Source organism: Candidatus Poriferisocius sp. (genome assembly GCF_965214065.1).
Taxonomy (GTDB): Bacteria; Actinomycetota; Acidimicrobiia; order Acidimicrobiales; family Bin134; genus Poriferisocius.
This window is the reverse complement of sequence record NZ_CBDCAT010000028.1, coordinates 456,557-512,983: the sequence shown is the minus strand read 5'-3', so window position 1 is coordinate 512,983 and position 56,427 is coordinate 456,557. Positions and strand designations below refer to the sequence as shown.

Genomic DNA, 56,427 nt, shown 5'->3' with positions numbered 1-56,427 from the left:
CTGGCCCTCGCCGGTGCGGCTGCGGTGGATGAGCCCGGCCATGATGGCCATGGCCATGAAATTGCCGCCGTGGTGGTCCATATAGGAGTAGCCCCACCCGGCCGAGGGCATGTCAGGCAGCCCGGAGGAGAACGTGAGCCCGCAGCAGGCCTGCACGATCGGCCCCCATGTCTTGTACTTGCGGTAGGGGCCGACATGGCCGAACCCGCAATTGGACACATACAAGATGTCCGGCTTGATCTCCTTCAGGCGGTCGTAGCCGAAACCGAGTCGCTCCAGCACCCCGGCGGCAAAGTTCTCGGTGACGGCGTCGCTCACCGCAATGATCTCGGTCAGCAGCTCCTTGCCCCGCTCGGTGCGGAGGTTGAGCGTGACCCCCAGCTTCTCCACATTGTGGTTGTTGAAGCACCCGCCAAACTCGTGGCCCCGGCGCTCGTCCACGAACGGGGACGTTCCCCGGAGCACATCCCATTTGCCCAGGCGCACCGGATCCTCGATCCGGATGATCTCAGCGCCGAAGGCGGCCATCCACCGGGTGGCGCCCGCTCCGGCCAGCTGTCCGGTGAAATCGCAGATGCGGATATGCGACAAAGCCTCAGATTTCACGGCCAGACCTTACGCGGTCGGAATCGGCGGCAACCGAGTCGGGAAATGCCGACAGTCTCTAGGCTTCAGCCCATGCGAGTGCTACACCACATGGAAGACGGGCGGCTCGATCCTGTCATCGCGCGATTCGGCACTGTGGAGTTCGTGTATGTGCCCCACCAGGGCGACATCCCGCAGGATGCCTCCGGCGACGTGCTTCTGACCATCCCTCGGGGGTACCCGAATCTGGCTGAGCTCCTGGACCGCGGCGTGGAGTGGGTTCACGTGACCAGCACCGGGATCGACGGGTTCCCGCTAGAGCTGTTGGGCGACCGGGTGATGACCTGCTCGCGAGGGGCCGGGGCCATCGCCATCTCGGAGTGGTGCCTGGCCATGATGCTGGCCTTTGAGAAGGACCTGCCCGGCACTTGGCTGAGCAGTCCCCCTGAGCGGTGGTTCGCCGCCGATCTAGGCGCCCTCTACGGCAAGACGCTGGGCTTGATCGGGCTGGGCGGCATCGGCACTGCGGTGGCCCGCCGGGCCCTGGCCTTCGACATGACGGTGACCGCCATTCGCCGCACCGCCGCGCCCTCCCCTATGGAGGAGGTGAAGATCGCCAGCTCGCTCACCGAGTTGCTGGGTCGCTCAGATCACATCGTGGTGGCCGCGCCGGCCACTGCGGCCACCCGACATCTGCTGGATGCCGATGCACTGGCCGCGGCCAAACCGGGGGCCCATATCGTCAACATCGCCCGGGGCGACCTCATCGACCAAGACGCCCTGCGGGCAGCGCTCGACAGCGGCCACATCGCCCGAGCCTCGCTCGACACCGTGGAGCCCGAGCCCCTTCCCGAGGGCCACTGGCTCTACCGCCACCCACAGGTTCGACTCAGCGCCCACGTCTCTTGGTGCATGCCCGACTCCTGGGACCTGCTCATTACCCCCTTCGCCGAAAACCTCCAGCGACGCCTCTCCGGCCTCCCCCTCTATGGAATCGTCAACCCCGACGAGGAGTATTAGCTGCCGGTCGCCAATATGGCCGCTACCAGGTCGCGGCGGCGGACTTGGAGGGTGGCGGGGGTTCGGGGAATGGCGGGCATGGCCTCGGTGCGGCGGGGGTGCTTGTACCGGGCCAGTCGATTGCTCAGGTGGGCTTGCACCTCGTCGGGGGTGGGCAGGGCCGCGCCCGGTGCCAGCACGAAGACGGCGCACACCACCTCGCCCCAGCGGTCGTCGGGGATGCCTACCACGGCCACTTCGGCTGCGCCAGCAATGTCGGCCAGATGGCTCTCAACTTCGGCAGGAGAGACCGTCTCGCCGCCGGTGCGGATCACATCTTTGACTCGGCCGGTGATGGAGTAGAAGCCGTCGCCGTCCACCTCGGCCAGGTCGCCGGTGCGGAACCAGCCGTCGTCAGTGAATGCCTCGGCAGTGGCCTCGGGGTTGTCGAAGTATCCGTCGAACATGAACGGAGAGCGGGTCTGAAGCTCGCCCCGGTCGAGGCGCACCTCGGCACCGGTATGGGCCTGTCCGCAGCTCCCCGGCCGGTATTCCATGTCGGCGTCGTCCAACATGGTCACCGATCCGGCTTCGGTGGAACCGTAGAACACCCGTCGATGAGCGTTGGGGAACGCGGCCTTCAAGTCGGCCAGCAGCTCCGGCGGGGTGGCCGATGTGCCCGAGGTGGCGAACCGCAGCGAGGCCATGTCTTGGTGCCGGTTGGCCTCCAGCACTCGGCGCCACACTGCGGGGATGCAGTTCATATAGGCGGCTTGTTGGGCCTGCACTGCGTCAATCAGCACATCTGCTTCGGCCCGGTCGGTGAACACCACCTGTCCTCGGGCCTGCCACGCCTGAAGCGCGATGGTCCAGGCTCCCATGTGGAACATCGGGTACATGCACACCGTGGCGCCTCGGGGCTCAAGCAGTGCAGGGGTGCGGGTGCGCAGCCAGTTACACCGGTGCGACAGCACCACGCCCTTCGATTTGCCGGTACTGCCGCTGGTGAAGAACACCACATGGGGGTCGTCCTCCCCCACACCCGACGGGGGCAGAGCCGCTGGGGAAGCCGACTGGGCCTCGGCCGCCAAGTCGAGCCCCGGTCCCTTCCCGCCCAGCCGCACCAGAGGCACCCCCACCGCATCGGCCACACCCTGGCCGGCCTCGGCGTGACCAGGACCGGCCACCAGCAGCTTGGGACGGGCCAGCCCCACCATCTCGGCCGCCTCATCAGACGAGAGCCGGGCATTGGCCGGAGCGAATACCGCCCCCATGCGGGCCAGCGCCACGAACAGCGCCACCGATTCCAGGTTGTTGTCGCTCCAAGTGACCACCCGGTCGCCCCGGCTCACCCCAATCCCGGCCAATACATGGCCCATCTGGGTGGCTCGCCGGCTGAGCTCTCCATAGGAGATCGCTTGCCCGCCGAGCACTGCCGCGGGACGAGAAGGCACCGCCGTGGCCGCATTGTCGAACACCGAGCCGATCACCAACTCCATCGCCGGGCACAATACCGGGCGACAGACACCGATCCGGCCTCCGCCCACTTCGAGGAGTTCGGCTTCGACCAGTGGCTGGAGCAGCGGCGGTTGGACGGCCATATCTCAGAGCTTGAATTCAGATTGCGGCCGATCTACGGCGATGTAGACGAGGACGACCCCAACCAGTGGACCCGCATCGCCGTTTTCGCCGTCGCGTGAGCGGAGCTGCCGGACTCTTCAGCCCGGCCCGCGGCAACGTGGCACCATAGGGCCATGAGCTTGACGTCCGATCCGCTCCCCGACACCGATTCGGAAGGGGCATTCGATCCCTTCGCCTATCCCGAAGAGGTTCCCCACGACACGCTGACCGACCTGCGAGCAGAGTGCCCGGTGGCCCGCACCCCCACCGGCTGGTATCTGACCAAATTCGACGATGTGCTGGCCGCCACCAGAGATGTGGAGACCTTCGTGTCCAGCTTCCGCGATCCCGGCGTGGTGGTGCCCGAGGAGGAGAAGCTCATCAGCGAGATCCCCGAGCCGCGCCACGGCAAAGTGCGGCGGATCATCAACGCCACCGTGGCCCATCACAAGTCGATGCGGGCCGAGCCGTTCGTGCGAGATCTCTGCCACCAATATCTCGACCCGATCTTGGAGCGGGGCCGCGGCGAGTTGGTAGCCGAGTTCATCACCCCGGTGCCCATCAACGTCATCTCCCACCTGATCGGCGTGCCCGCCGAAGACTGGGAGCAGTTCCACATCTGGACCGACGAGGTGGTGACCGGCACCTATTCCCGCACCAACCGCAACGAGCGAGGCGAGGGCCTGGCCGGCGCCCACCCCGAGTTCGCCGCCTACATCGACGCGCTGATCGCCGAGCGGCGGGCCAGCGACGAGGCCCCCGACGACCTGGTTACCCGGCTTATCACCACTGAGATAGATGGCCACCGCCTCACCGACGTGGAGATCCGCACCCAGCTTGCCTTCCTCATCATGTCGGGCAACGAGACCACCCGGCATCTGATCGGCAACCTTTTGTGGCGCATCATCGGCGACCCCGAGCTCTTCGCCACCCTCAAGGCAGACCGCAGCCTGTGCGAACGAGCAGTGGAAGAGTCTCTGCGGATCGACTCTCCGGCCCACATGCTCATCCGAGACTGCACCGCCGACACCGACGTGTTCGGCGCGCCTATGCAGGCTGGCGACAAGATCGTGTTCGGCGTCTCGTCGGCCAACCGAGACGAGGACTACTTCGACGACCCCGACGCATTCCGGCTCGACCGGGACCGACCCAAAGACCATGTCGCATTCGGCGGCGGCCCCCACATCTGTCCCGGCGCCAGCCTCGCCCGCCTTGAGGGCCGGGTGGCCCTTGAGGTGTTCTTGGACCGGGTGGCAACCGCTGAGCTCGCCCCCGGCTGCGTCCGCAAGAAGACCTCGGTGTTCTGGGCCAATGGACCCGACCGCCTAGACGCCTTCTTGACCCCTGAACCCGTTGGCTGACCAAAGGCAACCAGCCTGGTACTTAGCAGGCTATGATGTAGTAACGTTGTTACAAATAAGGAGGTCCGGCTGATGCCCGCCGCTGCAACCAGCATGAGCAGTCGAGAGTTCAACCAGGGCACGGGGAATGCCAAGAAAGCGGCATGCAGCGGACCGGTTTACATTACTGACCGAGGCCGACCTGCCTTCGTGCTTATGAGCTACGACCACTACCAGCAGCTTCTCGACGATCAGCCAAGCCTCGTCGACTTGTTGAGCCTCACCCCCGGAGTAGGCGACATCGAATTGGAGTTTCCCAAGCTTGACGATACGGGCAAGCCCGCCGTCTTCGACTGATGTACGTGCTCGACACCAACATCGTCTCCGAAATTCGCAAGGTCAGAACCGGAAAAGCCAATCCAGGGGTTGCGGCTTGGGCCCGCCGGGTAGCAACCGGCCTCACATACATCTCGGCTATCACTATTCAAGAATTGGAGCACGGTGTGCTTTTGGCTGAGCGCCGTGACCCAGCCGCAGGGTTAACGCTGAGAAACTGGCTCGACAACGACGTATACCGCGCATTCGAGCAGCGGATCCTGCCCATCGATGCCACGGTCGCCCGTCTGGCCGCGGCACTTCATGTCCCCAACCCTGCTCCCGTCAACGATGCACTGATTGCGGCAACGGCCATGGCCAACGGAATGGCCATCGTCACTCGCAACTCCAGCGACTTCGAGCGCTTCGACAGCCTTCAGGTCTTGAACCCGTGGACGCAGGCATGACGGACTGCCAGCCAATCTCAGACACAGACACTGCCTGTTCCGGCGGAGAGCGCTACACCCACGGCTACCACCAAGTAATCGTGGGGTGGCACTCACGGCGCACTGCCGAGGCATGCGCCGCCTTCTTGCTACCTCGACTGCGGCCTGATGCCGAAGTGCTCGACATCGGTTGCGGCTCGGGCACCATCACCACTGGCCTGGCCCGCCGCGCTAGCCGCGTGGTGGGTTTGGACATGTCGGCTGAGGTGGTGGATGCAGCCCGGGCCCACGCCGCCGAGTGCGGACTGGCCAACGCATCGTTCGAGGTGGGCTCGGTTTACGAACTGCCGTGGGACGACAAGAGCTTCGACGTGGTGTACGCCCATCAGGTGCTCCAGCACCTCTCCGATCCGGTCCGGGCCTTGAAGGAGGCCCGGCGAGTGCTGCGTCCGGGCGGAATCGTGGCGGTGCGGGACTCCGATTACGAAACCATGGTCCACGCCCCCGTGTTCCCGGCCATCGAGCGGTGGCGGGACCTGTACCACCAGGTCGCCTCCGCCAACGGCGGCGAGGCAGACGCCGGTCGATACCTGCCTTCGTGGGTGGCCGAGGCCGGCTTCACCAATGTCGAGACCACCGCCAGCACCACCGCCCATACCGACCAAGAGGGTCGGACTGTTTGGGGCGAGATGTGGGCGGTGCGGGTGATCGACAGCGACTTCGCAAACCATGCGATAAGCAACGGGTTCGCTACCCGGAACGAACTGCAAGAGATCTCCGACGCCTTCCGCCAGTGGGCAGCGCAGCCCGACGGCTTCTGGGCCTGGATAAACGGCGAGACAATCGGCGTCTGCCCGCCAGCCTAAAACTGTCACTCCCCCTGCTTAGGGTGCGTGCATGATCGACACTGCACCAAGAATCCTCCCTGTTTTCGACTCGCCATCTCGGCCCAAGTGGTTGGTTGAGGCTGCGAAGGCAGCTGCCTCTGCTTCATTTGCCGACCGCAGCAGAACAGAGTGGCCCGACAAGGTCGGCTATGCCTGCGAAAGGCTGCTGGAGCTGACAGGTCGAGGGTCTGACTGTCTTCCCCCGATTTGCGACCCGAAAGCCCTCCTCGTCGCGGAGACGGGATCAGGGGGCCATGACTTCGGCGTGGCCTTGGCCGGGGAGCTGCTGGGAGAGATGGTCGGCAGATTGTCATTCTCATTCGGAGATGACGAGATATGCCGAGACGCATATCCAGTCTTGTGGGACATGGCTCTTGATGAATGCGGCAACGACCCCGATATGCCGGAACCCCCAGACCCAATCCTGTTCGACCACAGCATTCACCTATCCGAGGCGTGCAAGGACGGACCTCCTTGGCCCTCAGGACTGCATTACGCCAGCCACGCGGTGATGGAGTTCGCCCACCATGCCTCGGCCTATAGCTCGCATGGCCTCGGATTGGCCCACGCTGCTCCGGTCCCGGTGCTATGGCCACCACCTGACGCTCCCCCATCTTTGGTCTCAGCCCGACGCGCCTTGAGCGAGGCCCTTGAGAACGCGACGGTGAGCCAGGACGAATACACCGCCAAGCTGCACGCCTTCCTATCTGCCCGCGACAACCCGAATCTCCCCGACCCGACTGTCGCGGAGGCCGACCAGGTGTCAGCTGCCCTGCGCGACTGGAACGACAGCGTCATCCCCGCGGCGAGAGGCCTCGCAACAGCCACCTATGCCCATGCCTGGGAATGGGCCAGCTCCGATCATGACCGCTGGGATCTGGGAGTCGTCCTCTATGCCCACACCGAGGCGTTTCTCTCTGTCCATCACCTCAGGCAAGCCACCGACGCTTACGACCTGACCGACGCCGCCTGTTGCAGTTACGCCTGGTGGTGGTGCCACGACCGGGAATTAGATGTCGCCTCCTTACGGGAGACCGTAAGCACTTGGTAGACCTCGGATCACTACCAATTCTCATTTAGGCTACTTTTCCTCACCTTTTTCGATACTTTTCAGCCCTTGATGGTGAGGAGCTCGAGGAGGTTCCCGTCGGGGTCGCGGAAGTAGACGGACTGGCCTCGTTCGCCGTTGCTGGCAGGGCGGGGGGCGGGGCCTTCTATGACCTCGATGCCGTGTTCGGCCAGGTGGGCTTGGGCCTCGGCGATGGTTGCGCCCCAGCGGAAGCACAGGTCTACCGAACCGGGGGTGGGCAGTCGGGCGTGGGGAGAGGCCGGGGCGGCACCGGGATGCACGTTGATGCGGTTGGACCCTACCTGCATCATCACGATCGGCATCTTGCCGGCCCGGAACTCCTCCAGGTACATGGGCTCAGCCCCCAGAACCTGGCCGTAGAAGGCAACCGTGGCCTCCACGTCGGCCACTGTGATGGCCAGATGGTCGAAACCCTCAACGCTCATGATGTCTCCGTTCGCAAGGGGATACCCGCGGTGGAGCCCCCGTCGATGATGTACTCGTGGCCTGTCTGGTACGACGCCGCGTCCGACACCAGATAGCAGGCCAGATCGGCCACTTCGGCGGCCACTCCGGCCCGGCGCAGCGGCACGTGGCCGAACAGATCGGGACGGCCGTGGCGATCGGCCGACAGCATGGCGGTCTCGATCGGGCCGGGGTGAACGGAATTCACCCTGATCCCTCTGGGGCCCAGCTCGATGGCCGCAACCTTGGTCAGCCCCCGCACCGCCCACTTGGTGCCGCCGTAGGCCGCGTGGTGGGGGATCCCCTCCATCCCCGCAATCGACGAGATGTTGACGATCCCCCCACCGCCGGCCTCGGCCATGGGATCGGCCACGCTCTGAATGCCCAGAAACGTGCCCAAATAGTTCACTTCCCAGATACGGCGCAGGCTCTCGGGGGTCTCGTCGGAAATAGGGGCGGTCCAGTGGATGGCGGCGTTGTTCACCAGAGCCCGCAGCGGCCCATGCTCCACTGCGGTGGCCACCACCCGGGCCCAGTCGTCGGGCGAGGACACATCGTGACGCAGATACACAGCCTGGTCGCCCAAATCAGCGGCCACCGCCTCCCCCTGCTCGTCGAGCACATCGCCCATCACCACGAATGCGCCCTCAGCGGCGAACTTCCGGGCCTCGGCCTCTCCCTGGCCCCGGGCCGCCCCGGTCACAATCGCTACTCGTCCATCAAGACATCCCATGCCGACGTTCTAGCCGATCAGCTAACTGCGGCGGGGAGTAGTGTTCACAGCCATGCCCTACCCGCAATCAGTCCTGGACATCGCCGCCCGCATCAACAACTGGGGGCGATGGGGAGAAGACGACCAGATCGGCACGCTCAACTTCCTCACCGATGAGGTGGTGAAGGAGGCAGCCCAGTGCATCCGCACCGGCAAGCGCATCTCGCTGGCCTATCCCCTGCACAAAGACGGCCTCCAAACCGGGGTCATCCCCGGCCGGGTCAACCCGCTCAAGACCATGGTGTCGCTCAACCACGGCATGCTGGACGACCCCGACATGTTCCACACCAGCGACGACGTGGTCACCATGGGCCTGCAATGCGCCACCCACTGGGATGGGCTATGCCACGCCATGTACGGGGGCAAGCTATACAACGGCCACGACGCCTCCACCATCACCGAATGGGGGGCGTCGGTGTGCGGCATCGAACAGGTCAAGAGCCTCACCGGGCGGGGCGTGCTGCTGGATATCGCCAAGCTCCACGGTGTGGACGTTTTGGAGCCGGGCCACGCCATCGGCTACGACGACCTCACCAACGCGGCCGAGGCCCAAGGGGTGGAGATCCGCACCGGTGACATCATCTTGGTTCGCACCGGCTTGTTCGCCTACGCCAAGGCCGGCGACCTCGACAACTACTACGGCGAGCCCATTCCCGAGATGGGGATCGTGCGCTCGGCCGGCATCGGCGTGACCGCCTGCGAATGGTTCTACGACCACAACATCGCTGCGGTAGCCACCGACAACATCGTGTTCGAAGTACTGCCCTACGACCCCGCCTTCGAGGGGGCGATCATTGCCATCCACTGCCTCAACTTGGTTGACATGGGCCTCACCCAGGGACAGAACTGGGACCTCGAAGAACTGGCCGCCGACTGCGCGGCCGACGGCCAATACGACTTCTTCTTGGAGGCCTCGCCCCAGCCGTTCGTAGGCGGCCTGGGATCACCCGTCAACCCGGTGGCCATCAAGTAGAGAGATGTGGCCAGAGCAGTCAGGACAGCCTTCCAACCTGCTCCTCAAGCATACGGAGATCAAGGCTCTCGCATAGGGAGTCGGCCAGCCGGTCCAAGTCGCGCAACCAACGGCCCTGCTGGTCCTCACCGGGGTCTGCCTTCCATCCCAGCCACTCCTCCAGTACTGCGTGGCGATATTCAGCTAGGTCGAAGAGCCCGTGCACATAGGTTCCCATCACCCGGCCGTCCTCCGACCGGGCGGCGAAGGGATAGAGCATCGGATCTTGCGGGCTCTCGCCGTGGCGAATCTCGTACCCGGCGAATTCACACCTATCTGGCCACCGAGCCTGCCCGGAGACAGTGCGGACGAGTTTTTCCTGCTTGAGCTCGGCTTCCACCGGCAGCCAACCCAGCCCGTCGGTATATGCGGGCCCCTCGATGCGAAGAGGGTCGAGAATACGCTGGCCGAGCATCTGCAATCCCCCGCACAGACCGAGGACCCGACCGCCGTAGCGCACATGGCGCTCTAGCGCCTCCACCCAGCCGTTCTGGCGAAGCCATGACAAATCGCCGGCTACCGCCTTGGAGCCAGGCAGCACCGCCAAGTCGAGTCCAGATAGAGAATCGGGATCGGCCAACCAGCAGAAATCGATTCTGGGGTCGTCTGCAATCGGATCCAAGTCGGAGGTGTTGCTGGCCCTCGGGTAGAAGACTCCCCCTACCCTCAACTTCGAAGAGTCCTCGTCGCTGTGATGTCTGCCTCGTCCCCCTAGAAAGGAATAAGGGGCATCTTCTTCCGGGAGGGCAAGATCGTGAACATAGGGCACACAGCCCAACAGAGGTCGCTGAGTCCGCTCGGTAAGCCAGTCGCATGCGTCGCCGAGCAGGGAGGCATCGCCCCGAAATCGATTGATGACCAGAGCCTGGACCAGCTGGCGATCTGTCGGATCGAGCGCATCCATGGTGCCTAGCAAGGACGCAAATACGCCTCCCTTGTCGATATCGCCCACCAACCAGACTGGCGCCTTCGCCGCCTGGGCGAATCCCATGTTGGCGATGTCGCCTTCCCTCAAGTTGGGTTCCGCCGGTGATCCTGCCCCTTCGATCAACACAAACTCGTGTTCTTGGCTCAAACGGTTGAAGGCGGCCAGCACCTCAGGCAACAACTCGGCTCGATCCTCGCGAAACCGGTTGGCCATAAGGATCCCCCGAACCTGCCCAGAGACCACGAGTTGAGCTCGATGGTCGGCTTCGGGTTTGAGCAAGACCGGATTCATGTCCACAGCCGGTTCCAAGCCACTGGCAAATGCCTGCAAGGCCTGGGCCCGGCCGATCTCGCCTCCAGAAAGACAGGCAGCCGAGGCGTTGCTCATGTTCTGCGGTTTGAACGGGGCGACGCGAACCCCCGAGCGGGCCAGTAGGCGGCACAGCCCAGCAGTGAGCAGAGACTTGCCGACGCCCGAAGCCGTCCCCTGGAGCATCAGCGCTTTGGTCACAGGCCAGAAGACGGCGTTTCCCGAAGAGCGGCGGCCTCGGCGCGCTCTTCGTCGGATCGGATTTGGCCGCGCAGGGGGATCTGGCGAATGAACAGCGCGGCCAGAATCGCCGCGGCGATTGCCGGCGCCCCTATCGCAAAGCAGCGCTGCACTCCCACCAAAAAGGAGTCCAGCACCGCCTCCAGAGTGGCGGGATCCTCGATGGCCCGAATCTGGTCGGGACTTCCCAAAAGGCTGTTCGGGTCGGGCAGAACCGCTCGCTGGGCCGAGGTCACTTTCTCGTCCAGGGCGGACTCCAAACCGGAGGCGTATATGGCGCCCATGGCCGCGGCCCCGATTGTGCCCCCCAATGAGCGCACAAAGTTGGTGGCCGCCGACACCATGCCGACGTCGCGATGGGGGCTGGCGTTTTGCACTACCAGGATCAGCACCGGCATCGTCATGCCCAATCCCAGCCCGATCACGAACACCATCAGGCCCACCTCCACCTGGGTGGTGTCCCGCTCCATGAACAGGGCCAACAGCGCCATGCCCACGGTCATGAGCGTGGTGCCCAGAACCACGAATCCCTTGTAGTGGCCGGACCGGGTAATGAGCCTCCCCGACAGGATCGATGTGAAGGTGATGCCGATGAACATGGGCATCATGTTCAGCCCCGAACCGGTGGCGCTTACCCCGGTGACGATCTGCAAGAACACCGGCACGAACAAGGTGGCCCCGAACATGGCCAGCCCGATGAACAGCATCACCACCATCGACCAGGCGAGGATGGAGTTGGAGTAGAGCCTAGGCGGCAGGATCGGGTCTTCGGCCTTGGTCTCCCACCAGAAGAAGGCCGCCAACAGCGCTGAAGAGGCCACCAGGATCAGCCACATTCCCGCCGACCCCCACCCCAGCTCGTCGCCGCCGAGGCTGAGGGCAACCAGAAGCGGACCGAACCCTGCCACCAATAGCCCTGCGCCCAGCCAGTCGATCGACCGCCTGGCCATCGAGAGGCGCACGTTGAACAGCGCGGCCATAGCCGCCATCGAGGCCAGGCCCACGGGAATGTTCAAATAGAACACCCAGCGCCAGCTCAGCTGGTCGACGAAGAACCCCCCGATTAGCGGGCCGGCAACGCTGGCAGTGCCGAAGGTGGCCGCAATGTAGCCCTGGTAGCGGCCCCGCTCGTTGGGAGGCACCACGTCGCCCACGATGGCCATGGGCAGGGCGAGAAGACCGCCGCCGGCCAGCCCCTGCAACGCCCGGAACAACACGAGCTGCAACATGGTTTGCGACAGGCCGGCCAGCCCCGAGGTGATGATGAAGAACCCGATGGTGATCTGGAACACCAGCTTGCGGCCGTAGATGTCGCTGAGCTTGCCGATCAGCGGGGTGGCGATGGTGCCGGTGAGCAGATAAGAGGTGATGACCCAGGCCACCTGGTCTTGGCCGCCCAGCTCCCCGGCGATGGTGGGCACCGCAGTGGCCAGCACCGAGTTGTCCAGCGCGGCCAGGAACATGCCCGTCATCAGGGCGACCATGATGATGTGGACCTGGCGGGGGGCGAGGTCCTCGGGCTCCACCAACTCGGGATTGAACAGCCGGGCCCTCATCTCATCCGGTCCAACAAATTATCCCGTCCACCGCCTAGATGGCTCGGGTCTTGCCTTCCCAGTAGGGGTCGCGCAGGCGGCGCTTGTAGAGCTTGCCGTTGGGGTCGCGGGGCATCTCGTCGGTGAAGTCGATGGAGCGGGGCCACTTCTGCTTGGCGATCTGGTCGCGGAGGAACTCCATGATGGCCCCCCGGGTGTCGTCGTCGGGGGCCACCCCCGCCGCAGGCTCGATAACCGCCTTGATCTCCTCGCCGGTGTCCTCGTTGGGGATGCCGAACACCGCGGCGTCGCCCACCAGCGGGCTTTGGAGCAGCGCACCCTCGATCTCGGCGGGATATATGTTCATCCCGCCCACGATGATCATGTCGTTGGCCCGGTCGTTGAGGAACAGGTAGCCGTCGTCGTTGAAGTAGCCCACGTCGCCCACGGTGAAGAACTCCTGGTCCAAGCGGGCCTTGTCGGTCTTTTCCTTGTCCTTGTAGTACTCGAAGGTCTGGCCGGTGGGCATCTTCATGTAGATGGTGCCGCTGGCGCCAGGGGGCAGGCGGTTGCCGTCATCGTCCACCACGATGACCTCCGATCCCGGCCACGGGCGGCCCACCGTGCCGGGGTACTGGCGCCACTCCTCGGGCGGAATATAGGTGCCGCCGCCCTCGGTGGCCGCGTAGTACTCCCAGATGCAGTCGCCCCACCAGTCGAGCATCTTCTGCTTGGTCTCAATGGGGCAGGGGGCAGCCGCGTGGATCATGCGGCGCAGCGACGACACGTCGTAGCGCTCCTTGACCTCGTCGGGCAGTTGGAGAAGGCGGTGGAACATAGTGGGGACCATGTGGCTCTGGGTGACCTTGTAGCGGTCGATGCGCTCCAGTGCCCCCTCGGCATTCCAACGCCCCATCACCACCGCGGGGTGCCCCATGTGCAGCGAGGTCGTACACCAGATGTTGACCGCGGTGTGATACAGCGGGGCCTGGGTGATGTGGACGTTGTCGGCGTGGGGCATGATGCCCAGCAGCATGAACAGCCCTCCTGAGCCCGCGGCCGATTCATCGGGGTGAACGCCGGGAAGGGCACGCCGCACACCCTTGGGCCGACCGGTGGTGCCCGAGGTGTAGAACATGAACGAGCCGGTGGTGAGGTCGTCGGGCCGGGTGGCGGGTTGGGCGTCGACCAACTCGGACAGGGGTCGGAAACCGTCGATTTGGCCCACTGAGAACCGGTTGGCAGCCGGCACGTCGCTGTCCTCCAGCACTCTGAGGGCCTGATCGGCAAAGTCCTCATGGACGATGAATGCCTTGGTCTCGCTGTCGTTGACGATGTAGGCGATCTCTGGGCCGGCCAAGTGCCAGTTCACCGTGGTGAGGTAGAAGCCCCCCTGGTAGGCGGCCATGGAAACGGCCACCTGCTCGATCCCGTTGGGCAGCACGGTGGTCACCTGGTCGCCGGTGGCCAGACCCGCGGCCCGCAGGCCGTGAACGATGCGATTGGTCAGCTCGGCCAGCTCCCCATAGGTGATCTCGTTGTAATCGGGGTCGACTACCGCCAGACGCTGCGGGTCAGCCTCGGCGATCTTCCAGAACCCCAGCACATCGGTGTCAGCCATTTTTCCTCCCATCGGCGCGCGCTCGTGGATGGTAGGCGCAGGCTGATGACAGGCCGAAACTGTGGCTACAGCCCGTTGAAGTCGGGGGGGCGCTTCTCCATGAAGGCGGTGATGGCCTCGACGTTGGCCGGTGCGCCCATCAAACGGGAGAAGGCGGCGTTCTCCCGCCCTCGGGCCGCGGCCACCCCGTCATGCCAGCCATGGGTGATTAGCGCCTTGGACTCCACCAGCGACGATACCGGCAGCGCGGCCAGCTTCTGGGCGTGGGCCATCGTCGTGTCCATCAGCTCGTCGGGCAGGCACACCTTCCACACCAACCCCATCTCCTTGGCCTCTTGCGCGCTGATCCACTCGGAGCTGAGCAGGGTCCACATGGCCTGCTGGCGGCCCAGCAGAAGCGGAAAGGTGTAGCTGCTGGCCGCTTCGGGCACCACCCCCAAACTGGAGAACGGGCACCGCAGCCGGGCTTCAGAAGAAATAAAGGATAGATCGGCGAACCCCAACATGGTGGTACCCACCCCGATGGCCAGCCCGTTCACCGCGCAGATGAACGGCTTGGGGAACGAGTCCAACTGGTCGAGCAACCCGGCGAATCCATGTTCGCCAGACTCGACGCCGCCCCCGCCGGGATTACGGGCCCCCATCTCCACCAAGTCGGTGCCGGCGCAGAATGCCCGCCCGTTCCCGGTGATCACCGCCACCGCAACATCGGGGTCGGCGGCGGCATCGATCAGCGCTTGGGCCGTGGCGTCATAGAGGGCCTCGCTGAAGGCGTTGAGGGCGTCGGGCCGGTTCAGCGTCAGCAGCCGCACCCGACCTTGGTCTTCGATATCCAACATCGAATCGGCAGCTTACAGCGGGTTCCAGCGGGGCTCGCGGCCCTCCCGGAATGCCTCGGAGGCCTCGGCCATGTTCCCGGTGAACGTGCCCAGCACCTGGGTGCGGTTCTCCAGCTCCATGGCATGGCGCAGGCTGGGGGCGTCCAGCGTGGCGTTGGCCCCCAGCTTGGTCATCCACACCCCGTACTCATTGTTGGCCGCGATCTGCCGGGCCACCTCGATGGCCGCCTCCACCACCTGGCCGTCGGGCACCACCCGGGACACCAACCCTATGCGGTCGGCCTCGGACGCGTCGAAGATCCTCCCGGTGAGCATCAGCTCTCGTGCCCGGCCGGCCCCGACCAGCCGGGGCAGCAGGTAGCTGTTGCCCACATCCAGCGACGAAAGCCCCACCTTGATGAACACCGAGCCGAAACGGGCCGACTCTGCGGCCACCCGCACATCGCAGTGAAGGGCGATGGCGAAGCCCCCGCCCACGGCCGGGCCGTTCACCGCGGCAATCACCGGCACCCGCAGCTCGTAGATCTTGAGCATGAGGTTGGCCAGGTCGAGCTGCATGTCGTAGATGGCCCCCACCCGGCTCCGGTCGGGCGGCTCGTCAAGGCCCTGCTCGCCCCCAGCCTTAAGGTCGGCGCCGGAGCAGAACCCCCGGCCTTCGCCGGTCAAGACCACCGCCCGATTGGAGCGGTCCCGCTCCACATCTTCGAGGGCATTGTGCAGCTTGGCGACGAGCTCGGGGCTGAGAGCGTTGAGCCGCTCCGGGCGCGACAGGGTGATCTGGGCGATGCCCGACTCGGGCGCTTCAACCGTGACAGTGGATGGACCGGACACAAGCCTCACAATAGAACTGCCTCACGCCGCTCCCCGAACTGCGGTCGCCATCCTTCACCGATCAGGAGTGTGCCCCTTCATGAACTGCCTGGTCAGGGACTCGATAACGACCCGTTGGGGTTGATGGGGGACAGAATTATATAGACAAGGACCCCGCTACTTGTGGATTTCCCTGTGAGCCAGTTGTGAATAGAGCTGTTCATATCTATAGTCCAGGTTCCAGCATGACTATCGGGATCGCGTTAGGGGCCTATCTCGTCGTGCATCTGCTCGGCGCCTATCTTCTGCGCGCCTCCGGGGTGGGCCGGGATCTGTTCGGCCGCTTCCGCAATGTCCCCGACCTGCCCGAGCCCAAACCGCTGGCCGAATACACCACTTTTGTAGAGACCCATTCCTTCTGGGAAACCGAGGAAGAGGCGGGCTTGAAAGACATCGACGATACCGAGCTCCAAGCCGTGTTCTGGAACGAGAGAAGGCGCCGCAGCGCCTGAACCCAGCTGGCCTCGCCGAATGCGGGCTAGTTCGACTTGGCGTGGAGGCCGCCGTCTACCAGCACCACGGCGCCGTTGATGAATGAGGCGGCGGGCAGCACCAGCGACAGGGTGATCTGGGCTACTTCCTCGGGGTCGCCGTAGCGGCGGGCAGGCACCCGGCGACGGGCGTATTTCTCTTTGGCCTCTTCGGGGATGTCCCCGGTCATGGCGGTGCGGATCGGGCCGGGACACACCGCGTTGGCGGTCACCCCATATTGGCCCAGCTCCACGGCTAGCGCCCGGGTGAGCCCCACCACGCCGTGCTTGCTCACCGTGTAGGGCGAGTTGTGGGAGGTGGCCATGATCCCCTCGGTGGAGGCCACGTTGACGATGCGTCCGTCGCCGTTGCGCTTCAGATCATCTAGGCAGGCCCGGACCAAGCGCATCTGGGCCGCCAGGTTCACCTCTAGCACCGCAGCCCACACATCCTCATAACCGGCGGCGTCCACTGGGGCGCCTGCGGCCACGCCCGCGTTGTTGATGAGAATGTCCACCGGCCCCAACTCGGCCCGCACCCGGGCCACCGCCTGCTCGATGGCCAAGTGGTCGGCCATATCGCACACCACTGCTGTCGCGGTGCCGCCCACTTCGGTGATCGCGCCAACCGTCTCGCTCGCCCCGTCGCTGTTGACATCGAGCGCGGCCACCTTGGCCCCCTCATCGGCCAGCAGCCAGGCGGTGGCCCGTCCCATGCCCGAGGCCGCGCCGGTAACCACCGCCACCCGTCCGGCTATTGACCGGTTGAGCCTGCTGAGACGAGCCATCAGCTTCGGTTGGAACGCTCGTGCTCGATAAGCCAGGCCTTCACATCGGGATGGCCTCCATACTCCCCCACCAACCCGTCGCTTCGCACCACCCGATGACAGGGAACGACCAGTGGGATGGGGTTGGTGGACATGGCCGTGCCCACCGCACGGGCAGCCCTCGATGAACCGGCCATGCGGGCCAGCTCCCCGTACGACACGGTGGTGCCGTAGTCCACCGTCATCAGCGCATCCAACACCCGGCGGTAGAAGCCATGGCTAAGCCGCCAATCCACGGTTAGATCGAAGCGCTGACGGCCGCCCTCGAAGTACTCGCGGAGTTGAGCGATGGGATCGTCCAGCCAGCCGAGGTCACCCTGGCCCATAGTCAGAGGCAGCTCGTCCAGTTCGGACATCATGTCCTGCATCTCTTCCATGTAGCCGAAACCGATCCTTACCAGGCCCTGCGATGTGGCGGCCATGTTCAATTGCCCGATGGGGGTGTCCATCGAACCCAGGGCAACGCCGATGTCGTCGGCCTTGGATGGGGCGCAATCGGGGCGGGTCAGCAGTGCAGTTGGAGACATGGCAATGACCGTAGCGGAATACCAGACTGAGGCGGTGGAGTCCTTGAGCACCGAAATCCCCGGCATCGACATCGCCGCGGTAACTGCTTGGCTGGCTGACAACGTCGCCGACAGCGAGCCCCCGTTCGCCTTCGATCTGATCGCGGCGGGCGGGTCCAACCTCACCTTCCGTCTGTCTGACGCCGGGGGCCGGCAGTGGGCGCTGCGCCGTCCTCCGGTGGGGTCGGCGCTGGCCACTGCCCACGACATGGGCCGGGAGTGGCGCATCATGGCCGCTCTCGGCGAGGCCGGCGACGTGCCGGTGCCCGAGATGGTGGCCTTCTGCGACGACCACTCCGTCAACGGAGCCGACTTCTACGTGATGGGCTTCGTGGACGGCCTGATCCTCCGTGATCGGGAATCCGCAGCTCACATGAACCCCGAGCAGGCCGAGGTCGCCACCCAGAGCCTGCTGGACGTGCAGATCGCCTTCCACACCCTCGACCTCGACGAGGTGGGGTTGGGCGATTTGGGCCGCCGGGACGACTATGTGGGCCGCCAGCTCAAAAGGTGGCGCCGCCAGGTGGAGGCCGCCAGCGTGCGCGAGGTGCCCCTGCTCGTCGAGCTGCACGAGCGCCTCAGCGCGGCCAAACCCGCTGAGACCGCTCCCCCAGCCCTGGCCCACGGCGACTACCGCTTCGACAACACCGTGCTCGACGACCAATGGAAGATCGCCGCCGTGCTCGACTGGGAGCTGTGTACCACCGGCAACCCCATCGCCGACTTCGCCTGGTCGCTCCAGTACTGGGCCGACCCCGGCGACGAGATGACCTTCCTCACCGACCCGCCCACCCTTTTGGACTGCTTCGCCCGCCGAGACGAGGTGGCCGACCGCTACGCCGCCCAGTCGGGCTTCGACCTGTCCGACCTCGGCTACTACGCGGTGTTCAGCTGGTGGAAGCAGGCCTGCATCGTGGAAGGCGCCTACGCCCGCCGCCTCAAAGGCATGACCGGCGGCATGGCCACCACCGGCGACGTCGGCGAAATCGCCCGCCGAGTGGACAACATGCTGGCCCACGCCGCCGACATGGCCACCGGAGTGCTGTAGACAACCAAAGTAGGGTGCAGCGATGACGCCTCGGGCGAGGATGAGTGCTCGACGCGGCCCTGCGAGGGCGCTCCGGCCGGGCCGTTTGCCGCTGGGTGGGTTGGGGGCACTGGAAGCAGCCGGCCTCGGGCTGCTGTTGGTGGTTGTGCCGGTTGTATTCGACCCGTTCGCCCGCTCGGGCTACTTGGCGGTGAAGGTATTGGCGGCCGGAATCGGGGTGGGCTTGATCGGATTGTCGCTGGCGTGGTCGAGAGCGCTGGCCGTTCCATGGGGCAAGGCTGCCGCAGCCGCAGGCGGAGCCCTTGTGCTGGTGGTAGCGGCAACGGCGGCGAGCCCGTCGTTCGAGCGGTCTTTGCTGGGTGCCCCACAGCGCATGAGCGGGGCGTTGATGTGGATGTTCTTGGCGGTGGCGTTCGCGGTGGGGTTCTCGCTGCGGCGCTTGCGGGGCGAATCCGCAGACGCCGCGATCATGGCCCTGGGCGTGGTGGCAGTGCTGGCGGTGGGTTTGTTCGCGGTGCTCGAGGCGGTCGGTGTGGGCTGGGGCCTCGAGGCGGTGGAGTTCGAGGGGCGGCTGCGGTCCACTCTGGCCAATCCCGCTGTTCTGGCGTCTTTCGCGGTGCTCGTCGGCCCGCTATGCATCGCGGCTGCGGTTTCGGCCCCTAAGTGGCGGTGGCCGGCGCTGGGGGCGTGCGGGCTGGCCGGGGCGATGCTGGTGGGGTCGCAGTCTCGCGGCGCCATTGCCGCCTTCGCAGCAACCGCGGCCGTCTTCGTGGCCATGAGGGCTTCTCGGCAGGTGCGGGTCAGAGCCGTCGCGTCGGCGGGAGTGCTGCTGGCGGCGACACTCGCTGTCGGGCGGTGGGGCGATACCGGTTTCGGCTTCCGGGGACGCGCGGCGATCTGGGAAGTGGCGGCGGAGACCATTGCCGCCCGGCCCCTGTTGGGCGTCGGCCCGGAGATGTTCTTGATCGAGTACTCCGAAAGGGTGGGCGAGGCGACAGTTCGGGAGTTCGGGCGATACGGGGCTACCGATCGGGCCCACAGCGGGCTGTTGGACTTCGCGGTCTCATCGGGTGTCCCCGCAGCCGTGCTCTACCTGGCTGTTCTGGCCGCGGTGGGGGTGATGGCCGCTAGAGCGATGGCGTCGCCGCAGCCCGCGCTGGCGGCATTGGGGGCAGGGCTGTTGGCCTATGCAGTGCAACAGCAGGTGTTCTTCCCCCATCCGGCGACCGACGCGGTGTTCTGGCTGCTGGCGGGGGTCTTGGCCGCCGCAGTGGGAGCGAGAGCCCGGCCCCTGCGCTCGTGGCCCATCATGGCCGCAGCGGCATTGGTGGTTGCGGGGACGCTGGCGAATTCGTGGTCGCTGATCCGCAACGACCACGACTTCGAGCGGGCCAGCACCGCCGAGACGCACGCTGTGGCCTACCAACATCTCACCAGTGCCGCCGACCGCCGGTCTTTTGACGACGAGCCCTACATATTGATGGGCGCATTGCTCCAGAGCGCCGACGACATCGGGCTCATCGCCGAGGGCGAGGCCCGCCTCCGCCGCGGCGAGTCGCTCAACCCCGGCAACGAGACGGTGTCGCTGGCGCTGGCCGAAGTGCGCTTGCAGGGCTTCCGGGTGTCAAACGACCCCGGCTGGGCGCACCGCTCCCGATCAGGGCTCGATCGCCTTATCGGGTCTCAGCCCACCAACGGAACCGCCTACCTCAAGCGGGGCGCCGCCCACTATTACTTGGGCGACCTCGCGTCAGCAGAGTCCGACTGGGAGCGGGCCGCCTGGCTTCTGCCCGACGACCCCACACCCGCGGACAACCTCGAAGTGCTGCGCCAACAGCAAAGCGCTGGCCGCTGACCCCGTCCGCAGATTTGCGGGGGGGTGTACAACCATGACGGCCGTGAGTGCCCGCCGTTTTCAGGAGAGTTCCCTCCATGTTCTGTGATAGCGAACCGCCGGCAAACACCAGCGGGGCCGCAGGCAGCAGGAGGGCCGCGTTGTTGGTGGCTGTCACAAGAGGCGAAAACCTGGAAAACCTGACGCTGATTGTCTGGGACCGCGGCGCAAACCTCGCTACCCGCTCCATCGACGGCTACGACTATGCGGCAGTGTTGTGCTTTGGGGTGCACCGGTTCGGCGCCCAGCCCGTAGACATGGCGAAGTCCGCCGACCGCCAAACCGTTTTGGCCCAGGTCAGCTGGGGCTACCACGAGAGCTTCGGCTGCTACCTCGCCCTAGACCCCGCCGCCACCGACGCACTGCGCGCCGCACACACCTAATCCCCGACACCTTCGCGAACACCCGCCTCGCCGCCTTGGCAGCCGCCGGGGTGCCGCGGTGGAGAGGGGCTTCGCCTTGCCTTCGTCGTTTGGGTGGAGTCCCTCATCTCCAGAGCGTAGCGATGGGGCGGACAGCGAAGTCTGTGCCGCATTGTTCGGCCAGTGAACCTGAGAAGGTCAGGCCGCTGCTGCCACTAAAGCTGTCAGCAATACCAGGGTGAGCACCGACATCGGCACGCCGAGGCGGAGATAGTCGGTGAAGCGGTAGCGGCCGGGGCCGTAGACCATGGTGTTGGTCTGATAGCCGATGGGGGTTAGGAATGAGGCTGATGCGGCCACCGCCACCCCGAGTGCCAGGGTGCGGGGATCCAATCCGGACTGAGCGGCCGCCTCCAGCGCTATCGGGAACACCAGGGCCACCGCGGCCACGTTGGTGATGAGCTCGGTTAGCAGCATGGTCGCAATCACGATGCCCAGCACCACCCCGGCGTCGCCCAAAAAGTCGAAGCCGGTAACGATGCCGTCGGCCAGATCGGTGGCCAAACCGGCCTCATCCAATGCCGCTCCCAGCCCAAACGCCGCTCCGATGGTAATGAGCACGCTGAAGTCCACCGCCTCTCGGGCTTCACGGGGGGTGAGCACCCCGCCGACAACCACCGCGCCGGCCGCGATCAACGCCGCATCCAAGACGCTCAAGACTCCCGCCGCGGGCAGCACTACCAGAGCAACCACCGCCAGTAGCGCCACCGGCGCCCGGCGGGTCGCCCGGGGAGGCGATCCGCCCAACCGGGACACCAGCAAGAAGTCGCTTTGGTTGCGCCACCGCTCGTCGAACCCGTCGGCGGCCAGCACCAGCAGCGTGTCGCCAACCCGCAGACGCACCTGGCCGAACTTGGCCTCCACCGGGGCGCCGGAGCGGTGGATACCCACCACCGCGGCCTGGTAGCGGCCGCGGAACCCGGCCTCGGCCAGCGTCCGCCCGCTGAGGGGCGACGCGGCACCAACTACTGCCTCAAAAAAAGTGTGGTCGTCGGAGTCCACCGCCTCCAGGTGGGGATCCTCAGCCGAGACCAGCCCGGACATGGCCTGAAGATCGACCACCAAGTCGACCCGTCCGGCGAATGTAAGCCGGTCGCCGCCCCGGAGCACAAACGTCGGTGCTACCGGGGCGATCACCGTGCCCTGCCGCTCCACTTCCACCAGAAAAACCCCTTGGAGATGGCGCAGTCCCCCGGCCTCCACCGACTGCCCATCGAACGCCCCCCGCTCGACCACCTCCATAGACACCAGATAAGAACGGCCTTCCCCATCTGCTTCGGGATCGCGCCGGTCGGGCAACAGCCAGGGGGCGGCAAAGACAATCAGAATGAGTCCAGCGCCGGCCAGCGGCAGGCCGAAGCGGGCCAACTCGAACATCTCGAGTTCGTCGTAGCCCGCCGACTGCAAAAGCCCGCCCATCACCAGGTTGGTACTGGTACCGATGGCGGTGATCGCCCCGCCCAAGATGGTGGCGTACGACAGCGGGATCAAGAATCGGGATGCCGCCCGGCCGTAGCGCTCGGCCCACCCCCGAACCGCAGGCACCAGCATGGCCACAATGGGGGTGTTGGCCAGAAAGGCCGAAGCCGCGCCGGCCGGGGCCAGGAGCCGGATCAGCGCTACCCGTGTTTGAGACCCTCGATCCAGCATCCGAGCTACCAAGGGCTGCAAGGCGTTGGTCTTGGTCACCGCGCCGGCAACCACGTACAGCGCCCCAATGGTGAAGGGAGCGGGGTTGGCGAAACCGCTGAAGGCCACGTCGAAGTCGATCACCCTGAGCAAGAACAGGCCGCCGGTGGCGCCCAACACCCCGGCAGCAGGCGATAGACGGTTGCTGACAAGCCCGACGCCCATAATCGCCAACACCGCGACAGTGAGCGCCGCGTCGCCATCCATCCTTGGTGATACTACGAGCCGAGTATCTGGTTTCCCCCCGCATTGGGGTGGATTGGCGGTTCGATGGCTCAAACGCGGCCATCCTGCGATATGAAATACCTCCGTGGCTTCAAATTTGATTCAACCCCACGGCGGCGAGTTGGTCGATCTATTGGTCGACGACGCCACTGCTGAAGACCTCAAAGCGGCATCGCGCGACCTCCCGTCGTTCACCCTCCAGCCCCGCCATTTGTGCGACTTGGAACTTCTGTTGAACGGCGGCTTCTCTCCCCTACGGGGATTCATGGGACAAGCCGACTACGAGCGGGTGTGCTCCGAAATGCGGTTGGCCGACGGAACGCTGTGGCCGATGCCAATCACTTTGGATGTGGATCCCAAAACAGCCGAGGCGGCCCAGGCCGCCGGACGGCTGGCGCTGCGCGATGTGGAGGGGGTCATGCTGGCCATGCTCACCGTGAGCGATGCGTGGCGGCCCGACACCTCGGGGGAGGCCGAGGCGGTGTTCGCCAGCTCCGACCCCGATCACCCTGGTGTCGGCCATCTGATGCGGAGCACCGCGCCGGTCTATCTGGGCGGGACCGTGCAGGGCTTGCAGCTCCCCGTCCACTACGACTTCACCGAGCTGCGCCGCACCCCGGCCCAGGTGCGGGCCTCCTTCGACGAGGCCGGCTGGAGCCGGGTCGTGGCCTTCCAAACCCGCAACCCCATGCACCGGGCCCACGTGGAACTCACCCGAAGGGCGGCGGTGGAGGCCGACGCCAACCTGCTGATCCACCCGGTGGTGGGCATGACCAAGCCCGGCGATGTGGACCACTACACCCGGGGCCGCGTGTACCAGCACATCATCAAGCGCTACCCCGAGAACTCGGCCATGCTGGCCATGCTGCCGCTGGCCATGCGCATGGGCGGGCCCCGGGAGGCGGTATGGCACGCCATCATCCGCAAGAACCACGGCGTCTCCCACTTCATCGTGGGCCGCGACCACGCTGGTCCGGGCTCTGACGCCGCGGGCAACCCCTTCTACGGACCCTACGACGCCCAGGACATGCTCCAGGACTACACCGACGAGCTGGGCGTCACCATGGTGCCGTTCAAGATGATGGTCTACGTCCCCAGCAGTGACAGCTACCACCCGGTGGATGAGGTGGACGAGGGAACGGCCACCCTCAGCATCAGCGGCACCGAGCTGCGAGACCGGCTGGCCTCGGGCGACGACATCCCCGAGTGGTTCAGCTATCCCGAGGTGGTGGCCGAGCTGCGCCGCACCCATCCCCAAAAGTCCAAGCAGGGCTTCACCGTGTTCTTCACCGGGCTCAGCGGCTCGGGCAAGTCCACCATCGCCAACGCGCTGATGTCCAAGCTGTTGGAGCGGGGCGGGCGACCGGTAACGCTGCTCGACGGCGATGTGGTGCGCACCAACTTGTCGTCGGAACTGGGGTTCTCCAAGGAGCACCGCGACATCAACATCACCCGCATCGGATATGTGGCCTCGGAGATAACCAAGCACGGTGGCATCGCCATTTGCGCGCCGATCGCCCCCTACGCCGAGCCCCGGCGCCGCAATCGGGAAGCCATCTCGGCCAACGGCGGCTACGTGCTGGTGCATGTTTCCACCCCGCTGGAGGTATGCGAGCAGCGGGACCGCAAGGGCCTGTACGCCAAAGCTCGGGCCGGGATCATCAAGGAGTTCACCGGCATCTCCGACCCCTACGAAGAGCCCATCGACGCCGACATCGTGCTGCCCACCGTGGATCAGACGCCTGATGAGGCGGCCCAGACCATTATCGACCACCTGGTGGCCGAGGGGTATCTCGACTCGATCGGCGACTGAGGTGTCGCGCGCCGACGATCTCGACCGGATTGCCGACGCGCTGGCCGCGGCCGCTGAGGTGCTGGAGCGGTTCACGCCCGGCGAAGTCGAGGCGGAACTAAAGGACGGGGGCGATCCATTGACCGCGGCCGACACCGCGGTCAATGACGTGTTGGCCGAGGCCATGCAGGGAGGCGATGAGGGCTGGCTGTCGGAGGAGACCACCGACGTCGGCGACCGGCTCGCCCGGCGAAGGGTGTGGGTGGTTGATCCCATCGACGGCACTCGGGAGTTCATCGACGGCATCCCCGAATGGTGCGTGTCGGTGGGGCTGGTGGAAGACGGCGTGCCGGTGGCCGGAGGAGTGCTGAGCCCGCCCAACGGACACCTCATCATCGGATCGGACGAGACCGGGGTGGTGTGCAACGGCGAGCCCGCCAAGACGACGCCCACCACCGACCTGCGGGGAGCGCTGGTGCTGGCCTCCCGCAGCGAGGTCAAGCGGGGCGAGTGGGAGCGCTTCTTCTCCACGCCGATCGCGGTGCGGAACATGGGATCGGTGGCCTACAAGCTGAGCCTGGTGGGCGCCGGACTGGCCGACGCCACCTGGACGCTGGTGCCCAAGAACGAGTGGGACGTGGCCGGCGGGGCCGCGCTGGTGAGAGCAGGGGGTGGGCAGGTGTTCGGGATCGACGGCGCCGATGTGGTGTTCAACCGAGCCAATCCGCTGATGGACGGGTTCATCGCCGTCGCCCCCGGCCTCAGAGATCAGGTGATGGAACTGCTCGGCATCTGTTCAAGTCGGTGAACGACCACCAACTGGCCGCCTGGCTGGCCACCGAGGCCGGAGAGCAGCTTGTGAGGCTGCGGGCCGAGATGAGCGGACAGCGCCTGGCTCCGTTCGCAGTGGGAGCCCGGGGCGACGCCGCTGCCCATGAGTTGATCGAAAACGCCCTGAACGAGCACCGCCCCGACGACATGGTGCTGTCGGAGGAGTCGATGGACGACCGCAGACGGCTTCGCCACGACCGAGTATGGATCGTGGACCCGCTGGACGGCACCCGGGAGTTCTCCATTCCGGGCCGCATCGATTGGGCGGTCCACGTGGCCCTGGTCGCCGACGAAACGCCCATCGCCGCCGCGGTGGCCCTCCCCGCCCAGGGGATCACCCTGGCCACCGAGCCGGCACCCCCCACCCCAGCGGCCGCCGCTCCTCCCCGGGTCATCACCAGCAGAAGCCGTCCCGGCCGCCTTTCCCGCCGCATCGCCGACGCCATCGGGGCCGAAATCGTCCAGTTGGGCTCGGCTGGGGCCAAAGCCGCTGCCGTTATAGCCGGCGAGGCCGAGGTTTATGCCCACGCATCGGGGCTGCACGAATGGGACCTGTGCGCTCCCGCCGCGGTGGCCGCGGCCGCAGGATTACACGTCTCCCACCTCAATGGGTCGGAGCTGCGGTTCAATCAGTCGGACACCTACGTGTCCGATTTCGTGATCTGCCACCCCGATTTCGCCTCGGTTGTCATCACCCGGTGATACCCACCGCCTTCTCCCCATAGATTGTCCATGGACAGTTGAACTGGAACTTCCAAGAGCACTTCTATTTCATCGTCTTGCAAACGTGCGCCGTAATCAATTGCTCAGAACCATAGATTGGGAGACGCTGTGAGGTTGGTGATCGCCCGATGCTCGGTGGACTACGACGGCCGGCTGGCCGCGCACCTGCCCGAGGCGGTGCGGCTCATCATGATCAAGGCCGACGGCTGCGTGGCCATCCACGCCGACGGCGGGGCCTACAAGCCGCTGAACTGGATGAACGCCCCCAACCGGCTATCGGAGGATGACGATGTCTGGACAGTGGTCAACCCCTCGGGCGAGAAGCTCATCATCACCATCCACGAGTTGATCTCCGACACTGCCCACGATCTGGGCCGCGATCCCGGCCTTGACAAAGACGGGGTGGAGGCTCATCTGCAAGAGCTTCTGGCGGCGTCGCCCGAGGTGCTGGGAGACGGGTACCGGCTGGTGCGCCGGGAGTACCCTACCGACATCGGTCCCGTGGACTTGCTGTGCCGCGATGCCGCCGGCCACGCCATCGCGGTGGAGGTGAAGCGGCGGGGCGAGATCGCCGGGGTGGAACAGCTCACCCGCTACCTCCAGTTCTTGAACCAGGATCCGGCCCTGGCCCCGGTGCGGGGGATGCTCGCCGCCCAGTTCGTCCGCCCCCAGGCCCGGGCCTTGAGCGCCAACCGGGGCATCGAGTGCGTGGAGATCGACTACGACCTGCTCCGGGGCATCGAGCCCGACCAGGCCAAGCTGTTCTGAGCCCGGCCATGCTCGCTTCCTGGCCTGAACCCGATCGGCAACCCGATCCCACTACCATCCGATAACCGGCATGGATCCGCATTCCCCCCTCCGCCTGCGCCGACCTCCCCGCCCCCTCTGGGTCTGGGCTCTCATGGTCGCTCCTGTCGCGCTCTTGGCCATTTGGCTGATCTCTTGGCTGGTGGACTCCACCAGCAACGACGACAAGACCCCTCGAGGGCTCAAGCTGGAAAGCCCGGCCATCGCCGATGTCAGCATCGACATCGGAGGGCTGAGCGAAGATGACGTAACCGACGTGGTGGTGGAGCTGGCCGAGCGCTTTCAGCAAACCCCGGCATACATTGCCACCGCCACCCGGGTCGTCGCCTTCACAGCCGAGGAGATCGGACTGGCGGTCGACGTGGAGGGCACCGTGGCCGCGATCATGGCGATAGACAGTGACGCGAGCAACCCCATCGGTTGGACCGCGTCATTTTTCGAGAGCTCTCAATCAGAGCTGCTGTTCGAAGTGTCCACCAGCGACAGCCAGATCGCGAGACTGGAGGCCGCTTTGCACCAGCCGCCAGTCGACCCCGCCATCGTGCTGGAAAACGGCACATTCCAAGTTACTCCCGGGATACCAGGAGAAGTCGCCAGCCTGTCCTCGGCCCTCCCCCAATTGCTTGAGGCGGCTGGGCGCGGCGCCGACCCATTGAAGGCCGAAGCCGACGTTCGCCTCATCTCACCCGAGGTTTCCGAGACGGCGATAGCCGCGACCGCCGACTGGATAAATCAGCGAACCGCCCAGGGCCTGTTGGTGACGGTTGACGAAATCACCAAGCGGGTGCAGCCAGCCCAGCTTCGATCATGGGTGATCCTCTATAACGACAACAACGAGTGGAGCTACAACATCGACCGCCAGAAGCTGGAAGACGACCTGGCCGAGCTCTTCATTGAGGTCGCCACCGTGGCGTCCGAGCCGGTGCTCACGGTGATCGACGATACGCCGGTGCTGGTCAGCGAAGTGCCCGCCCTCATCTGCTGCGATGAGTCGGCATACCGACAGGTGCTAGAGGCCCTGAAAACCCAACTGCCTTCCGTGGAATTGGAACTGCGGGAATCCGACAAGATCAACGACCAGAGCTGGCTGGTCGAACGGGGAATTGTGGAGCTGACCGGCCGGTTCACCACCAACTACACCCCGGACCAAGACCGGGTCTCCAACATCCACCGGATCGCCGAGCTGATCCAGGGGGCGGTGGTTTATCCGGGCGAGACGTTCTCGGTCAACGAATACGTGGGTGAGCGCACCGAGGAGAAGGGGTTCGTGGACGCCGGAGTCATCTACGACGGGGTGTACAGCACAGATGTGGGCGGGGGCATCTCCCAGTTCATCACCACCTTGTTCACCGCCGCCTTCAACGCGGGGATGGAGTTCCCCGAATATCAGGCGCACAGCATCGACATCGAGCGCTACCGGGAGGGTGTGGACGCCACCATCTCCTGGCCGAAGCCCGACTTCAAGTTCCGCAACCCCAATCCCTACGCGGTGCTGCTGTGGCCCACGGTTACCGAAGAGAGCGTTACCGTCAGCGTGTACTCCACGGCGTACGCCGAGGTGGAGTGGACCAACCGCTACGACACCCCGCGCCGGTACTGCACCCTGAGAACCACCGAGCGCAGCCGAACCTACTCCGACGGCACCGTGCTTCGAGACTCGGTGACTGCTCTGTATCAGCCTCGAGAGGGCATCAACTGCGACGGCGTTTGCACCTCCTCGGTGCTGCCGATGGACGCAGACGGCGACGGCGAGGTGGAATATGACGCCGATGGCCTGCCTGAGCAGTGCGTCGACCCTGAGGATTGCACCGACACCCACGCTCCGGCCAACGTCGACGAAGACAACGGCGCAGATCTCTGTACTATTGCGCCACCTACCGAAGAAGACGAGCCGGGCGAGACTGGCCCCGAGGAGGGCGAGCCGGGCGAAACCACCCCCGATGAGCCCACGCCCGAGGCGACTCCGGCTGACGGCCCCGAAACAACACCGGGGCAGACCCAGGCTTTGGACCCCGAGCAGGGGCAAAGAGCATGATCCAGTCGAATCAATGAGCGAGGCATGGGACGCTGCCGTCGTGGGAGCCGGGCCGGCTGGCTGCGCGGCGGCCATCACCTTGGCCCGGGCCGGAAAGCGGGTCGTGATGGTGGACCGGGCTCGCTTCCCCCGGCCCAAAGCGTGCGGCGACGGCCTCACTGCTGGTGCCCTTCGCCTCCTCGAGGGATTGGGACTGGACCCGGCCCCTATTTCTTCGTGGATGCCGGTGGAAGACATCTGCATCCGGTCACCCTCCGGCCGCACCGTCGAATTCCCCCTGCCCCGGGGAGGCGGCCAGTTCGCCGCGGTGGTACCCCGGGCGGATTTGGACAACGCCCTGGTGGAACAGGCGAAGTTAGAGGGTGCCGAGCTCGTTGAGGGCGCCAGCGCCCAGGGAGTGGTCGAAGAAGACGGCCATGTCGTGCTAGACGTGGAGAACATCGGGGCGATGCACGCTCACTACGTGATCGCCGCCGATGGGATGTGGTCGCCCACCCGCAAATTCTTGGGCCTGGCCCACCACGGCTACCGAGGAGACTGGCATGCGTTCCGCCAGTACTGGTCGGAGGTGGGCTCCCCGGCCAGTCGAGCCCTGTGGGTGTGGTTCGAAGAGGAGATCCTTCCCGGCTACGTATGGTCGTTTCCCCTGCCCGACGGTCGGGCCAATGTGGGTTTCGGCGTACGACGGGGCGGTCCGGTGGCGGTGGGCGAGATGGGAAAGCTGTGGCGGGAGCTGCTGGAGCGAGACCACATCCGGGCCGTTCTGGGCCACCGCGCCACCCCCGAGACGTCCCACCGGGCTTGGCCCATCCCGGCCCGCATCGACAAGACCCCGCTGACCGCCCAGCGAACCATGTTCGCAGGTGACGCGGCGGCGGCTACCGACCCCATGAGCGGCGAGGGCATCGCCCAGGCCCTCCTCACCGGCATCGGCGCGGCTAATGCGGTGCTGGACGGCGGCGCCGCCGATGAGGTGATGGCCAACTACCGCCGCTTCGTGCGCCGGGAGCTGTTCGCCGACCACCGCATGGCCCGCCGCCTCGGCCGCGTTCTGGCCACCCGCCCCGGCGCCCGGGGCGCGGTGCGCATCGCCGGCCTCACCCCTTGGACCCGGCGCAACTTCGCCCGCTGGCTATTCGAGGACTACCCGAGGTCGATCATCACCACCCCCCGCCGCTGGCACCGCAGGCCCCTCACCACACCAGGGGCATACCGCTGACGGTGCCGACTGCGGCCAACTCGCCCTAACCTTCGGGGCATGGCATTGAGTTTTGACAACCGGGTTGCGATCGTCACGGGGGCCGGCGGCGGGCTAGGGAGGCTGTACGCACTGGAGTTGGCCCGGCGGGGGGCCCGGTTGGTGATCAACGATCTGGGTGGGTCGGCCGACGGCACCGGAGCCAGCGATGGGCCGGCCCAGAAAGTGGCCAACGAGATCAACGGCGGCGGCGGCGAGGCGGTGGCAGATACCAATTCGGTGGCCACCACCGAGGGGGGGGCAGCCATCACCGCCAAGGCAATGGAGGCGTTCGGCCGGGTGGACATTGTGATCAACAACGCCGGCATCCTGCGGGACAAGACCTTCCACAAGCTGGAGGACGAGCAGCTTCACCCGGTGCTCGCCGTCCACCTTCGGGGGGCGTTCAACGTCACCCGTCCGGCCTTCGTGCAGATGCGAGAGCAGGGTTATGGCCGCATCGTGTGCGCCACATCCAATGCGGGCGTGCTGGGCAACTTCGGGCAGTCCAACTACAGCGCGGCCAAGATGGGGCTGGTGGGACTCACCAACACATTGGCCCTGGAGGGTGCCAAGTACAACATCAAGGCCAACTGCATCGCCCCGGTGGCCACCACCCGCATGACCGAGGCCATTTTCGGCGAAGAGATCAAAGAGGCCATGAATCCGGGCTTGGTCACCCCGGTGGTGTGCTTTCTGGCCCATGAAGACTGCCCATCCTCCGGCGAGGTGTACTCCGCGGCCGGCGGTACCGTGGCCCGGTTCTTCATCGGCCGGACCCCCGGCTACTACAACCCCGATCTCACGGTTGAAGACGTGGCTGAGAACATCGACCAGATTCGCGACGAGACCGACTACAAGGTGCTCGGCGACGCCAACCACGAAGTCGGCGTGGTCTATAAGACGATTCAGGCCGCCCAGCAGTGACAACTCCCGAAGAGCCGATTCTCGACCAATCGGACCTCCCGGCAGGCTTGGGAGCGGCCATGGAGGCCTTCGATGAAGCAGCCGAGCACCTGTTCGACCGGCTGCGGGGAAATCCGGTGGCCGACCGGGTGTTCTACACCGCCTCGGAGCTGGGCAACTTCAGCATTCTGTGGCATGCCTTGGCCTGGGCTGGGGCTACCTCCAAACGAGGTCGGCGCAACGCCTTGCGGGTATCGGTGGCCCTGGCGGTGGAGTCGGCGCTGGTCAACGGGCCGATCAAGTCGGCCTTCAACCGCTCCCGCCCGCTGGCTGAGCACGACCACCCCCACCGATTGCGCCAACCCCTAACCAGCAGCTTTCCCAGTGGACACGCGAGCGCGGCGATGGTGGCCGCAGCGCTGTTGTCTGAGTCCCGGTACCGGCGCCGGCCGTTTTGGGCCGCAGCCTCAGTGGTGGCCGCTAGCCGGGTCCACGTCCGCATCCACCACGCCTCCGACGTGGTGGTCGGTGCCCTGGTGGGCGCAGTGATCGCCCGGCTGTTCAGGAAAACCTGGCCGCTGCGCTGAGACATGGCCGATAGAGCCACCGTTAGCGTCTACGAACAGCGGGCTGCTGAATGGCGGGCCGAGCGAGGGCCCAAGTCCACCTCGGCGGTTGAGGCGTTCGCCGCCCTTGACCGACCCGACGGGATCACCGCTGATCTCGGCTGCGGTCCCGGATGGCACACGTCGGTGCTGCCCAGCCCGGTGCTGGCCGTCGACGCGGCCCGGTCAATGCTGGAGATGGTCCCCGATCATGCCCCGGATGCCCTGCGATGTCGGGCTGATTTGGCCGCACTGCCCGTGGCTACTGGGTCGCTGGCCGGAGCGTGGGCGTCGCGCAGTTATGTCCACCTCGACCGCCGCCATGTCCCGCTGGCTCTGGCCGACCTGCACCGGGCATTGGCTCCCGGCGCACCAGTGGAGCTCCACATATTCGAGGGCGATGCCGACTTCGAGCCGTTCTCCGACGACGATTTTCCGGACCGCCGCTTCTCCCTGTGGCCCCACGGCTGGATTCCTCCCCTGATGGAGGGTGCCGGATTCACCCTCGACTCCTTGGAACGGTTGGACCGGCCCCCCAAGGCCGCCACCCTCATCGTCAAGGCCCGCCGGACCCTAACGCTGCCCGACACGGTGGGACCGGAGATGCGCCTGCTCATCTGCGGCTTGAACCCCAGCGTGTACGCAGCCGATGCCGGAGCGGGATTCGCCCGGCCGGGCAACCGGTTCTGGCCCGCGGCTCTGACTGCCGGGCTGGTGAGTACCGACCGTGATCCCCGGCGGGCGCTAATCGACCACGGCGTGGGCATGACCGATCTGGTCAAGCGGGCCACCCCGCGAGCCGACGCACTTACCGCCGAGGAGTATCGCCGAGGCCTCGACCGGCTGTCGTGGGTGGTGGGATGGCTCAAGCCCGCCGCAGTGTGCTTTGTGGGGCTAGCCGGCTGGCGAGCCGCGGTGGACCGAAAGGCCCAGGCTGGGCCACAACCCCGGGATCTGGCCGGCCGCCCGGTGTATGTCATGCCCTCCACCAGCGGGGCAGCGGCTGGCTACCAGCTCCCGGACTATGTCAACCACCTCCAGCAGGCCGCGGCGCTAGCGACCTGACCGCCTCCCAGGGGTCGATCCCGCCTAGGGGCATAACCATCAGCGACGAGGTGGTTGCGCCGTTGTCGAAATAGCGGTCGATGTGCTGGCGGCATTCCTCGGGGGTGCCGTTCACAATCAGATCGTCCACCACCTTTTCGGGAATGGCCTCCAGCGACCCGGCCCGATCACCGGCCGCCCACCGCTCCCAGTGCTCGGCTAGCAGGTCGCCCCGGCCCAGCCACTCGTGAAACGCCCGGTAGACGGGCACGTTCAGGTAGCCGGCCACCGCCCGCCGACCTTGGGCCATCACCGTCTCGCGGTCAGGGTTGGGGCACACGAATATGCGGGCCACGACCTCCTTGTCGGGCCCCTGGGCATTGACGATCTCGCTCACTCGGGCAGTGTCATCAGCCGACAACCAGTTGATTATGGCCCCGTCGGCCTCTTTGCCGGCCAGTATCAGCATCTGGGAGCGCAGGGCAGCCACTAAAACGGGGGGCGGCTCGGGGGGAACCAACCCCAGCCGGAATCCCTGTACCGAGAAGGTCTCGTAGTCGCCGCTCACCTTCTCGCCGGCCAGTGCGGGCTTGAGGAAGCGCACCAGATCGCGCACCCGCTGGTAGGGGGCTTCGAACGGGATCGAGTTCCACCGCTCCACGATCACATCCGAGGAGCTGCCCACTCCGAGAAGGAATCGGCCCGGCGCCAGCGAGGCCAAAGTGGCTGCTGATTGAGCCACCAGAGCCGGACCTCGTGTGTAGGCCGGGACGATGGCGGTGCCCAAGCGCAGCGTCGGCGCCCACTGCGTGGCCAGCACCAGCGGGGTGAAGGCGTCGTGGGAGTTGGACTCCGACGACCACACGTCGGTGTATCCCAACTCGACCAGTTCAGCCATCTGATCCGCCTGCTGATCGAGGGGGCCGAATAGGGGAACGGTCATCCCGTCACGTCGTGAAACCATGCGGCAACCCTAGGACTTCTGAGTGAGGGTTCTGCCAAACTTGCTTGATAAAGTTCCCAGCCGTGAGCGAAGAGGTTGATGCCGGGACTACCGGGGCCACCGCCAGCGAGTACGACGTCCTCGACCCCAACTGGGTTGGAAACCAGGTACTCGACTCGCTCGACCCGGTCTATTTCGCCCGCACCCTGGTGACCGCAGGCATGAAGGCCGCCACCAACCCGGTAGGGGTGGGCACCGCCCTGTTGAAAGCAGCCGCCGGGGCCATGAAGGTGGGGGCAGCCACGCTGGCCAAGGCGACCAAGACCGCCGACCCCGATGCCCCCGCTCCAGTCCAGCCCCAGCCCAAAGACCACCGCTGGTCATCGCCGGCGTGGCAGGACAATCCCTATTTCTTCGGCCTTCAGCAGACCTACCTGCTGTCCAAGAATCTGGCCGACGACCTCATCGATGCCGCCAACCTCGCCGAGGCCGATCACCGCAAGGCCAGGTTCGCCGCCTCCTTCGCTTTCGACGCCGTGGCCCCCACCAACATGCTGCTCACCAACCCCGACGCTTTGGCCAAGGCGGCGGCCACCGGTGGGGCCAGCGTGGTGAAGGGGGCCTCCAACATGCTCCACGACCTGCGCCACAACGACGGGTGGCCCTCGAAGGTGGACGACTCGGGGTTCGAGCCAGGCCTGAACATGGCCATGACCCCCGGCAAGGTGGTGTATCGCAGCGACCTGATCGAGGTCATGCAGTACGAGCCACAGACTGAGCAGACCTACCAGATTCCGATGCTGTTCTGCCCGCCGTGGATTAACAAGTACTACATCATGGACCTGGCCCCGCAGAAGAGCCTGATCGAGTGGGCGGTGCAGCATGGCCACACCTGCTTCACCATCAGCTATCGCAACCCCGACGGTTCGATGCGCGACACCAGCTTCGAGGACTATCTGCGCTGCGGGCCCCTCGACGCCCTGCGAGTGGTGCAGGAGATCACCGGACAGGAGAAAGTCAACACCGTCAACGTGTGTCTTGGAGGCACGCTCAGCGCCATCGCCATGGCCCATGGTGCGGCCACCGGCGACCAGCCAATCCACACCGCCACGTTTTTGAACACCCTGACCGACTTCTCCGACCCCGGCGTGCTGGGAGCATTCACCGACGAGCCCACCGTGGCCGGACTCGAGCGCAAGATGGCCGATCAGGGGTATCTGGAGGCCAGCGAGATGGCCCGCACTTTCGACGCCATCCGGGCCAACGACTTGATCTTCCAGTATGTGGTGAACAACTGGCTGCTGGGCGAGGATCCTCCGGCGTTCGACCTGCTGGCCTGGAACAACGACAGCACCCGGATGCCGGCCCGCATGCACAGCAGCTACCTGCGCCGGTGCTACCTCCACAACGAATTCGCCAACGACGCCTTCGAGGTCGACGGCACCATATTGCACCCCGCCGACGTCAAGCAGGACAGCTACGTGCTGTCGGCCATCGACGACCACATCGTGCCGTGGACGGCGGCCTACCGCACCGCCACCCTGCTGGGCGGCCGCAACCGCTTCGTGCTCAGTACATCCGGGCACATCGCCGGCATCGTCAACCCTCCCAACCCCAAGGCTCGCCACTGGACCAACGACCAGATCGCGGAATCGCCCGAGGAGTGGCTGGAGGGCGCCGAACAGCATCAGCAGACGTGGTGGGAAGACTGGGCCGAATGGATCGGCGAGCGGGCCGGCAAGAAGGTCAAGGTGCCCAAGCAGCTCGGCAGCAAGGCATATGAGCCGATGGACGACGCCCCGGGCATCTACGTGAAGATGCGCCCCGGCGACACCGACTCGGCCTGAACAATTTTCCCGGAAATTTCTCCGGAAAAACATCCGTTGAATTGCTGATCAAGCTTTTGCTAAGTAAAGTAAGCAACATGACCGACGTAAAAGAAATCAGTGAAGCCATGCAAGACCAGGTGCTCAGCGCCCTCAAGGTGAGCCAGACCGCCATCGTTGAAGGTGTCCGCACCTGGGCCGATACGGTGGGCAACATCGCCCCTGAAGGTCTGAAAGTCGAGGCCGTCCCCGGTCTTGACGCCCTGCCCGATCCCAAGGAGTTGATGGACGCCGGCTTCGGGTTCGCCGAGGCGCTGCTCAACACCCAAAAGGAATTCGCCCAGAGCCTGCTGGCCGCGGCAAGCCCCAACGGCTCCGCTTCAGCCAAGCCAGTCGTCAAGAAGAGCTGATTCCCCCCTCAGTTCTTCTCTGCAAACGGGGCCGGTCTTTAGACCGGCCCCGTTTTATTTTTCTATCGCTTGCGAACTATATTGAACACACACTTAGGGGCCGTCGGATTCCGGCGGTGGGAGGGAAGATGAGCACCGAAGCCAGCGCTCTGCCGCCACAAGAGTTCGAGCCGCCAGCAGAGCCGATCAACAAGATCGGAGTGATCGGCGGCGGGATCATGGGATCGGGCATCGCCGAGGTGTGCGCCCGAGCCGGCCTGGACACCCTGGTGGTCGAGGTGGACGACACCGCAGTCAGCGTCGCCCGGAAGTCGATCGAGAATTCCCTGAACAAGGCGGTCTCCCGCAACAAGGTGCCAGCGGCGACTCGGGACCTGGCCTTGGACTCGCTCAGCTTCAGCACTGACATGGGAGACCTGGCCGACCGGGATCTGGCCATCGAGGCCATCATCGAATCGCTGGAGGAGAAGCTGTCGGTGTTTCGGGCCATGGACAAGGTGATGGCCCCAAACGCCATCTTGGCCACTAATACCTCTTCCATTCCCATCATCACCCTGGGCTCCATCACCAGCCGGTCGGACATGGTGCTCGGGATGCACTTTTTCAACCCAGCCCCGGTACAACCCCTAGTGGAGCTGGTGCGCTCGCTGGGCACATCCTTGGAGACCATTGACCGGGTCGACCGCTTCGCAGTGGAGGTTCTGGGCAAGCGGGTCATCCGCTGTCGTGATCGGGCCGGCTTCGTGGTGAACCGGCTGCTGGTCCCCTACCTGCTCGATGCCATCCGCATGTTCGACGAGGGCAAAGTGAGCGCGGCCGACATCGACAGCGGGATGATGCACGGATGCGGCCACCCCATGGGCCCCCTTTCTCTGTGCGACCTGATCGGACTGGACACCATCGAGGCAGTGGCCGACGTGCTCTACGAGGAGTTCAAAGGCTCCCACAACGCTCCGCCACCGCTGCTGCGGCGCATGGTGGCTGCCGGACATCTGGGCCGCAAGACCGGCAAGGGATTCTACGAGTACGACAGCTGAGGCCTAGCCATGGATCAATCCGCCGTTGAGGCATTCGGGAACTACCTGCGCAGCCAGCGCAAGCTGGCCCAGCTCACGCTGCGGGAGCTGTCCGATTTGGCCCAAGTGTCCAACCCCTACCTCAGCCAGCTGGAGCGAGGACTGCACCAGCCTTCAGTACGGGTGATCAAGTCGCTGGCCACCGCCCTGAACTTGTCGGCGGAGACCCTATTGGCCCAGGCCGCCGGCATCGACGATGCCAACGGCGTGAACCCTGACGGCGTCTCCGACACCGAGGCCACTATCCGATCTGACGCCAACCTCTCCAACGAGCAGAAGGCAGCTTTGTTGGAGGTGTACCGCAGCATGACCGGCGGTGGCCAAACCCAATAGAGCACGCCTTTTCCCACTTCAAAGGCAATTTCTGGAGAATCTCTCCCCTACCCGGCCCAAACTGTCACTCCCCCCGAGATACTGGAAGCATGAAGCAACAGCTCACGCTTTTGGAGACACCGCCAGACTGGCGGATCGATGAGCGCACCAAGGAAATCGGGCGTCGGGGCCTGGCTCAGGCCCGAGCGGTTTTACAGAGCCACTCCCCCGCCGCCCTACCCTCACCCTCGCCCTCCGACGACGTTCCCCGTGCTGCGTGAAGCAGTCTGCAGCATGCTGATTTTCGTGCTGGTCGGCTGTTCCGGAAATCTGGCCAACCAGGCCGGTAACTCGCCTGATAAAGCCGCAGCGATAGTAGGTGCAGCTGCAACGGTGACAGAGGTGGTCGACGGGGACACGGTTGTCGTCGAGGTGGCCGACCGCACTGAGCGGGTGCGGCTGATCGGCATCGACACTCCTGAGGTTACTGGCGGGTTTTTGCCAGCGGAATGCTACGGCGACGAGGCCAGTGCCTTCACAAAATCGCTTCTGCCACCAGGCACCGAGGTGCGCCTCACCCGCGACTCTGAGGCCCGCGACCGCTACAACCGTCTGCTGGCCTACGTGCATCGATCTGGCGACGGCCTGTTCGTCAACCTCGCGATCGCAGAAAACGGCTATGCCGAGGCACTGAACATCGAGCCCAATACCACCCATGCCGACGCCTTCTTCGCGGCCGCGGCCCGTGCCCGCGAAAAGAAATTGGGGCTGTGGGGCATCTGCGGCAACGCCGACGTAGTCCTTGAGTGACCGCCTCTGGGTGCTAGGGGCGATAGCTTTCGAGTAGTGAGCGAACTACTGGAACGCCTGGGCGGCGACCCCCAGGGCCGAGCCCTCATCATCACCTGCGACAACCTGGGTCAGTCCCATGCGGCCAACGCGGCCATTGCCGAGTGCTTGGACATCGGGGTGGCCACCGCGGCCGGCCTGATGGTGCCGTGCCCGTGGTCCCGGGACGCGGCTGGACGTTTCGCCCACACCCCAGTGGGGGTAGATCTCACTCTCAACGCCGAATTCGACAACTACCGATGGGGACCGATCACCCAGGCACCGTCGCTTTTGGACGGCGATGGCGGATTTCCCCGCACTCCGGCCGACTCCTGGGAACACGGCGACCTCGACGAGGCCCACCGGGAATGCCGAGCCCAGATCGAACGAGCCAGCCAGTGGGGCAGCGAACTGACCCATCTGAGCCCCCACTTGGACACGCTGCTGATGCGCCCCGAGTTCTTCGACGTCTACTTGGAACTGGCCGTGGAGATGGCGCTGCCCATGCGTCTCGGCGCAAGCGATCAGGAGCGTCGGGCTGGCTTTCCGTTCCGCCGCCTAGCCGCCGATGCCGGTGTGCTGGCCCCCGACCACCTAGTGAAAGTACGCGGCCGTACCGCTCGGCGGACCCTGGAGGAAGCGGTGGAGGATTTGGGGTCCGGAGTGACTGAGTTGGTGGTGTCGCCGGCCATCGACACCCCCGAGCTGCGGGAGATGGATCCGGGGTGGCTCAGCCGGGTAGAGCAATACCTGCTGGTCGCCCACGACCCGACGCTGCGAACCGCCATAGAACGCTCCGGCGCTCGGCTGCTGAGCTACGCCGACCTCCGCGACGCCCAGCGCCGGAGCTGACATAGCTGGCGCTGACGCTAGAAATCCGTGTACTCGGCCAAGGTCGACCGAAAGGCGCCGTACTCTGGTGAATCCAGCAGCGGGCGCAGGCCGTAGACCCAGCGGGCGTATTCCCCCTCAAGCTTCATCCGGCCCGACATGTAGGCCAGATCGGGGTGCTCGCCGCCAGCCACTTCGGCCCGCGCGTCGGCGTACTTGTAGACGATGCCCACCTCAGCGTCGGCCAACTTTCCTAAGGCCATCTCCACCAGACGGCCGTCGCGGATGACGGTGTGGTAGCGGACCTTGCCATCAGGTGCACCGGTGACCTCGTAGTTGGCCGAGCAGTCCACTCCCGGCCGCTCCCGCCAGCCCGATGCGGCCTCCAGGTTCAACCCGAACCAGTCATCGCTGAGGAAACGGGCCCGCTCCATCGTCGCTATTCGATACCGGCGAACAGGTCGGTCTCAGGCAAGTCGGTGTCCACCCGGCTGGGTCCCAGAACGTAGTCCTCCCAAGGGTAGGCATCAGCCATGTGGTGGTCGGGCAGACCGAACCAGAACTTGGAGTCGGGGTCGACCTGGGTGCGGTGGGCCAGCAGAGCCTTGGAACGGCGGTCGAAATAGTCGGCGCACTGGATTCGAGTGGTGATGGCGTCGTCGTTGGACGGCCGGCTGAACCAGCGCTCGTCGTAGGGTGATTCCAGATCCAACTCGCCAAATTTCTCGTGCAAAGCGGTGATCCGGTTCCGGGACCAGGTCACGTAGTACATCTTCAGCGGCTGCCACGGCTCGCCGGCATCGGGAAAGGCGCCGGGGTTCCCGGAGGCGTCGAAGGCCGGTTCGCTGATCTCGGCCACCCTTAGGTGGTCGGGGTGGCGGTAGCCCTGCTGGTCTTCCCCGTAGGTGACCACCACATGGGGGCGCTCGGCGCGGATGATGGCCACCAAGCGGCCGACGGCCTCTTCCAGCGGGGCTTGCGCAAAACTGCTGGGATCGGCGTTGGCATCGCTTTTGGGCATACCCGAGTCGCGATAGCCCAGCCAGTGAACGCTGCTATAGCCGAGCACATCAGCCGCCTCCAATAGCTCGTCCCGGCGGACTTGGTCCAGATTGTCCCGCACTTCCGGGCGGTCCATCTCCGGATTCAAGATGTCCCCCTCCTCACCGCCGGTGCAGCACACCAGAGAGGCCACCACCCCCTCATCGGTGTACATGGCCACCGTTGCCGACCCCTTTGACGACTCATCGTCGGGATGGGCGTGAATGGTGAGCATTCGAAGTTCGCCGGTCATCGCCCGCCCAGGCTAACGCCGGCTCGGCTCGGCTAGGAACCCGTGCCGAGATGCCTTTCTGCCGGTTCCAAGTCCCGTGTTCCTAGGGGGCAAGCGTTAGTCTCCGAGGATGCCAAGTCCAGAATTCGAAGCAGTGCGGTCCATGCTGGCGTCCGCCCCCAAGCCCGACCCCTCTGAGACCGCGGCGGGGCGCCGAGCCCGGTTGGACGCCAACGCCGCGGCCACACCACTAGCCGATGGAGTGGTCAAACAAGACGTTGAGATCCCCGGCGTGCCCGGCGCCGCTTGGCTGCACCCCGAGGGCCATGATCTGAAGAGCCTGCCCGCGCTGTTGTTCTTTCACGGGGGCGGTTACCGGGTCGGATCCATCATCTCGCACCAGGGCTTCGGATCCCATCTGGCCTCGTTGATCCCGGCCCGGATCCTTTTGATCGACTACCGCTTGGCCCCTGAGAATCCGTTTCCCGCTGCGGTGGACGACTGCCTGGCCGCCTACCGCTGGATGCTGGACTCCGGTATTGATCCGAACCGCATTGCGTTCATCGGCGACTCCGCCGGTGGTGGCTTGGTCGGCGCCGTCTTGCTGGGAGCCCGCGACAAGGGGTGGCCACTGCCCGGCGCGGGTGTGTGTCTGTCGCCTTGGGTCGATCTGACCAACTCCTCGGCCAGTCATACCGAGCGCGACGAGTTGGACGTGATGTTCGGCCACGAGGACGCGGTGACCGCCGCTAGCTGGTACCTAGACGGCCACGATCCCCGTGATCCGCTGGCCTCCCCGCTCTTTGGCGACTTAGAGGGGCTGCCCCCCATGCTGGTCCACGCCGGAGACCATGAGGTGTTGCTGGACGACGCCACTGATTTCGCCGCCGCGCTGGAGTCAGCCGGCGTCGAGGTAGATCTCCGCATCTGGCCGGGAATGATCCACGACTTTCAGATCATGTACCCCAACTATCCCGAGGCGATTGAGGGAACCGAGGCCATCGCGGCCTTTGTCCGACGCGTCGTGGGATGAGGGGGTTGACGGCGCTGGTTACATCCGGCGCCGGATCAGTGCAGTCGGCTCAGGCCGATTCCCGCTCGGTGCGGTGGCGCCGCAGACCGATGACCGGGGTGGAGGGGGCGAAGCCCGCCTCTGCCCGCTCGATCTCCGACTCGCCGCCCCAGAAGCCGAGCTCGCGCTGGTCGCGAGCCCAACTCCGGCACGCCCGGATCACCACGCACTCGCCGCAGATGCGACGAGCCGCATTCTCCCGCCGCTCACGTGCCGAGGGGCGCTCCCCGGCCGGGGGGAAGAACAGTTCGCTCTTCCCCTTGCAGTTCGCATTTTCCATCCACCAAGGACGAGGCTCCATTGCCATCTCCACCCATCGCCTCCCGTTCGAGTCCGGGGGCATTCTCCGTTTGGCTATTGCTTCCACAACCGAAACACCAAGCAATTGCTTAGTGATCCGCCTGCTTTCACTGCAAAAAGTTAGACGCTCGAATAGCGCCCGTCACGATATCCTATATGAATAGTTTTGATAAATCTATCCCGATAAGTGATACCACGCCGTCGGAGGGCGACAACCTGCCCAAACGCCAAGTACTAGTCATCATACTCACGCTGATGCTGGCCCAGATGATGGCGGCGATTGAGGGCACAGTAGTGTCCACCGCGCTCCCCACGATCATCGGAGACCTGGGCCGCCGAGATCTGTACACCTGGGTTTTCACGTCCTATTTCATCGCATCAACTGCGTCCACTCCCCTGTGGGGGAAGCTCTCCGACCTGTGGGGCCGCAAGGGCCTCTACCAAACCGCCATCGTGATCTTCATGATTGGGTCGGCTTTGGCCGGCATCTCGTCGAACATGACCATGCTGATCGTGCTTCGAGCCGTCCAGGGTCTGGGCGCCGGAGGGCTTTTCACTCTGTCTATGGCCATCTTGGCCGATGTGCTTTCACCCCGGGAGCGGGGCCGGTACCAGGGATACATGGGCGGGATATTCGCTCTGGCCACCATCTTGGGTCCGCTGGCCGGTGGCCTCTTGGTGGACTACGCCCACTGGCGATGGGTCTTCTTCATGGTTCTGCCGCTCGGAGGATTTTCGCTGGTGATGTCGGTCACCCATCTCGAGTTGGCCTTTACCCGCCGCGAGGCGCGGGTGGACTACACCGGTGCGGGCCTGCTCTTGGTGTGGGTGATCGCCATCATCTTGGCCATGGAGCTGGGCGGCGACTCCTGGGACTGGGCGTCGGCCCCTTCGATCGGACTGCTGGCGGTGGGAGTCGGGGGTGCGGCCCTGTTCATCGCCCAGCAGCGACGGACAACCGAGGCAATCCTGCCGCCCCGGCTGTTTCGGCTGCGGCTGTTCAACATCTCATGCGTGATCCAGTTCATCGCAGGCGCGGCCATGCTCAGCGCGGGCATCTTCGGACCGCTGTTCCTCCAAGTGGTCACCGATGTGAACGCCACCCGGTCGGGGCTGCTGCTGGTGCCCATGATGTTGGGGATGCTGCTCACCTCTGTGAGCGCCGGACAGGTGCTCACCCGCACCGGGCGCTACAAGCCGGTGCCGATATTCGGGGCTGCCGTGCTCACCCTGGGCGTGTGGCTGATGTCGACTTTGAGCAGCGAGACGTCGACGTTGACGGCCATGGCCTTTTTGTTCACGATGGGCTGCGGGGTGGGGGCCATCATGCAGGTGCTGTTGGTGGCGGTGCAGAACATCGTCCCCCATGACGACTTGGGGGCGGCCACGTCGGCGTCCAACTTCTTCCGCTCCCTGGGTCAGACTTTTGGGTCCGCGGTAATGGGGGTCCTGTTCACTGCCCGGCTTGACCACTACCTCCCCCGGCTGGTGCCGGGTGGCGATCAGCTTGATATCGAGGCTCTCATCGCCGTGCCGACCCAAATCGGAGCAATCGAGACCGCCTCGGTGCGCGACGGCATAATCGAGTCGTTCGCCAGTGCCATCGCGGATGTCTATTGGTGGGCCATCCCGGTGACAGCGGTGGCCGTGCTGCTGGCCACGCTGGTGCCCGAGTACCGATTGCGGGAGAAGGCCGCTGTCGGCAGCTAATCGGTCTGATCAGCAGCCTCGCTGGCCGCCCGGATGCGGGCATCTCTTTCGGTGGCCGACGGCCACGCCCGCTCAATGGCCTCTCGCAGTCGGTCCTCGGCCCCGTCGGCTGGATCCCAGGCCACCACGTCGCACCCCCGGGCCAGCACCCGTACCGCCCACCCAGACCCGATGACCCCTGTACCTACTACCCCGATGGTTTTCGTCGTCATCGCTAGAGACATGCGTTCACCAAAGAACCTGGACGGGGAACTCTTGGAACGCTGCATCTTTGGTCACTAACACAAGCGATTCCAACTCCGCTTGGGCTGCCAGTATCCGATCGAACGGGTCCCGGTGATGGGCTGTATAGCTGCCAGCGCGCAGTCCGTGCTGGTAGGTGACCGGTAGATGCCGCATCGATGCGTCTATCACGAACTCGTTGAATCGCAACACAGCGCCTTCATATTCAGGCAGCCGGCCGAGCCGAAACTTGGTGGCCACTTCCCAAGCGCTCGCCGCGCTAACGAAGACTTCGTTTTCGGGATCGGTGACGGCCTCTCTGACTGATGGCGGTAGCACCGGATCATCCGCCCAGCACCAAAGAAGCGCATGGGTATCAAGCAGCAGTTCACTCACCGGTGTGCGCGCCTTCCCACGCCGCAAGCTCCTCTTCTGGTAGGGGCTCGAAGAACTCAGGGCCCAACTCAAGTCCGGCAAGCTGCCCTAGACGCCGGCGCTCGCGGCGCGGCAAGGGCATCAGCCGGGCATAGGGTTTGCCCGCTTTGGCCAGGATGATCTCCTCCCCGTTGTGGGCTCGTTCCAACAGCCTCGACAAATGCGTCTTCGCCTCGTGAACATTGACCATCGCGGTCATGACTGATCCTCCTGCCAGGTGGTTTGTGCTCGTCAATATGACTTAGTCCGATAACTAGACTAACTGCATTTGCCGGTCGTGACACCCGTTCGCAGGCTAGAGGCCCTTGCCTTGGCCAAATTGTCACCACCTTCTACTACCTTGCTCATTGTGGGCCGATTCAAGTATGCGAGTTGTGGGCGAGTCCTCTATGGGTTTTGACGAAGTCCGCACGCGTTGGCGGCTGAACCGGGCCGGCATCGTCAACGTGTACCAGTACCAGAATGAGGTGCTGCACTTCGGAGGGGGCCGGCTGCTTTTGCGGGGGGTGAACGGCTCGGGAAAGTCAACTGCGATGAACATGCTTCTGCCGTTTCTTCTCACCGCCCGGCAAGGCCGCATCGACGCAGCCGGAGAGCAGAGCGGAATACTCAAGTCTTGGATGCTGGACGGCCGCGACGATGCCCAGCCGGTGGGCTACCTGTGGATCGAATTCAAGAGGGGGGACGAATTCCTCGTGTGCGGCTGCGGCATCAAGGCCAGCCGATCCTCGGACACGGTAACCACTTGGTGGTTCATCACCTCCAAGCGGCCAGAGATCGATTTCCGGCTGATCGAACAGAAGATGCCCCTGTCTTCCGAAGGCCTGCGAGCCGCCCTCGACGGGGACCAGGTGTTCAACCACCGACAGCGCCGCGACTACCGGGCCGAAGTCGAGCGCTGCCTGTTCGGTGGAGCGTCCATCGATCAGCACATCGGACTCATCAACGTGGTCCGCAGCCCTCGCGTCGGCGACCGCATCGACGTGGACCTCCCCCGACACCTGCTCGATGCGCTGCCCCAATTGTCGGAGCAGGCCTTGGCCGAAGCCGCCCAGCCGCTCGACGACCTTGAGGAGCACCGCGGCAACGTGGCCGAGTTGGACCGAACACTCAAGTCAGTCCGCGGCCTTATCGACGTGTACCGGGCCTATTGCCTGACCGAGCTGCGCGAACGGGCGGCCGACACCAAGACCCGTCTCGACTTCAAAGAGGTCTGCTCGCGAGAGGAGGCCCGAGCGCAACGAGAGGCGGTTGCCGCACAGGCCGAGGTAGCCCGGATCACTGATGAGTTATCCAGGCTAGATGACGAGGTCCAGCAACTGACCAGCGAGATCTCAGCACTGGAGGAATCGCAGATCTACCGCGACGGCCAAGAACTCGATGCCCTGCGCCAACTAGTGGCCAGCCTCGAAAACCAGCAGGCAAGCGCGGCGAGGCGGGTGGCCGACCGAGCGCAGCGGGTCGAGCACGCCGCCCTCGAGCTGGCCCGAGCCCGGCAGCAAAGCCGTGGCGATGCCGAGAGACTCAACACCGAGTTGGCTGCCGCGACCGAGTTGGGGCGGCGCTGCCGGATCGACCGGCATCTGCCTGGCTCGGTGGCGTTGGGCGAGGCCGAACTGGACGGCGCCGGCTCGTCCCAACCCGCAGAGGAATTCGATCCTGGGGCAATCAGCCGCCCGATTGCCGCTGCCAAGGGATCGGTGCTCAGCCGGCGGGCCGACGTCGAAGAAGTTGAAACAGCCCTGGGCGGCCTGGAACTTGCTGAGCAGCAGTTCAGCTTGGCGGAGTCAGCCCTGCAAATGGCGGCCAATGCATCGGATGCCGCTTCCCTGCACTTGGCCGAGCAGCATCAGCGCCTCGGCGGCGCCCGGCGAGCGTGGACCGGCCGAACCCGGCAATGGGCGGTTGCGATCCAGCCGCTATTGAACGAGGCCGGCATCAACGCTCCAACGATCGCCGTGCTCGCAACGTCCCATGCCGACAACCGCGAATCGACCGCCGCGGACCGTCAAATCGAGCCGTCGGGCACCACAGGCACCGGCTCGGAAACAGACGGCCGGGAGGTCGAGCGGGCTGTCTTGGCGGTCGAAGCGGAGCAGCTCGTCGGCCACTGGCGAGAAGCGGTGGCGGCAATCGATCAGCGGCTGCTCGTCGAACAGGAGGCTCTCAACGAGGCGCAGGCTCACTTCGACGAGTTGGCTGCCCGATCCGAGCCAGAGCCGCCCCGGCAGGAGTGGCAAACCGCCGCAGATCACTGCCTCGCCGACCTGATCGATTTCGAGCCCCATCTCGACGACAGCGAGCAGGCGTCTCTCGAAGCTGCCCTGCACGCCTCCGGGCTGTTGTCGGCCAGCCTGGGCCACGACTCCACAGTGGAATTGGCCAACGGAGAGCTGCTTGCCCTCGCAGGCGGGGGCGTTGCCCGCCCGCTAAGCAAACACCTCGCAGTCACCGTTCCCGACCGGCTGATCGGCGAGGTGGATGAGGGCATGGTTGCCAAGCTGCTCGAATCCATCTCATGCGACCTTTCAACCAACGCCCCCACCGCCGTTGCGCTCAACGGCGCCTTCCGGGTGGGGTCGCTCCGAGGCCGCCACACCAAACTGCAAGCCGAGTTCATCGGAGTGACCGCCCGCCGCGCCGCGCTGGACCGCGCCCGGCGGGAAGCCGGTGACATCTTGGATCAAGCCAGGGCTGCATTCGCAGCCAGTGAGGCTGAAAAAGCCGGGCGCCAAGAGTCGCTGGCCCAAGCTAAGCGGCATCTGTCGGACATCCCGGACACCGGTGAGATCATCGCTGCATCCGCCCAGGTTGAAGCGGCCGCCGCCGCGTTCAACAAAGCCGAGAACGAGAGGGCCTCAGCCGCCAAGCAAGCGGCAGAGGCCGAAGACCGCTCGATCCAAGCATCAAACGCATTGCTGCAAACCGCGACATCTCTGGCACTGCCCTCAGATCGCAGCGGCCTCGCTCAGAGTGCCGCCGAGTTGGGTGAACTCCAGACGGCCTTGGAGAGTTGCGTCGCTTTGCTCGACGCGCTGGGGCGCTCTGTCGAAAACTGGCGCCGTGGGGTCGCCCACTGGCACACAGCAAGCTCCGACCTCGATGCCGAGAAGGCCGAGAAGCGCACCAGCCAGGCCAGATACAGCCGGGAGCGCACCCGCCTGACCACCATTGAGAACAGTATCGGCGCCGAATATGCCGAGATACTGGATGCCCGCGACCTCTGCCGAAGCAAGCTGGACGCGACGCGAGCCCGCCTGCCGCCTGCCCGCGATGAGCGCGACCAAGCCGTTGAGCGACGAGCGGGCGCTCAGGCCGCAGCCGATGTCGCCGCCGAAAAATCTGTCGCAGCCGAGCAGTCGTGCGAGGAAATGCGGGCATCGCTAGCCGCGACCCTGTCAGTGCCAGGGCTCGGTGCCGCAGTCGCCGGACCCGACCACCCGGAGACCGGTCCCATTGCCTCGACTGCGACCGGCAGCGAAGGCCTGCGCGAGCAGGTCGAGGCGGTCGAGCGCCTGATCGCCTCCGATCCGACCAGCGACGGTGCCGCCCCATCGCCAAGAGATGGGCCACAAGGACGCGGACCCGCGGCCGCGGGCCAAATCTACTCCGCCGCGGTCACCGCCGACGGGGTCCGGCAGTCGCTGAGACAGCGCCGCGACTCGCTGGGTGCCGGCTGGGACGCGGAGACCCGCCAGCCCGACCCCAAACAGCCTCTCCTCATAGAGGTGACCGGCCCACTGGGAAAAGCACCTCTGGCCGAGGCGGCACAAACAGTAGAGCAGCAGTACCAGCAGCTCGCCGGCCTGCTCACCCACAAGCAAGACACTGCCCTTCGAGAGCTGTTGCAGGGGCTGGTTGCCCGCGAGGTGGCGGAAAAGGTCCGCGGCGCTCAGCGGCTGGTAGAGCTGATGAATCAGCGGCTGGGCACAGTAACAACAGCCCACCATGTGGGAGTGAAGCTGCGGTGGCGGCGCTCCCCCGAACTTGACCAGCCAACCGCCCGCATGGTCGATCTGCTGGCGACCCTCCCCGACTTGCGAACCGACGACGATGAGCGGGAACTGCGCCGCACGCTGTCCGAGCGGCTAGACGAAGCTCGGGCTCTGCAACCCGACATGCCCTACCGGCAGCTCATCGCTGACACGCTCGACTACAAGAAATGGCATGAACTTTCGGTAATGCTGAAACGACCGGGCAAAAGCGATGCCAGGCTGGGGCGCAACACACCGCTGTCAGAGGGCGAGAAGAAGCTGGTCACCTACCTGCCGCTGTTCGCCGCCGTAGCCGCTTCCTACGACGCCCTAGCCGAGCGGGGCGGCTCAGCTGGCAGCGAGCCGCCGGGCATAGCCCGATTCGTTTTGCTCGACGATGCGTTCGCCAAGGTGTCTGAAGACAACCATGAGGCGCTGTTCGGGCTTCTCGTGGACTTAAATCTCGACCTGATCGCCACCAGCGAGCGGCTGTGGGGCACGCACCGAAATGTCCCCGAGCTGGCGATCACCGAAGTCCTGCGCGATGTCGAGCTCGGCGCGATCCTCCTCGAGCACTACCGGTGGGACGGCGCCACCCTAGAGCGCCAAGAAACGCCATGACCGACACCCCTCGTCTCAGCGGTTCCAACAGCGACCCGGCTCGGGCCCGGCAGTTGTTCCGATACCTGGGCGGCGACGAGTGGCCTGAGTACCGGGCCATCCTCAGGGTGTTCGCCAGCACCTTCTTCGCCGAGTTCACCCCCCAAGAGGTGGAGTCGGCCGTTGCCCCCGCTGGCATCGATCCATCAGTGGTGGCCGACCGGCTGGAGAGCCTCCGTCGCTGGGGCAATCTCACCGTGTCGTCATCGGTGGGTACCCCCTCGAACCTCGACGACTACTACCGCAAGCGCAACCGCTATCTCATCACCCGCGCCGGGCAGGAAGTGTTCGAGCTGGTCGAGGGGGTGCTGGCCGGAATCGATGAGATCGGCGATGTGCAGGCCGGCCGTCTGCGCGATCTGCATCATGCCCTCCGGGTGCTGAACGAGCAGGGCACGGCCGGCTTCGAGTTCGTAGAGGGCCAAGACCTAGCCGATGCGGTTCGTAAGGTGTTCGACCTCCACCGAGCTTTCACCAACGAGCTGACGCAGTTCTTCACCGAGCTCAACCAGTGGCAGAGCCGCTATGACCTCAATGCCGACGAAGTTCAATTCTTCGCGGGCGTGCTAGTGGATTACGTCCACGAACAGCTCATCGAGATCGAGCGCATGACCCGGCCGATTGCCCGGACGCTGGAGGAGGTCCTGCCCAAGGTGGGAGACCTGCTCCCTGCGCTGCAATCCGGCTTGGCCGTGCGGGTGGAGCAAGCCGGGCTGGCCCAGAACATGACCGTGCGGCAGCTTCCAGGCACGGTGGTCGCCGACTGGAGGCACCTTGAGGCGTGGTTCGCCGACCAGCACGGGCAGCCATCGCGGGTCGACGCGCTGACCCGGCAGGCGTTGGCCGCGGTGCGCTCCCTCACCGCCAATGTGACCCGCCTGTCGCGGGTGGGTCTCGGCGCAGCTTCGAGGCGGTCTGACTTCGTGCGACTGGCGGGCTTCTTCGACCGAGCCGAGTCCCCCGGCCTGGCCCATCAGATAGCGGCGGCCGCGTTCGGACTCGGTTCGTGCCGCCGCTTGGGAGAGCTGTCCGCTGACGCTGACGATCCGGCCCCGACGATCACACAGTGGAAGGACGCGCCCCGCGCCAACGTGCCAGTGGCATTGCGGGAGCGCGGCGAGACCGCCCCGCGGGGTCTGGCGACGCCGATCATGGACAGAGGCCGTGAGCGGGAGCTGTTGCGCCGCCGCCGAGAGCGTGACCGCGTGGCCCTCGAGGCCGCGGCTTCTGATCTGCTGGCTGGCGCGGGCGACAACGGCTGTATCGACGGCGCTCGGTTGCCTGCCGCCGCGTTCTCCATGCTGCGCGACTTGATCAGCCGGTCGGGATCAGGGGAAGGCAGCGACTCCGACCGCCGTTTTGCGAATGAGGCCGGAGTTCATTGCGAGGTGCGGCGGGCCAAAGGCGCCGTCACCGTCGTCCACTGCCCCGAGGGCACATTCTCGATGCAGGGACTCATCGTCACCATCACCCCGGCAACACGCAATGACGCTGCCCCTTCACCGGTGCCGGTATCACAGTGAACGCCACCCCTGCTCCAGCGAATTCGATAGACCCCCAGCGAGACCTGGATCTTCGCACCGCAGCCCGTTATCTGGTCCGACATCCCCTAGTGCTGGCCGAGAACGATCAGGACATGTTCATGCTGATCCGCCGCCATGAGCGGGCGCTTGGCGGATTGTTCACCCGGCGCTTCGGCTACCGCCTTCAAGTGACCGCCGACACTGCCCGGCTGTTCAAATCGTCGGTGGTCCCTCTCCGCCGCCCGCTGCTCACTCCAACCAGCCAAGAACGGCCCTTCTCCCAACGCGAGTACACCATGCTCGCCCTGGCCCTTGCCGCAACCGCCGCGGGACCGACTGTGATCAGTCTGCGTGATTTGATCCACGAGGTCCGCTCCGCGGCAGCCGATGCCGACATCGCCCTCACCGAGGAGTCAACCGACCGCCGAGCCCTGGTCACCGCCCTGAAGTGGATGATCCAACACGGCATAGCGCGCGAGATCCACGAGCATGTAGACCGCTACGTTGCCGACGAGGCGGCCGACGCGGTGCTGAGCCTCCGCCCCGACCGCGTCGCGCTGCTGCCACTACCGGTACTGGCCCGATCGGAGACTGCCGAGCAGGTGCTCGACCGGTCCGATCAGCGGCTCTCGTCACGGGCGTGGATGCGCTCAGCCCTGCTGGAAGAGCCGGTGCTTTTTCGCACCGACCTCACCGACGGCGAATGGTCCGAGCTTCGACAGCGGCTGGGCGAAGAAGCCGCTGTCTTCGACGACATGTTCGGCGTGCGCCTCGAATCCCGCGCCGAGGGGATCATGGTCGTCGACACCGAGAACGAATTGACCGACAGCCGCTTCCCGCGGGGCGGAACCCTCGGCCACGCCGCCTTGCTGCTTGTCGACCGGCTTGTACACCTAGATCGAATTCCAGCCGAAGTGCTGCCCGGCAGCGGCATTGACAACGACCTCGACGCCGACAAGACAGGCCGGGTGCCATTCTCCCGTTCCGATGTAATCAACGTGGTGGCCAGACTGGCCGCTGAGCACCGCCGCTACTGGTCACAAGATGCTGCCGACAACCCCGAACGCCTCACCAGAGATGTGCTTGACCTGCTCTGCGACCACCGTCTAGTCGAAGTGGACGGCAATGTGGTCTGGCTGCTGCCGCCTGCCTGGCGCTATTCGATAGACGTCCAATACCTGCAAGAGTCGCTCCTTTGAGCCCCCGCCCTGTCCCAGAGTCGCTGCTCTCGCCTGGCTTGGGCGCTATCTGGGCCGCCGCACGCCACCGACTTGACCGCTTCGGCCCCCAGCGCCGCGGAACCATCGCCACCCCGGCGCTCGACCCGGCGAGCACCCTGGCCGCTGAGTCCCTGCTGGGGCGAAAGCTGGCCAAGAGCCTGGATCTCGAAGAGTTGGAGGCGGCATTGGCGGCCCGGGCCGTCGGCAGCGATCTCAGTGATGCACTCACCCGCCTCGGCTACCCGCCATCTGCTGATGCCGCCCAGCGGCGATCTGAGCGAGCCCGCGCCCAGCAGGCCCGAAAGTCACTGCACCGCGCCGTCGCCGGTTGGGACGAGCCGTGGGCCGAGGACTGGGCCGAGGCCGTTGCGGGGGCCGGACTGCTGCGGGACTTCGACAGTGACCGCGCTGCCAGTCTCGCCGCCGATGTTCGACGCCTGCTCAACCATCTCCAGCACACCCTGCCCTCTACCTCAAGCCGCACAGAGGTTGCCGCCGCACTCTACGGATCGGCGCATGCCCTCGACGCCGGCACCAGGCGAGCCAGCGCGGTGACCCACGCCCTTCGCTTTTGCCATGGCCCGCTGGAGGAGCGCGAGCTCTGGGAGGCAGCCGGCATCCTTTCCGACCGGGTCTCAGCACCCGCGCTTGTCTGGTCGCTGCCGGTCGCAGGCGCATCCCCGTTGGACATGCACATCCGGCTTGCCTTCCATGCCGGCCTGCCCCTTCACATCAGCTTGTACGCCCTGCGAAGACACGCCATCTCTGTCGATGCTGGCACCCCCGTGCTGGTTGTTGAGAACCCGAGACTGGTCGAGGCCGCGGCCGAGCGCCACCTGCCAGCTTGCGTGATCTCTACCAACGGCAACCCCTCCACCGCGGTAACCACCCTGATGAGCCAACTCCAGCAGGCTGGGGCGTCCCTTCGGTATCACGGCGATTTCGACTCGCCGGGCATTGCGATCTGCCGCCGAATGCACGAATTCGGCTGTTCGCCGTGGATGATGGACGCTGGCGACTACACAGACGCCATCAAACAGGCCAAGGAGTCCGATGTGTTGCTCCTGTCGGATCCCAAAGAATGCGGGCCAACCCCGTGGGATCCGAAGCTCCATGCAGCGTTCGATCACCACCGCCTCATCATCCACGAGGAGTTTGTGCTCGATGGGGTCCTCGACCGATTCGGCCGATTGAACCAGTGACCGCTAGGCCGCCGCTATCACCAGGTGGGGTTGGTGAGGATGCCGCCGTCCACCACCAGATCGGCGCCGGTTACCCACCGGGCCAGATCAGAGCACAAGAACACGCAGGCGTCGCCGACATCCTCGGGGGTTCCCATCCTCCCCAGGGGCACGGCTGCCATCCATCGCTCCACCCCCTCAGGCCAGTCTTCGGCCAATCCCGGGCGGTCGATCAGCCCCGGCGACACCGAGTTGACTCTGATGCCATGAGTGCCCCAGGCCAGCGCGGCCGCCTTGGCGTGCATGACGAGACCCGCTTTGGAAGTGGCGTAGTGGCCGTGAACCGGGGTGGGGTGCTGGGCTTCGATGGAGGCGATGTGGACGATCGACCCGCCAGTTCCCTGGTCGGCCATGGCCGCAGCCGCTGCCTGGGTCAGCCGGTGTACGGCGGTGAGGTTGGTGTCGATCATCTCGCCCCACTGCTGGTCGTCGAGTTCGGTGAACGGGGCCACCGGCTGGATCCCAGCGTTGTTGACCAGGGCGTCGATGCGGCCGAAGTGCTCTCGGGCCGCGCTCACTACCGCCCCTGGGCCTTCTCCGTCGGTGAGGTCGGCCTGCACCTCCACCACCTCTCCCCCGCTCTGGTCGACAGCTGACGACCGGGTGTGGGCCACCACCGAGGCCCCAGCCGCTGCCATGCGCCCGACGATCCCCGCCCCGATACCGCCGCCCGCACCGGTGACCACCACTACCTTGCCAGTGAGGTCCAACAGGTCAGCAGGCGATGCCGTCACGACCGCACCAATCCAACAATCTCGGATGCCGCCGACGGGTACTGCTCGATGAGCTGCTCCCCGTCGCCGAGCTCGAATCCTTCGTGGTGATAGGGCGGCGCCATCGTGGTCCCCACCAGCGACCACTCGCCCCGAGTCGAAGCCCCCATCCAGGTATGAGCCGGAACCACCACACAAGGCCGCTCCCCGGCAACTAGATCATCACCAAGAATCGGCCGCCCCACCGATCCATCTGCCCCCAGCAACAGCATCTCCACCGCCGCCCCGCCGTAGTGATGCCACAACTCCGGTCCGTCGAGGCGGTGCATAGCCGAGAAATCCCCCGGCTGAAGCAAGAAGTAGATGGCCGTGCTCTGCTCATCCCGCCAAACCTCCCGCCACATCCCCCCCTCTTCCGGCAACGGCGCCAGCCCCAACAGCGCCACCACCTCGACACCGGTGAGTCCCGCCAGACCCTCCTGCTGCCCCATCACTCACCGACCATAGCGGTGTGTCGCAGAAACAGCTGTCTTGCATTTATCTTCTGGACATTATCCCAACTATTCAGCAGACCTTTTCCCAATTATCTCCTAGACAGTTTTCGAGTTAGCGCTATCAGTCGCTTGCCGGTCGGGTGCGGATTCTTCGTTTGGGGCCGCTGCTAGAGACATTCGCCTTCAACGACATCGCCCGCCAACTTGCAGCTCTGCCTACTCGCTGCACCCTCTCGCACTACCGCGACCGCAAAGGCCGCGAGATCGACCTTGTGCTCGAAGCGAGAAACGGCCATGTGATCGCCGTCGAAATCAAGGCCACCACTTCCCCCTCCGTCAAACACCTAGACAACCTCCGCTGGCTCCGCGACAAGCTCGACGGCACCAGTCCCGGTAGTTTCCAAACCGGCATCCTCCTCCACACCGGACCACACGCCGCCACCCTCGGAGACCGACTCCACCTGCGCCCCATCAGCACCCTCTGGACCCCACAGACCTCGACCTGAATTAACGCCGAGTTTCCGAATAAACCAGCACCACAACAAATCGGCAGCGACAGACCGTCAAGCAAATCAAACTCTCGGCCTGCACAATTCACACTGAGTGGCGAATGGCCCAGGTCTAATTCTTAGGCAGTGCTAGTGGTGTGTCGCAGAAATAGCGCCGTGGATTGCGACGGCAGCGGCGTTCCTCGCAAGGCGCACCGACGCAGCCATACCCGGAGCGTACGGCAAGGAGGGGCAACGCCGCGAGGGGCGTCGATGCCTAGCAGGACACGCGCGAATATTTCTGCGACACACCACTACGGCTCCAAGACCACCTTTATGGCGCCGGAGGCGCGATCAGCGGCGGTGGCGAAGGCTTCGGCGGGGGCGTCTAGGGGGAAGCGGTGGGTGATGACGGCGTCGGGAAGCTCGGGAAGCTGGGCCAGGGCGGCGGCGGCGACGTCCATGTCGCGGGTGGGGCCGTAGCGGCCGTACATCGAGGAGGGGACCACGGTGATCTCCTTCATGCTCAGCTCTATACCGGGCATCTCTACAGGGTCCCAGTAAGACCCCAGGATGACGATCTTTCCACCGGGCCGGCACTTCTTGGCCGCGTCGGCCAGAGCTGAGGCGGTACCAGCAGCCTCTACGACGATGTCGTAGGGCTCATCGGTCAGCGGAGCTGCCCCCAGGCGCTCGGCGGCCTCCTTTTGGGCGTCGTGGCGGGCAGAGATAGCGGTCTCGCACCCGGCAAGGCGGGCCACGGCCAGCGCGGTCTGGCCCACGGCGCCACCCCCGATGACGGCCACCCGCATGTCGCCTCGCAATCCGGCCAAGCGGAAGCCGTGCACCGCGATGCCCAGCGGCTCCACCAGGCAGGCGTCCCGGGCATCGGCCCCCGACGGCAGGGGAACGATGGCCTCGGGCCACATGAGCACCTCGTCGGCCATGCCGCCGTCGCGGGAGATGCCGGCGATGTCGGTCAGGGTGACCGGGCAGCGGTTGTAGTCACCGGCCAGGCAGATATCGCAAGTGCCGCAGCCGTGGATGGGCTCGATGGCCACCGGACGGCCGTCTTCCAGCCACCCGGCGAACTCGTGGCCGATGGTGAAGGTGTTGAGCATCCCCAGCTCCAGCATGTGCAGATCGGAACCGCACACCCCCGCCGATGCCATCTTGATCCGCACCCCGTCGCCTTCGGGCGGGGCCAACTCCACGGTCGCGGGCTGGCCGTCGACACATCGCACTGCTCTCATGGCTTCATCCTCTCACCGGACGGGCATTCACAGGCCCTTGGGGCGGGTGCCGATGACCCCGTCGGCCTCCAGCGCAGCGATCTCGTCGGCCGAGAGGCCCAACTCGCCCAAGATCTCGTGGTTGTGCTGGCCCAGAGTGGGCGAAGGCGAGGTTATCCAGCGGTCCACCGAGGCGAACCGATAGGGCATCCCCGGCATGGGATGGGTGCCCACCGCGGGGTGCTCGACCATCTCGAACAGTCCTCGATGAGCGTGTTGGGGATTCTCATGCTGGAGGCGGGGATCCCAAGCAGGGGCGGCAGGAAGACCCGCTTCCACCAACCGGGCCACGGCCTCATCTAGATCTTGTTCAGCAGCCCAGGCATACAGACCCTCGTCGATGGCGTCGTGACCCGCCCGGCGGCCGGCGTCGGTGGCGTATTCGGGCCGGTCGGCCCATTCGGGAGACCCCAGCACCCCTACCAGCGCCTGCCACTGCTCGTCGGTGGCCACAGCAAGAGCCAGCCACTGCTCATGGCCCCGACAGGGATACAGCCCCTGTGGAGCCGCGTAGGGGCTCCTGTTGCCGGCCCGCTCCATCACGTTGCCGTAGGCGGTGTACTCCACGATCTGCTCGGCTGAGCAGTTGAGCGCGGCCTCAACCATGGTGG

General features: G+C 65.5%; 57 protein-coding genes (2 of these 57 only partly in view). 34 read left to right on the top strand and 23 right to left on the bottom strand.

The annotated features are described in order from the left end of the window. Positions 1-606, bottom strand: partial view of a CaiB/BaiF CoA transferase family protein gene (locus ACOOGG_RS13730; RefSeq protein ID WP_420435983.1) — the start only. The gene continues 624 nt to the left of window position 1, outside the view; only the first 606 of its 1,230 coding nucleotides appear in the window; its start codon is at positions 604-606; its stop codon lies beyond the left edge, outside the window. 72 nt (positions 607-678) lie between these two features. On the opposite strand from ACOOGG_RS13730, the gene ACOOGG_RS13725 reads away from it, so the two are divergent. Further along, positions 679-1,605 (top strand): NAD(P)-dependent oxidoreductase, encoded by a 927-nt coding sequence (locus ACOOGG_RS13725; protein WP_420435981.1) that lies wholly within the window; start codon positions 679-681, stop codon positions 1,603-1,605. Here ACOOGG_RS13725 and ACOOGG_RS13720 read toward each other — a convergent pair. Next, positions 1,602-3,185, bottom strand: a complete 1,584-nt coding sequence (locus tag ACOOGG_RS13720; protein WP_420435979.1) for a class I adenylate-forming enzyme family protein — start codon at positions 3,183-3,185, stop codon at positions 1,602-1,604. The two genes, ACOOGG_RS13725 and ACOOGG_RS13720, sit on opposite strands and share 4 nt — an antisense overlap. 153 nt (positions 3,186-3,338) lie before the next feature. Here ACOOGG_RS13720 and ACOOGG_RS13715 point away from each other — a divergent pair, with 153 nt between their 5' ends. The 5 genes from ACOOGG_RS13715 (at position 3,339) to ACOOGG_RS13695 (ending at position 7,243) form a co-directional block, all read left to right on the top strand. Beyond that, positions 3,339-4,565, top strand: a complete 1,227-nt coding sequence (locus tag ACOOGG_RS13715; protein WP_420435977.1) for a cytochrome P450 — start codon at positions 3,339-3,341, stop codon at positions 4,563-4,565. Between the two features lie 72 nt (positions 4,566-4,637). Continuing rightward, complete coding sequence (locus tag ACOOGG_RS13710; RefSeq protein WP_420435975.1) at positions 4,638-4,901, top strand: type II toxin-antitoxin system Phd/YefM family antitoxin; 264 nt, start codon at positions 4,638-4,640, stop codon at positions 4,899-4,901. Further along, positions 4,901-5,326 carry a type II toxin-antitoxin system VapC family toxin gene (locus ACOOGG_RS13705; protein WP_420435973.1) on the top strand — a complete coding sequence of 142 codons (426 nt, stop codon included), beginning with the start codon at positions 4,901-4,903 and terminating at the stop codon, positions 5,324-5,326. Before ACOOGG_RS13710 ends, ACOOGG_RS13705 begins: the two co-directional genes overlap by 1 nt. After that, the gene (locus ACOOGG_RS13700) at positions 5,311-6,171 is read left to right on the top strand and encodes a class I SAM-dependent methyltransferase (protein ID WP_420435971.1); all 861 of its coding nucleotides are present in this window, start codon (positions 5,311-5,313) and stop codon (positions 6,169-6,171) included. Before ACOOGG_RS13705 ends, ACOOGG_RS13700 begins: the two co-directional genes overlap by 16 nt. 31 nt (positions 6,172-6,202) lie before the next feature. Then, on the top strand, positions 6,203-7,243 hold the full coding sequence (locus ACOOGG_RS13695) for a hypothetical protein (protein WP_420435969.1): 1,041 nt from the start codon (positions 6,203-6,205) through the stop codon (positions 7,241-7,243). 59 nt (positions 7,244-7,302) lie between these two features. Here ACOOGG_RS13695 and ACOOGG_RS13690 read toward each other — a convergent pair whose 3' ends face one another. Further along, entirely contained in the window at positions 7,303-7,707 is a 405-nt protein-coding gene (locus ACOOGG_RS13690) for a VOC family protein (protein WP_420435967.1), read from the bottom strand. Next, positions 7,704-8,459: a glucose 1-dehydrogenase gene (locus tag ACOOGG_RS13685; RefSeq protein ID WP_420435965.1), complete on the bottom strand. Its 756-nt coding sequence runs from the start codon at positions 8,457-8,459 to the stop codon at positions 7,704-7,706. The genes ACOOGG_RS13690 and ACOOGG_RS13685 overlap by 4 nt, the downstream gene beginning before the upstream one ends. A gap of 52 nt (positions 8,460-8,511) precedes the next feature. Here ACOOGG_RS13685 and ACOOGG_RS13680 point away from each other — a divergent pair, with 52 nt between their 5' ends. After that, complete coding sequence (locus ACOOGG_RS13680) at positions 8,512-9,471, top strand: cyclase family protein (protein ID WP_420435963.1); 960 nt, start codon at positions 8,512-8,514, stop codon at positions 9,469-9,471. A 19-nt stretch (positions 9,472-9,490) separates the two neighbouring features. Here ACOOGG_RS13680 and ACOOGG_RS13675 read toward each other — a convergent pair whose 3' ends face one another. The 5 genes from ACOOGG_RS13675 to ACOOGG_RS13655 all read right to left on the bottom strand — a co-directional run bounded on the left by ACOOGG_RS13675 (position 9,491) and on the right by ACOOGG_RS13655 (position 15,813). Further along, positions 9,491-10,948 carry a cobyric acid synthase gene (locus ACOOGG_RS13675; RefSeq protein WP_420435961.1) on the bottom strand — a complete coding sequence of 486 codons (1,458 nt, stop codon included), beginning with the start codon at positions 10,946-10,948 and terminating at the stop codon, positions 9,491-9,493. Continuing rightward, positions 10,945-12,543, bottom strand: a complete 1,599-nt coding sequence (locus ACOOGG_RS13670) for an MDR family MFS transporter (RefSeq protein WP_420435959.1) — start codon at positions 12,541-12,543, stop codon at positions 10,945-10,947. The genes ACOOGG_RS13675 and ACOOGG_RS13670 overlap by 4 nt, the downstream gene beginning before the upstream one ends. 34 nt (positions 12,544-12,577) lie before the next feature. Next, positions 12,578-14,143 (bottom strand): acyl-CoA synthetase, encoded by a 1,566-nt coding sequence (locus tag ACOOGG_RS13665; protein WP_420435957.1) that lies wholly within the window; start codon positions 14,141-14,143, stop codon positions 12,578-12,580. 65 nt (positions 14,144-14,208) lie between these two features. Then, positions 14,209-14,982, bottom strand: coding sequence for an enoyl-CoA hydratase/isomerase family protein (locus ACOOGG_RS13660; RefSeq protein WP_420435955.1), 774 nt, complete (start codon positions 14,980-14,982; stop codon positions 14,209-14,211). Positions 14,983-14,994: 12 nt separating this feature from the next. Beyond that, positions 14,995-15,813 carry an enoyl-CoA hydratase/isomerase family protein gene (locus ACOOGG_RS13655; protein ID WP_420435953.1) on the bottom strand — a complete coding sequence of 273 codons (819 nt, stop codon included), beginning with the start codon at positions 15,811-15,813 and terminating at the stop codon, positions 14,995-14,997. Positions 15,814-16,037: 224 nt separating this feature from the next. On the opposite strand from ACOOGG_RS13655, the gene ACOOGG_RS13650 reads away from it, so the two are divergent. After that, positions 16,038-16,304: a hypothetical protein gene (locus tag ACOOGG_RS13650; RefSeq protein ID WP_420435951.1), complete on the top strand. Its 267-nt coding sequence runs from the start codon at positions 16,038-16,040 to the stop codon at positions 16,302-16,304. Positions 16,305-16,330: 26 nt separating this feature from the next. Here the strand turns inward: ACOOGG_RS13650 and ACOOGG_RS13645 are convergent, their stop codons facing one another. Beyond that, a complete protein-coding gene (locus ACOOGG_RS13645) occupies positions 16,331-17,110 on the bottom strand; it encodes an SDR family NAD(P)-dependent oxidoreductase (RefSeq protein WP_420435949.1) in 780 nt (259 codons plus the stop codon). Continuing rightward, complete coding sequence (locus ACOOGG_RS13640; protein WP_420435947.1) at positions 17,110-17,676, bottom strand: methylated-DNA--[protein]-cysteine S-methyltransferase; 567 nt, start codon at positions 17,674-17,676, stop codon at positions 17,110-17,112. Before ACOOGG_RS13640 ends, ACOOGG_RS13645 begins: the two co-directional genes overlap by 1 nt. Positions 17,677-17,680: 4 nt before the next feature. Here ACOOGG_RS13640 and ACOOGG_RS13635 point away from each other — a divergent pair, with 4 nt between their 5' ends. The 3 genes from ACOOGG_RS13635 to ACOOGG_RS13625 all read left to right on the top strand — a co-directional run bounded on the left by ACOOGG_RS13635 (position 17,681) and on the right by ACOOGG_RS13625 (position 21,040). Beyond that, on the top strand, positions 17,681-18,763 hold the full coding sequence (locus ACOOGG_RS13635) for a phosphotransferase family protein (protein ID WP_420435945.1): 1,083 nt from the start codon (positions 17,681-17,683) through the stop codon (positions 18,761-18,763). A gap of 22 nt (positions 18,764-18,785) precedes the next feature. Next, a complete protein-coding gene (locus ACOOGG_RS13630) occupies positions 18,786-20,618 on the top strand; it encodes an O-antigen ligase family protein (RefSeq protein WP_420435943.1) in 1,833 nt (610 codons plus the stop codon). Between the two features lie 146 nt (positions 20,619-20,764). Then, on the top strand, positions 20,765-21,040 hold the full coding sequence (locus ACOOGG_RS13625; protein WP_420435941.1) for a hypothetical protein: 276 nt from the start codon (positions 20,765-20,767) through the stop codon (positions 21,038-21,040). Between the two features lie 177 nt (positions 21,041-21,217). On the opposite strand, the gene ACOOGG_RS13620 is transcribed toward ACOOGG_RS13625, so the two are convergent. Continuing rightward, entirely contained in the window at positions 21,218-22,975 is a 1,758-nt protein-coding gene (locus ACOOGG_RS13620) for an SLC13 family permease (protein ID WP_420435939.1), read from the bottom strand. Between the two features lie 103 nt (positions 22,976-23,078). Between ACOOGG_RS13620 and ACOOGG_RS13615 the strand changes: the two genes are divergently transcribed. The 9 genes from ACOOGG_RS13615 (at position 23,079) to ACOOGG_RS13575 (ending at position 32,994) form a co-directional block, all read left to right on the top strand. Beyond that, positions 23,079-24,806, top strand: a complete 1,728-nt coding sequence (locus tag ACOOGG_RS13615; RefSeq protein ID WP_420435937.1) for a bifunctional sulfate adenylyltransferase/adenylylsulfate kinase — start codon at positions 23,079-23,081, stop codon at positions 24,804-24,806. A gap of 1 nt (position 24,807) precedes the next feature. Further along, entirely contained in the window at positions 24,808-25,593 is a 786-nt protein-coding gene (locus tag ACOOGG_RS13610) for a 3'(2'),5'-bisphosphate nucleotidase CysQ (protein ID WP_420435935.1), read from the top strand. Further along, positions 25,590-26,318 (top strand): inositol monophosphatase family protein, encoded by a 729-nt coding sequence (locus ACOOGG_RS13605; protein WP_420435933.1) that lies wholly within the window; start codon positions 25,590-25,592, stop codon positions 26,316-26,318. Before ACOOGG_RS13610 ends, ACOOGG_RS13605 begins: the two co-directional genes overlap by 4 nt. A gap of 129 nt (positions 26,319-26,447) precedes the next feature. Further along, positions 26,448-27,107, top strand: coding sequence for an endonuclease NucS (gene nucS / locus ACOOGG_RS13600; RefSeq protein ID WP_420435931.1), 660 nt, complete (start codon positions 26,448-26,450; stop codon positions 27,105-27,107). 133 nt (positions 27,108-27,240) lie between these two features. Further along, positions 27,241-29,181 (top strand): VanW family protein, encoded by a 1,941-nt coding sequence (locus ACOOGG_RS13595; RefSeq protein ID WP_420435929.1) that lies wholly within the window; start codon positions 27,241-27,243, stop codon positions 29,179-29,181. A gap of 13 nt (positions 29,182-29,194) precedes the next feature. Then, complete coding sequence (locus ACOOGG_RS13590; RefSeq protein WP_420435927.1) at positions 29,195-30,400, top strand: NAD(P)/FAD-dependent oxidoreductase; 1,206 nt, start codon at positions 29,195-29,197, stop codon at positions 30,398-30,400. Between the two features lie 39 nt (positions 30,401-30,439). Continuing rightward, a complete protein-coding gene (locus ACOOGG_RS13585) occupies positions 30,440-31,345 on the top strand; it encodes an SDR family NAD(P)-dependent oxidoreductase (protein ID WP_420435925.1) in 906 nt (301 codons plus the stop codon). Further along, a complete protein-coding gene (locus ACOOGG_RS13580; RefSeq protein WP_420435923.1) occupies positions 31,342-31,911 on the top strand; it encodes a phosphatase PAP2 family protein in 570 nt (189 codons plus the stop codon). Before ACOOGG_RS13585 ends, ACOOGG_RS13580 begins: the two co-directional genes overlap by 4 nt. Positions 31,912-31,914: 3 nt before the next feature. Further along, complete coding sequence (locus ACOOGG_RS13575) at positions 31,915-32,994, top strand: uracil-DNA glycosylase family protein (RefSeq protein ID WP_420435921.1); 1,080 nt, start codon at positions 31,915-31,917, stop codon at positions 32,992-32,994. Here the strand turns inward: ACOOGG_RS13575 and ACOOGG_RS13570 are convergent. Beyond that, positions 32,957-33,937, bottom strand: a complete 981-nt coding sequence (locus ACOOGG_RS13570; protein ID WP_420435919.1) for an LLM class F420-dependent oxidoreductase — start codon at positions 33,935-33,937, stop codon at positions 32,957-32,959. The genes ACOOGG_RS13575 and ACOOGG_RS13570 overlap by 38 nt on opposite strands. Before the next feature lie 62 nt (positions 33,938-33,999). Here ACOOGG_RS13570 and ACOOGG_RS13565 point away from each other — a divergent pair, with 62 nt between their 5' ends. The 7 genes from ACOOGG_RS13565 (at position 34,000) to ACOOGG_RS13535 (ending at position 39,220) form a co-directional block, all read left to right on the top strand. Continuing rightward, a complete protein-coding gene (locus ACOOGG_RS13565; RefSeq protein ID WP_420435917.1) occupies positions 34,000-35,763 on the top strand; it encodes a PHA/PHB synthase family protein in 1,764 nt (587 codons plus the stop codon). A 77-nt stretch (positions 35,764-35,840) separates the two neighbouring features. After that, on the top strand, positions 35,841-36,152 hold the full coding sequence (locus tag ACOOGG_RS13560; protein ID WP_420435915.1) for a hypothetical protein: 312 nt from the start codon (positions 35,841-35,843) through the stop codon (positions 36,150-36,152). 128 nt (positions 36,153-36,280) lie between these two features. Continuing rightward, positions 36,281-37,189, top strand: a complete 909-nt coding sequence (locus ACOOGG_RS13555; RefSeq protein ID WP_420435913.1) for a 3-hydroxybutyryl-CoA dehydrogenase — start codon at positions 36,281-36,283, stop codon at positions 37,187-37,189. A gap of 9 nt (positions 37,190-37,198) precedes the next feature. Next, on the top strand, positions 37,199-37,561 hold the full coding sequence (locus tag ACOOGG_RS13550; protein WP_420435911.1) for a helix-turn-helix domain-containing protein: 363 nt from the start codon (positions 37,199-37,201) through the stop codon (positions 37,559-37,561). Between the two features lie 89 nt (positions 37,562-37,650). After that, positions 37,651-37,821, top strand: coding sequence for a hypothetical protein (locus ACOOGG_RS13545; RefSeq protein WP_420435909.1), 171 nt, complete (start codon positions 37,651-37,653; stop codon positions 37,819-37,821). Between the two features lie 112 nt (positions 37,822-37,933). Then, positions 37,934-38,350 (top strand): thermonuclease family protein, encoded by a 417-nt coding sequence (locus tag ACOOGG_RS13540; protein ID WP_420435907.1) that lies wholly within the window; start codon positions 37,934-37,936, stop codon positions 38,348-38,350. A 36-nt stretch (positions 38,351-38,386) separates the two neighbouring features. Continuing rightward, positions 38,387-39,220, top strand: a complete 834-nt coding sequence (locus ACOOGG_RS13535) for a ChbG/HpnK family deacetylase (protein ID WP_420435905.1) — start codon at positions 38,387-38,389, stop codon at positions 39,218-39,220. 17 nt (positions 39,221-39,237) lie between these two features. Here ACOOGG_RS13535 and ACOOGG_RS13530 read toward each other — a convergent pair whose 3' ends face one another. After that, positions 39,238-39,633 (bottom strand): hypothetical protein, encoded by a 396-nt coding sequence (locus ACOOGG_RS13530; protein WP_420435903.1) that lies wholly within the window; start codon positions 39,631-39,633, stop codon positions 39,238-39,240. Between the two features lie 5 nt (positions 39,634-39,638). Beyond that, positions 39,639-40,493, bottom strand: a complete 855-nt coding sequence (gene mca, locus ACOOGG_RS13525) for a mycothiol conjugate amidase Mca (protein WP_420435901.1) — start codon at positions 40,491-40,493, stop codon at positions 39,639-39,641. A gap of 109 nt (positions 40,494-40,602) precedes the next feature. On the opposite strand from mca, the gene ACOOGG_RS13520 reads away from it, so the two are divergent. After that, positions 40,603-41,505 carry an alpha/beta hydrolase gene (locus ACOOGG_RS13520; protein WP_420435899.1) on the top strand — a complete coding sequence of 301 codons (903 nt, stop codon included), beginning with the start codon at positions 40,603-40,605 and terminating at the stop codon, positions 41,503-41,505. Between the two features lie 49 nt (positions 41,506-41,554). Here ACOOGG_RS13520 and ACOOGG_RS13515 read toward each other — a convergent pair whose 3' ends face one another. Next, positions 41,555-41,845: a WhiB family transcriptional regulator gene (locus ACOOGG_RS13515; protein ID WP_419923582.1), complete on the bottom strand. Its 291-nt coding sequence runs from the start codon at positions 41,843-41,845 to the stop codon at positions 41,555-41,557. A 155-nt stretch (positions 41,846-42,000) separates the two neighbouring features. Here ACOOGG_RS13515 and ACOOGG_RS13510 point away from each other — a divergent pair, with 155 nt between their 5' ends. Then, entirely contained in the window at positions 42,001-43,554 is a 1,554-nt protein-coding gene (locus tag ACOOGG_RS13510; protein WP_420435897.1) for an MDR family MFS transporter, read from the top strand. On the opposite strand, the gene ACOOGG_RS13505 is transcribed toward ACOOGG_RS13510, so the two are convergent. The 3 genes from ACOOGG_RS13505 to ACOOGG_RS13495 are packed head-to-tail and all read right to left on the bottom strand — an operon-like array spanning position 43,551 to position 44,410. Then, positions 43,551-43,778, bottom strand: a complete 228-nt coding sequence (locus tag ACOOGG_RS13505) for a 3-hydroxyacyl-CoA dehydrogenase NAD-binding domain-containing protein (protein WP_420435895.1) — start codon at positions 43,776-43,778, stop codon at positions 43,551-43,553. The genes ACOOGG_RS13510 and ACOOGG_RS13505 overlap by 4 nt on opposite strands. Before the next feature lie 4 nt (positions 43,779-43,782). Then, a complete protein-coding gene (locus tag ACOOGG_RS13500) occupies positions 43,783-44,172 on the bottom strand; it encodes a type II toxin-antitoxin system VapC family toxin (RefSeq protein ID WP_420435893.1) in 390 nt (129 codons plus the stop codon). Then, the gene (locus tag ACOOGG_RS13495) at positions 44,165-44,410 is read right to left on the bottom strand and encodes a type II toxin-antitoxin system Phd/YefM family antitoxin (RefSeq protein WP_420435891.1); all 246 of its coding nucleotides are present in this window, start codon (positions 44,408-44,410) and stop codon (positions 44,165-44,167) included. The genes ACOOGG_RS13500 and ACOOGG_RS13495 overlap by 8 nt, the downstream gene beginning before the upstream one ends. Positions 44,411-44,585: 175 nt before the next feature. On the opposite strand from ACOOGG_RS13495, the gene ACOOGG_RS13490 reads away from it, so the two are divergent. The 4 genes from ACOOGG_RS13490 to ACOOGG_RS13475 are packed head-to-tail and all read left to right on the top strand — an operon-like array spanning position 44,586 to position 52,790. Beyond that, the gene (locus tag ACOOGG_RS13490; protein ID WP_420435889.1) at positions 44,586-48,806 is read left to right on the top strand and encodes a TIGR02680 family protein; all 4,221 of its coding nucleotides are present in this window, start codon (positions 44,586-44,588) and stop codon (positions 48,804-48,806) included. Further along, complete coding sequence (locus ACOOGG_RS13485; RefSeq protein WP_420435887.1) at positions 48,803-50,368, top strand: TIGR02677 family protein; 1,566 nt, start codon at positions 48,803-48,805, stop codon at positions 50,366-50,368. Before ACOOGG_RS13490 ends, ACOOGG_RS13485 begins: the two co-directional genes overlap by 4 nt. Then, positions 50,365-51,567 (top strand): TIGR02678 family protein, encoded by a 1,203-nt coding sequence (locus ACOOGG_RS13480; protein ID WP_420435885.1) that lies wholly within the window; start codon positions 50,365-50,367, stop codon positions 51,565-51,567. The genes ACOOGG_RS13485 and ACOOGG_RS13480 overlap by 4 nt, the downstream gene beginning before the upstream one ends. Then, positions 51,564-52,790: a TIGR02679 family protein gene (locus ACOOGG_RS13475; RefSeq protein ID WP_420435883.1), complete on the top strand. Its 1,227-nt coding sequence runs from the start codon at positions 51,564-51,566 to the stop codon at positions 52,788-52,790. The genes ACOOGG_RS13480 and ACOOGG_RS13475 overlap by 4 nt, the downstream gene beginning before the upstream one ends. Positions 52,791-52,807: 17 nt before the next feature. On the opposite strand, the gene ACOOGG_RS13470 is transcribed toward ACOOGG_RS13475, so the two are convergent. After that, on the bottom strand, positions 52,808-53,563 hold the full coding sequence (locus ACOOGG_RS13470; protein ID WP_420435881.1) for an SDR family NAD(P)-dependent oxidoreductase: 756 nt from the start codon (positions 53,561-53,563) through the stop codon (positions 52,808-52,810). Then, the gene (locus ACOOGG_RS13465; protein WP_420437607.1) at positions 53,560-54,033 is read right to left on the bottom strand and encodes a cupin domain-containing protein; all 474 of its coding nucleotides are present in this window, start codon (positions 54,031-54,033) and stop codon (positions 53,560-53,562) included. The genes ACOOGG_RS13470 and ACOOGG_RS13465 overlap by 4 nt, the downstream gene beginning before the upstream one ends. Positions 54,034-54,176: 143 nt before the next feature. Between ACOOGG_RS13465 and ACOOGG_RS13460 the strand changes: the two genes are divergently transcribed. Then, entirely contained in the window at positions 54,177-54,542 is a 366-nt protein-coding gene (locus ACOOGG_RS13460) for a DUF4143 domain-containing protein (RefSeq protein ID WP_420435879.1), read from the top strand. A 296-nt stretch (positions 54,543-54,838) separates the two neighbouring features. Here the strand turns inward: ACOOGG_RS13460 and ACOOGG_RS13455 are convergent, their stop codons facing one another. Continuing rightward, positions 54,839-55,777 (bottom strand): zinc-dependent alcohol dehydrogenase, encoded by a 939-nt coding sequence (locus ACOOGG_RS13455; RefSeq protein ID WP_420435877.1) that lies wholly within the window; start codon positions 55,775-55,777, stop codon positions 54,839-54,841. Between the two features lie 27 nt (positions 55,778-55,804). Next, positions 55,805-56,427, bottom strand: partial view of a CaiB/BaiF CoA transferase family protein gene (locus ACOOGG_RS13450; RefSeq protein ID WP_420435875.1) — the 3' end only. 1,801 nt of this gene lie beyond the right edge of the window; the window shows 623 of its 2,424 coding nt (coding positions 1,802-2,424); its start codon lies off the right edge, out of view; its stop codon occupies positions 55,805-55,807.

Coding starts and splice junctions, on each gene's coding strand:
- ACOOGG_RS13725 (WP_420435981.1), top strand. CDS start 679: ATGCGAGTGCTACACCACATGGAAGACGGGCGGCTCGATCCTGTCATC.
- ACOOGG_RS13720 (WP_420435979.1), bottom strand. CDS start 3,185: ATGGCCGTCCAACCGCCGCTGCTCCAGCCACTGGTCGAAGCCGAACTC.
- ACOOGG_RS13715 (WP_420435977.1), top strand. CDS start 3,339: ATGAGCTTGACGTCCGATCCGCTCCCCGACACCGATTCGGAAGGGGCA.
- ACOOGG_RS13710 (WP_420435975.1), top strand. CDS start 4,638: ATGCCCGCCGCTGCAACCAGCATGAGCAGTCGAGAGTTCAACCAGGGC.
- ACOOGG_RS13705 (WP_420435973.1), top strand. CDS start 4,901: ATGTACGTGCTCGACACCAACATCGTCTCCGAAATTCGCAAGGTCAGA.
- ACOOGG_RS13695 (WP_420435969.1), top strand. CDS start 6,203: ATGATCGACACTGCACCAAGAATCCTCCCTGTTTTCGACTCGCCATCT.
- ACOOGG_RS13690 (WP_420435967.1), bottom strand. CDS start 7,707: ATGAGCGTTGAGGGTTTCGACCATCTGGCCATCACAGTGGCCGACGTG.
- ACOOGG_RS13685 (WP_420435965.1), bottom strand. CDS start 8,459: ATGGGATGTCTTGATGGACGAGTAGCGATTGTGACCGGGGCGGCCCGG.
- ACOOGG_RS13680 (WP_420435963.1), top strand. CDS start 8,512: ATGCCCTACCCGCAATCAGTCCTGGACATCGCCGCCCGCATCAACAAC.
- ACOOGG_RS13670 (WP_420435959.1), bottom strand. CDS start 12,543: ATGAGGGCCCGGCTGTTCAATCCCGAGTTGGTGGAGCCCGAGGACCTC.
- ACOOGG_RS13665 (WP_420435957.1), bottom strand. CDS start 14,143: ATGGCTGACACCGATGTGCTGGGGTTCTGGAAGATCGCCGAGGCTGAC.
- ACOOGG_RS13660 (WP_420435955.1), bottom strand. CDS start 14,982: ATGTTGGATATCGAAGACCAAGGTCGGGTGCGGCTGCTGACGCTGAAC.
- ACOOGG_RS13650 (WP_420435951.1), top strand. CDS start 16,038: ATGACTATCGGGATCGCGTTAGGGGCCTATCTCGTCGTGCATCTGCTC.
- ACOOGG_RS13645 (WP_420435949.1), bottom strand. CDS start 17,110: ATGGCTCGTCTCAGCAGGCTCAACCGGTCAATAGCCGGACGGGTGGCG.
- ACOOGG_RS13640 (WP_420435947.1), bottom strand. CDS start 17,676: ATGTCTCCAACTGCACTGCTGACCCGCCCCGATTGCGCCCCATCCAAG.
- ACOOGG_RS13635 (WP_420435945.1), top strand. CDS start 17,681: ATGACCGTAGCGGAATACCAGACTGAGGCGGTGGAGTCCTTGAGCACC.
- ACOOGG_RS13630 (WP_420435943.1), top strand. CDS start 18,786: ATGACGCCTCGGGCGAGGATGAGTGCTCGACGCGGCCCTGCGAGGGCG.
- ACOOGG_RS13620 (WP_420435939.1), bottom strand. CDS start 22,975: ATGGATGGCGACGCGGCGCTCACTGTCGCGGTGTTGGCGATTATGGGC.
- ACOOGG_RS13595 (WP_420435929.1), top strand. CDS start 27,241: ATGGTCGCTCCTGTCGCGCTCTTGGCCATTTGGCTGATCTCTTGGCTG.
- ACOOGG_RS13590 (WP_420435927.1), top strand. CDS start 29,195: ATGAGCGAGGCATGGGACGCTGCCGTCGTGGGAGCCGGGCCGGCTGGC.
- ACOOGG_RS13585 (WP_420435925.1), top strand. CDS start 30,440: ATGGCATTGAGTTTTGACAACCGGGTTGCGATCGTCACGGGGGCCGGC.
- ACOOGG_RS13575 (WP_420435921.1), top strand. CDS start 31,915: ATGGCCGATAGAGCCACCGTTAGCGTCTACGAACAGCGGGCTGCTGAA.
- ACOOGG_RS13570 (WP_420435919.1), bottom strand. CDS start 33,937: ATGGTTTCACGACGTGACGGGATGACCGTTCCCCTATTCGGCCCCCTC.
- ACOOGG_RS13560 (WP_420435915.1), top strand. CDS start 35,841: ATGACCGACGTAAAAGAAATCAGTGAAGCCATGCAAGACCAGGTGCTC.
- ACOOGG_RS13555 (WP_420435913.1), top strand. CDS start 36,281: ATGAGCACCGAAGCCAGCGCTCTGCCGCCACAAGAGTTCGAGCCGCCA.
- ACOOGG_RS13550 (WP_420435911.1), top strand. CDS start 37,199: ATGGATCAATCCGCCGTTGAGGCATTCGGGAACTACCTGCGCAGCCAG.
- ACOOGG_RS13545 (WP_420435909.1), top strand. CDS start 37,651: ATGAAGCAACAGCTCACGCTTTTGGAGACACCGCCAGACTGGCGGATC.
- ACOOGG_RS13530 (WP_420435903.1), bottom strand. CDS start 39,633: ATGGAGCGGGCCCGTTTCCTCAGCGATGACTGGTTCGGGTTGAACCTG.
- mca (WP_420435901.1), bottom strand. CDS start 40,493: ATGACCGGCGAACTTCGAATGCTCACCATTCACGCCCATCCCGACGAT.
- ACOOGG_RS13520 (WP_420435899.1), top strand. CDS start 40,603: ATGCCAAGTCCAGAATTCGAAGCAGTGCGGTCCATGCTGGCGTCCGCC.
- ACOOGG_RS13515 (WP_419923582.1), bottom strand. CDS start 41,845: ATGGAGCCTCGTCCTTGGTGGATGGAAAATGCGAACTGCAAGGGGAAG.
- ACOOGG_RS13510 (WP_420435897.1), top strand. CDS start 42,001: ATGAATAGTTTTGATAAATCTATCCCGATAAGTGATACCACGCCGTCG.
- ACOOGG_RS13505 (WP_420435895.1), bottom strand. CDS start 43,778: ATGTCTCTAGCGATGACGACGAAAACCATCGGGGTAGTAGGTACAGGG.
- ACOOGG_RS13495 (WP_420435891.1), bottom strand. CDS start 44,410: ATGACCGCGATGGTCAATGTTCACGAGGCGAAGACGCATTTGTCGAGG.
- ACOOGG_RS13485 (WP_420435887.1), top strand. CDS start 48,803: ATGACCGACACCCCTCGTCTCAGCGGTTCCAACAGCGACCCGGCTCGG.
- ACOOGG_RS13465 (WP_420437607.1), bottom strand. CDS start 54,033: ATGGGGCAGCAGGAGGGTCTGGCGGGACTCACCGGTGTCGAGGTGGTG.
- ACOOGG_RS13455 (WP_420435877.1), bottom strand. CDS start 55,777: ATGAGAGCAGTGCGATGTGTCGACGGCCAGCCCGCGACCGTGGAGTTG.